The organism is Aliivibrio sp. SR45-2, from assembly GCF_963890165.1.
Taxonomy (GTDB): domain Bacteria; phylum Pseudomonadota; class Gammaproteobacteria; order Enterobacterales; family Vibrionaceae; genus Aliivibrio; species Aliivibrio salmonicida.
This window is the reverse complement of sequence record NZ_CAWPRC010000183.1, coordinates 57,672-115,342: the sequence shown is the minus strand read 5'-3', so window position 1 is coordinate 115,342 and position 57,671 is coordinate 57,672. Positions and strand designations below refer to the sequence as shown.

Annotated in this window: 59 protein-coding genes and 1 other RNA gene (2 of these 60 cut by a window edge); 41 read left to right on the top strand and 19 right to left on the bottom strand. The window is 39.1% G+C overall.

All coding sequences use genetic code 11. The features are described 5' to 3' along the window. The 3 genes from nfo to AACV33_RS17555 all read left to right on the top strand — a co-directional run. Positions 1 to 17 carry the end of a deoxyribonuclease IV gene (gene nfo, locus AACV33_RS17565; protein WP_065611531.1) on the top strand. The gene continues 832 nt to the left of window position 1, outside the view, so the window shows 17 of its 849 coding nt (coding positions 833–849); the start codon falls outside the window, past its left edge; the stop codon is at positions 15 to 17. Then, complete coding sequence (gene ung / locus AACV33_RS17560) at positions 18 to 692, top strand: uracil-DNA glycosylase (protein WP_182699479.1); 675 nt, start codon at positions 18 to 20, stop codon at positions 690 to 692. A gap of 88 nt (positions 693 to 780) precedes the next feature. Further along, positions 781 to 1,311 (top strand): hemerythrin domain-containing protein, encoded by a 531-nt coding sequence (locus AACV33_RS17555; RefSeq protein WP_017021353.1) that lies wholly within the window; start codon positions 781 to 783, stop codon positions 1,309 to 1,311. A gap of 42 nt (positions 1,312 to 1,353) precedes the next feature. On the opposite strand, the gene AACV33_RS17550 is transcribed toward AACV33_RS17555, so the two are convergent. Next, a complete protein-coding gene (locus tag AACV33_RS17550) occupies positions 1,354 to 1,536 on the bottom strand; it encodes a DUF3545 family protein (RefSeq protein ID WP_026025389.1) in 183 nt (60 codons plus the stop codon). A gap of 747 nt (positions 1,537 to 2,283) precedes the next feature. On the opposite strand from AACV33_RS17550, the gene AACV33_RS17545 reads away from it, so the two are divergent. From AACV33_RS17545 to AACV33_RS17530, 4 genes are all read left to right on the top strand, one after another. Beyond that, positions 2,284 to 3,717 (top strand): alanine/glycine:cation symporter family protein, encoded by a 1,434-nt coding sequence (locus tag AACV33_RS17545; protein WP_012551019.1) that lies wholly within the window; start codon positions 2,284 to 2,286, stop codon positions 3,715 to 3,717. Positions 3,718 to 3,830: 113 nt separating this feature from the next. Continuing rightward, positions 3,831 to 4,610, top strand: coding sequence for a peroxide stress protein YaaA (gene yaaA, locus AACV33_RS17540; protein ID WP_182699478.1), 780 nt, complete (start codon positions 3,831 to 3,833; stop codon positions 4,608 to 4,610). Between the two features lie 256 nt (positions 4,611 to 4,866). Further along, entirely contained in the window at positions 4,867 to 5,727 is an 861-nt protein-coding gene (gene mscS, locus AACV33_RS17535) for a small-conductance mechanosensitive channel MscS (protein ID WP_182699477.1), read from the top strand. 164 nt (positions 5,728 to 5,891) lie between these two features. Further along, the gene (locus AACV33_RS17530) at positions 5,892 to 6,587 is read left to right on the top strand and encodes an oxidative stress defense protein (protein WP_012551016.1); all 696 of its coding nucleotides are present in this window, start codon (positions 5,892 to 5,894) and stop codon (positions 6,585 to 6,587) included. A gap of 102 nt (positions 6,588 to 6,689) precedes the next feature. On the opposite strand, the gene serA is transcribed toward AACV33_RS17530, so the two are convergent. From serA to zapA, 5 genes are all read right to left on the bottom strand, one after another. Then, positions 6,690 to 7,919 (bottom strand): phosphoglycerate dehydrogenase, encoded by a 1,230-nt coding sequence (gene serA / locus AACV33_RS17525; protein ID WP_017021351.1) that lies wholly within the window; start codon positions 7,917 to 7,919, stop codon positions 6,690 to 6,692. A 202-nt stretch (positions 7,920 to 8,121) separates the two neighbouring features. Further along, a complete protein-coding gene (gene rpiA / locus AACV33_RS17520) occupies positions 8,122 to 8,778 on the bottom strand; it encodes a ribose-5-phosphate isomerase RpiA (RefSeq protein WP_182699476.1) in 657 nt (218 codons plus the stop codon). Positions 8,779 to 8,922: 144 nt separating this feature from the next. Next, on the bottom strand, positions 8,923 to 9,504 hold the full coding sequence (locus AACV33_RS17515) for a 5-formyltetrahydrofolate cyclo-ligase (RefSeq protein WP_017021349.1): 582 nt from the start codon (positions 9,502 to 9,504) through the stop codon (positions 8,923 to 8,925). 1 nt (position 9,505) lies between these two features. Then, positions 9,506 to 9,687: non-coding RNA, 6S RNA (gene ssrS, locus AACV33_RS17510), on the bottom strand. A gap of 31 nt (positions 9,688 to 9,718) precedes the next feature. Further along, positions 9,719 to 10,045: a cell division protein ZapA gene (gene zapA, locus AACV33_RS17505; protein WP_026025388.1), complete on the bottom strand. Its 327-nt coding sequence runs from the start codon at positions 10,043 to 10,045 to the stop codon at positions 9,719 to 9,721. A gap of 252 nt (positions 10,046 to 10,297) precedes the next feature. Between zapA and AACV33_RS17500 the strand changes: the two genes are divergently transcribed. The 3 genes from AACV33_RS17500 to AACV33_RS17490 are packed head-to-tail and all read left to right on the top strand — an operon-like array spanning position 10,298 to position 13,274. Further along, a complete protein-coding gene (locus AACV33_RS17500) occupies positions 10,298 to 10,867 on the top strand; it encodes a YecA/YgfB family protein (protein ID WP_065611603.1) in 570 nt (189 codons plus the stop codon). A gap of 11 nt (positions 10,868 to 10,878) precedes the next feature. Further along, positions 10,879 to 12,066 (top strand): 2-octaprenyl-6-methoxyphenyl hydroxylase, encoded by a 1,188-nt coding sequence (ubiH, locus tag AACV33_RS17495; protein WP_182699475.1) that lies wholly within the window; start codon positions 10,879 to 10,881, stop codon positions 12,064 to 12,066. A gap of 2 nt (positions 12,067 to 12,068) precedes the next feature. Beyond that, positions 12,069 to 13,274 carry an FAD-dependent 2-octaprenylphenol hydroxylase gene (locus AACV33_RS17490; RefSeq protein ID WP_182699474.1) on the top strand — a complete coding sequence of 402 codons (1,206 nt, stop codon included), beginning with the start codon at positions 12,069 to 12,071 and terminating at the stop codon, positions 13,272 to 13,274. An 85-nt stretch (positions 13,275 to 13,359) separates the two neighbouring features. Here the strand turns inward: AACV33_RS17490 and AACV33_RS17485 are convergent, their stop codons facing one another. After that, positions 13,360 to 13,563 carry a DUF1107 domain-containing protein gene (locus tag AACV33_RS17485; RefSeq protein WP_017021345.1) on the bottom strand — a complete coding sequence of 68 codons (204 nt, stop codon included), beginning with the start codon at positions 13,561 to 13,563 and terminating at the stop codon, positions 13,360 to 13,362. Positions 13,564 to 14,013: 450 nt separating this feature from the next. Then, a complete protein-coding gene (gene ygfZ / locus AACV33_RS17480; RefSeq protein ID WP_182699473.1) occupies positions 14,014 to 14,970 on the bottom strand; it encodes a tRNA-modifying protein YgfZ in 957 nt (318 codons plus the stop codon). A gap of 178 nt (positions 14,971 to 15,148) precedes the next feature. On the opposite strand from ygfZ, the gene AACV33_RS17475 reads away from it, so the two are divergent. Both AACV33_RS17475 and AACV33_RS21545 read left to right on the top strand, forming a co-directional pair. After that, a complete protein-coding gene (locus tag AACV33_RS17475; protein WP_012551006.1) occupies positions 15,149 to 15,409 on the top strand; it encodes an FAD assembly factor SdhE in 261 nt (86 codons plus the stop codon). Then, positions 15,378 to 15,776 (top strand): protein YgfX, encoded by a 399-nt coding sequence (locus AACV33_RS21545; protein WP_370527102.1) that lies wholly within the window; start codon positions 15,378 to 15,380, stop codon positions 15,774 to 15,776. The genes AACV33_RS17475 and AACV33_RS21545 overlap by 32 nt, the downstream gene beginning before the upstream one ends. 99 nt (positions 15,777 to 15,875) lie before the next feature. Here AACV33_RS21545 and nadB read toward each other — a convergent pair whose 3' ends face one another. Next, on the bottom strand, positions 15,876 to 17,492 hold the full coding sequence (gene nadB / locus AACV33_RS17470) for an L-aspartate oxidase (protein ID WP_012551004.1): 1,617 nt from the start codon (positions 17,490 to 17,492) through the stop codon (positions 15,876 to 15,878). A gap of 321 nt (positions 17,493 to 17,813) precedes the next feature. Between nadB and rpoE the strand changes: the two genes are divergently transcribed. From rpoE to acpS, 11 genes are all read left to right on the top strand, one after another. Then, positions 17,814 to 18,392: an RNA polymerase sigma factor RpoE gene (gene rpoE, locus AACV33_RS17465; protein WP_026025385.1), complete on the top strand. Its 579-nt coding sequence runs from the start codon at positions 17,814 to 17,816 to the stop codon at positions 18,390 to 18,392. 29 nt (positions 18,393 to 18,421) lie between these two features. Further along, a complete protein-coding gene (locus AACV33_RS17460) occupies positions 18,422 to 19,039 on the top strand; it encodes an RseA family anti-sigma factor (RefSeq protein ID WP_017021342.1) in 618 nt (205 codons plus the stop codon). Beyond that, on the top strand, positions 19,040 to 20,017 hold the full coding sequence (gene rseB / locus AACV33_RS17455) for a sigma-E factor regulatory protein RseB (protein ID WP_012551001.1): 978 nt from the start codon (positions 19,040 to 19,042) through the stop codon (positions 20,015 to 20,017). It begins immediately after the preceding gene. A gap of 4 nt (positions 20,018 to 20,021) precedes the next feature. Continuing rightward, positions 20,022 to 20,507: a SoxR reducing system RseC family protein gene (locus tag AACV33_RS17450; RefSeq protein ID WP_012551000.1), complete on the top strand. Its 486-nt coding sequence runs from the start codon at positions 20,022 to 20,024 to the stop codon at positions 20,505 to 20,507. Between the two features lie 89 nt (positions 20,508 to 20,596). Continuing rightward, on the top strand, positions 20,597 to 22,390 hold the full coding sequence (lepA, locus tag AACV33_RS17445) for a translation elongation factor 4 (RefSeq protein WP_182699472.1): 1,794 nt from the start codon (positions 20,597 to 20,599) through the stop codon (positions 22,388 to 22,390). A gap of 120 nt (positions 22,391 to 22,510) precedes the next feature. Beyond that, positions 22,511 to 23,413 carry a signal peptidase I gene (gene lepB / locus AACV33_RS17440; protein ID WP_017021340.1) on the top strand — a complete coding sequence of 301 codons (903 nt, stop codon included), beginning with the start codon at positions 22,511 to 22,513 and terminating at the stop codon, positions 23,411 to 23,413. 10 nt (positions 23,414 to 23,423) lie between these two features. Then, the gene (gene rnc / locus AACV33_RS17435) at positions 23,424 to 24,095 is read left to right on the top strand and encodes a ribonuclease III (RefSeq protein ID WP_012550997.1); all 672 of its coding nucleotides are present in this window, start codon (positions 23,424 to 23,426) and stop codon (positions 24,093 to 24,095) included. Then, entirely contained in the window at positions 24,095 to 25,060 is a 966-nt protein-coding gene (gene era / locus AACV33_RS17430; RefSeq protein ID WP_012550996.1) for a GTPase Era, read from the top strand. Before rnc ends, era begins: the two co-directional genes overlap by 1 nt. Positions 25,061 to 25,187: 127 nt before the next feature. After that, a complete protein-coding gene (recO, locus tag AACV33_RS17425) occupies positions 25,188 to 25,904 on the top strand; it encodes a DNA repair protein RecO (protein WP_017021339.1) in 717 nt (238 codons plus the stop codon). Continuing rightward, the gene (gene pdxJ / locus AACV33_RS17420) at positions 25,901 to 26,632 is read left to right on the top strand and encodes a pyridoxine 5'-phosphate synthase (protein WP_182699471.1); all 732 of its coding nucleotides are present in this window, start codon (positions 25,901 to 25,903) and stop codon (positions 26,630 to 26,632) included. The genes recO and pdxJ overlap by 4 nt, the downstream gene beginning before the upstream one ends. Continuing rightward, on the top strand, positions 26,632 to 27,012 hold the full coding sequence (acpS, locus tag AACV33_RS17415; RefSeq protein ID WP_182699470.1) for a holo-ACP synthase: 381 nt from the start codon (positions 26,632 to 26,634) through the stop codon (positions 27,010 to 27,012). Before pdxJ ends, acpS begins: the two co-directional genes overlap by 1 nt. 51 nt (positions 27,013 to 27,063) lie before the next feature. Here acpS and barA read toward each other — a convergent pair whose 3' ends face one another. Continuing rightward, a complete protein-coding gene (gene barA / locus AACV33_RS17410) occupies positions 27,064 to 29,853 on the bottom strand; it encodes a two-component sensor histidine kinase BarA (protein WP_065611538.1) in 2,790 nt (929 codons plus the stop codon). A 163-nt stretch (positions 29,854 to 30,016) separates the two neighbouring features. Between barA and rlmD the strand changes: the two genes are divergently transcribed. The 14 genes from rlmD (at position 30,017) to rpoS (ending at position 45,228) form a co-directional block, all read left to right on the top strand. Then, a complete protein-coding gene (rlmD, locus tag AACV33_RS17405; RefSeq protein ID WP_065611540.1) occupies positions 30,017 to 31,333 on the top strand; it encodes a 23S rRNA (uracil(1939)-C(5))-methyltransferase RlmD in 1,317 nt (438 codons plus the stop codon). A 73-nt stretch (positions 31,334 to 31,406) separates the two neighbouring features. Next, positions 31,407 to 33,644, top strand: a complete 2,238-nt coding sequence (gene relA, locus AACV33_RS17400) for a GTP diphosphokinase (RefSeq protein WP_017021333.1) — start codon at positions 31,407 to 31,409, stop codon at positions 33,642 to 33,644. 213 nt (positions 33,645 to 33,857) lie between these two features. Further along, on the top strand, positions 33,858 to 34,991 hold the full coding sequence (locus AACV33_RS17395) for a flagellin (protein ID WP_182699469.1): 1,134 nt from the start codon (positions 33,858 to 33,860) through the stop codon (positions 34,989 to 34,991). A gap of 99 nt (positions 34,992 to 35,090) precedes the next feature. Further along, a complete protein-coding gene (gene mazG, locus AACV33_RS17390) occupies positions 35,091 to 35,915 on the top strand; it encodes a nucleoside triphosphate pyrophosphohydrolase (protein ID WP_182699468.1) in 825 nt (274 codons plus the stop codon). A gap of 130 nt (positions 35,916 to 36,045) precedes the next feature. After that, positions 36,046 to 37,686 (top strand): CTP synthase, encoded by a 1,641-nt coding sequence (locus AACV33_RS17385; protein ID WP_012550987.1) that lies wholly within the window; start codon positions 36,046 to 36,048, stop codon positions 37,684 to 37,686. 76 nt (positions 37,687 to 37,762) lie between these two features. After that, positions 37,763 to 39,061 carry a phosphopyruvate hydratase gene (eno, locus tag AACV33_RS17380; RefSeq protein ID WP_012550986.1) on the top strand — a complete coding sequence of 433 codons (1,299 nt, stop codon included), beginning with the start codon at positions 37,763 to 37,765 and terminating at the stop codon, positions 39,059 to 39,061. A gap of 181 nt (positions 39,062 to 39,242) precedes the next feature. Next, on the top strand, positions 39,243 to 39,527 hold the full coding sequence (gene ftsB / locus AACV33_RS17375) for a cell division protein FtsB (protein ID WP_017021330.1): 285 nt from the start codon (positions 39,243 to 39,245) through the stop codon (positions 39,525 to 39,527). Positions 39,528 to 39,530: 3 nt separating this feature from the next. Further along, a complete protein-coding gene (ispD, locus tag AACV33_RS17370; RefSeq protein ID WP_012550984.1) occupies positions 39,531 to 40,250 on the top strand; it encodes a 2-C-methyl-D-erythritol 4-phosphate cytidylyltransferase in 720 nt (239 codons plus the stop codon). Beyond that, positions 40,247 to 40,726, top strand: coding sequence for a 2-C-methyl-D-erythritol 2,4-cyclodiphosphate synthase (gene ispF, locus AACV33_RS17365; protein WP_012550983.1), 480 nt, complete (start codon positions 40,247 to 40,249; stop codon positions 40,724 to 40,726). The genes ispD and ispF overlap by 4 nt, the downstream gene beginning before the upstream one ends. Positions 40,727 to 40,740: 14 nt before the next feature. Continuing rightward, positions 40,741 to 41,787, top strand: a complete 1,047-nt coding sequence (gene truD, locus AACV33_RS17360; protein WP_182699467.1) for a tRNA pseudouridine(13) synthase TruD — start codon at positions 40,741 to 40,743, stop codon at positions 41,785 to 41,787. A 30-nt stretch (positions 41,788 to 41,817) separates the two neighbouring features. Continuing rightward, the gene (gene surE, locus AACV33_RS17355) at positions 41,818 to 42,582 is read left to right on the top strand and encodes a 5'/3'-nucleotidase SurE (RefSeq protein ID WP_182699466.1); all 765 of its coding nucleotides are present in this window, start codon (positions 41,818 to 41,820) and stop codon (positions 42,580 to 42,582) included. Then, positions 42,582 to 43,208, top strand: coding sequence for a protein-L-isoaspartate(D-aspartate) O-methyltransferase (locus AACV33_RS17350; RefSeq protein ID WP_017021326.1), 627 nt, complete (start codon positions 42,582 to 42,584; stop codon positions 43,206 to 43,208). The genes surE and AACV33_RS17350 overlap by 1 nt, the downstream gene beginning before the upstream one ends. A 6-nt stretch (positions 43,209 to 43,214) precedes the next feature. Next, positions 43,215 to 44,207: a peptidoglycan DD-metalloendopeptidase family protein gene (locus tag AACV33_RS17345; protein ID WP_182699465.1), complete on the top strand. Its 993-nt coding sequence runs from the start codon at positions 43,215 to 43,217 to the stop codon at positions 44,205 to 44,207. 55 nt (positions 44,208 to 44,262) lie between these two features. Further along, positions 44,263 to 45,228, top strand: coding sequence for an RNA polymerase sigma factor RpoS (rpoS, locus tag AACV33_RS17340; RefSeq protein WP_182699464.1), 966 nt, complete (start codon positions 44,263 to 44,265; stop codon positions 45,226 to 45,228). 94 nt (positions 45,229 to 45,322) lie between these two features. On the opposite strand, the gene AACV33_RS17335 is transcribed toward rpoS, so the two are convergent. From AACV33_RS17335 to AACV33_RS17315, 5 genes are all read right to left on the bottom strand, one after another. Then, on the bottom strand, positions 45,323 to 45,949 hold the full coding sequence (locus tag AACV33_RS17335) for a CDP-alcohol phosphatidyltransferase family protein (protein WP_182699463.1): 627 nt from the start codon (positions 45,947 to 45,949) through the stop codon (positions 45,323 to 45,325). Further along, positions 45,942 to 46,589, bottom strand: coding sequence for an ATP-binding cassette domain-containing protein (locus AACV33_RS17330; RefSeq protein ID WP_182699462.1), 648 nt, complete (start codon positions 46,587 to 46,589; stop codon positions 45,942 to 45,944). Before AACV33_RS17330 ends, AACV33_RS17335 begins: the two co-directional genes overlap by 8 nt. Further along, positions 46,549 to 48,246 carry an ABC transporter permease gene (locus AACV33_RS17325; protein ID WP_370527104.1) on the bottom strand — a complete coding sequence of 566 codons (1,698 nt, stop codon included), beginning with the start codon at positions 48,244 to 48,246 and terminating at the stop codon, positions 46,549 to 46,551. Before AACV33_RS17325 ends, AACV33_RS17330 begins: the two co-directional genes overlap by 41 nt. A gap of 130 nt (positions 48,247 to 48,376) precedes the next feature. After that, positions 48,377 to 48,937: a DUF2301 domain-containing membrane protein gene (locus AACV33_RS17320; protein WP_017021320.1), complete on the bottom strand. Its 561-nt coding sequence runs from the start codon at positions 48,935 to 48,937 to the stop codon at positions 48,377 to 48,379. 278 nt (positions 48,938 to 49,215) lie between these two features. Continuing rightward, positions 49,216 to 49,350 carry a hypothetical protein gene (locus tag AACV33_RS17315; RefSeq protein ID WP_017021319.1) on the bottom strand — a complete coding sequence of 45 codons (135 nt, stop codon included), beginning with the start codon at positions 49,348 to 49,350 and terminating at the stop codon, positions 49,216 to 49,218. A gap of 15 nt (positions 49,351 to 49,365) precedes the next feature. On the opposite strand from AACV33_RS17315, the gene AACV33_RS17310 reads away from it, so the two are divergent. Continuing rightward, positions 49,366 to 50,580 (top strand): NupC/NupG family nucleoside CNT transporter, encoded by a 1,215-nt coding sequence (locus AACV33_RS17310; RefSeq protein ID WP_017021318.1) that lies wholly within the window; start codon positions 49,366 to 49,368, stop codon positions 50,578 to 50,580. 88 nt (positions 50,581 to 50,668) lie between these two features. On the opposite strand, the gene AACV33_RS17305 is transcribed toward AACV33_RS17310, so the two are convergent. From AACV33_RS17305 to AACV33_RS17295, 3 genes are all read right to left on the bottom strand, one after another. Then, positions 50,669 to 51,997, bottom strand: a complete 1,329-nt coding sequence (locus AACV33_RS17305) for an anaerobic C4-dicarboxylate transporter (protein ID WP_026025383.1) — start codon at positions 51,995 to 51,997, stop codon at positions 50,669 to 50,671. Between the two features lie 255 nt (positions 51,998 to 52,252). Next, positions 52,253 to 53,191 carry a homoserine O-acetyltransferase MetA gene (metA, locus tag AACV33_RS17300; protein WP_017021317.1) on the bottom strand — a complete coding sequence of 313 codons (939 nt, stop codon included), beginning with the start codon at positions 53,189 to 53,191 and terminating at the stop codon, positions 52,253 to 52,255. A gap of 158 nt (positions 53,192 to 53,349) precedes the next feature. Further along, entirely contained in the window at positions 53,350 to 54,270 is a 921-nt protein-coding gene (locus tag AACV33_RS17295; protein ID WP_065611550.1) for a DMT family transporter, read from the bottom strand. A gap of 311 nt (positions 54,271 to 54,581) precedes the next feature. Between AACV33_RS17295 and AACV33_RS17290 the strand changes: the two genes are divergently transcribed. Both AACV33_RS17290 and AACV33_RS17285 read left to right on the top strand, forming a co-directional pair. Continuing rightward, positions 54,582 to 55,001, top strand: coding sequence for a YeeE/YedE family protein (locus AACV33_RS17290; RefSeq protein WP_065611551.1), 420 nt, complete (start codon positions 54,582 to 54,584; stop codon positions 54,999 to 55,001). Positions 55,002 to 55,010: 9 nt separating this feature from the next. Next, on the top strand, positions 55,011 to 55,448 hold the full coding sequence (locus tag AACV33_RS17285; protein WP_182699461.1) for a YeeE/YedE family protein: 438 nt from the start codon (positions 55,011 to 55,013) through the stop codon (positions 55,446 to 55,448). 65 nt (positions 55,449 to 55,513) lie between these two features. Here the strand turns inward: AACV33_RS17285 and AACV33_RS17280 are convergent, their stop codons facing one another. After that, complete coding sequence (locus AACV33_RS17280) at positions 55,514 to 55,930, bottom strand: VOC family protein (protein WP_182699460.1); 417 nt, start codon at positions 55,928 to 55,930, stop codon at positions 55,514 to 55,516. A gap of 548 nt (positions 55,931 to 56,478) precedes the next feature. Between AACV33_RS17280 and cadC the strand changes: the two genes are divergently transcribed. After that, a protein-coding gene (gene cadC, locus AACV33_RS17275; protein WP_065611553.1) for a lysine decarboxylation/transport transcriptional activator CadC crosses the window boundary here: on the top strand, positions 56,479 to 57,671 show its 5' portion. 436 nt of this gene lie beyond the right edge of the window; the window shows 1,193 of its 1,629 coding nt (coding positions 1–1,193); it begins with the start codon at positions 56,479 to 56,481; its stop codon lies off the right edge, out of view.

The window sequence follows — 57,671 nt, the reverse complement described above, 5'->3', positions numbered from 1 at the left end:
TCAGTGAGAAAAAATAAATGAACACATCTTGGAATGACATTTTAGAAACGGAAAAGGAAAAACCGTATTATCAAGAAATGATGACGCATATAAAGGAAGCACGTTCTCAAGGAAAAAAAATATTCCCCAAAGAAGAGAATGTGTTTACTGCTTTTTCATTGACGCCATTTAATAACGTTACCGTTGTCATTCTAGGTCAAGATCCCTATCACGGAGAAGGGCAGGCGCATGGGCTGTCTTTTTCTGTATTACCAGGAGTTAAGATCCCGCCTTCTCTGCGCAATATGTATAAAGAATTAGCAGAAGATATTGAGGGCTTTATTCCACCAACACATGGTTATTTAGAAAGTTGGGCTGAGCAAGGGGTCTTGTTACTTAATACGGTATTAACCGTTGAAGAATCACAAGCTCATTCTCATGCAAAGTTAGGATGGGAAACGTTTACTGACAGCATCATTGAGCAATTAAATGAAAAAAAAGAAGGGATTATTTTCTTACTATGGGGGGCTCATGCTCAAAAGAAAGGAATTAATATTGATGCAACGAAGCACGCTATTTTAGCGGCTCCTCATCCTTCCCCTTTATCGGCAAGAAGAGGTTTTTTTGGTTGTCAGCACTTTTCTAAAACAAATGAATTGCTGCGAGAGAAAAACTTATCCGAAATCAACTGGAGTTCAATTACATTGGACTAGTGGTTAAAAGTTGAACTGAAAACCTGTGCTCCTTTAATAATACGTTAGACTCAAAAGGTAATCACCTGACAGAGTAAGGGAGGACAGGATGCTTATAGATAGTATTTATAAAGATCATGGTTACATTAACCGAATTATTCAGTTGTTGGATAAAAAACTGAATCGGTTAGAGGAAGAAAAGACAGTCAATTATAATGTAATACGTGAAAGCGTTGATTATCTATCGTCTTTTGCTGAAAAAAATCACCACCCAAAAGAAGATAGGATCTATCAATATTTTATTGATAAGTATGGCGAGAATAAAGCACTAACCAATTTATTGTATGAACACAATACGCTTTCTGCAGATACTGTTGATTTTTCAATAACACTTGAAATGATTTTACAGGATGCGATTGTCCCGAAAGATATTTTTAGAGAGCACTTACTTGCATTTACGAAACGCATTCGCCGACATCTTGAACTAGAAGAAAAAGAGGTATTTCCTTTTTTAAAGGCGCAGTTAACTGAGATTGATTGGCGTAATTTAGAAAAGGGATGGGTGGAGGAAGACGATCCTGTGTTTGGTGAAAGAGTGCATAAACGCTATGTTCAATTAGCGGAACAGGTAAGAGCTTAGATTGATAAAAAGGAGAGCGTTAGTGCTCTCCTTTTTTATTGGCTATTTTAAAATACAATCGTCAATACTGCCGCTAAAAAAGGGATCAAGCTCTTGCAGTTCGTGCAACAGCTGACGTCGATCTTGAAGTTCCTCTATTTCACGCCATAAACGTTTTGGTTGTTTTTTCTTATTTGTTGTTGATGATTTTGTTGCCAATATTTCGTTTAGCGTGTACCCGTCCATAAGCACTCCGTTTTATAAATTAGTCAAGAAATACAATTAGTAACACCATTTATTTAACAAGGTATTTAGTATCACATCCCATGGGATCATGAACTTGAACTGTTTCGCATTTGTTTCTTTTTGATGAATATTTTATGAGAAGGGGATCACTGAAACGTAAACTTAATCGTGAATATTTAAAAATTAAAGTTTAGTTACAAATATAGTGTAGTTGACGAGAACCGTTTAATGTTTGTCTTTTGTTAAATAAATCTGATTTATTTACTCTGGGTTGTCTTGATTTAGCTGTGAAAGTGAGTCTGAATATAAAAAATGGCGATGTTATCTTGCCATCTAATGATTGGGTCTAGACGACTGTTTTTATTAGATCAATAAGAAATTCATTATTGATAATATTGGATTTAAGGCATTTCTTGTATGTAGCAGCACTGGTTTGGTTGTTTATTTTCGTTGTGTTTTTTGTTGTTTTGATTTGTATTTAATACTGATACGAATAAATCGAGAGATCCCCTTTGAGGACTGTTCCTATTGATTTTTCAGTAAATACTGAGCATTATTCGGCTCGCGAGCTTTAAGTAATGCGTAAATATTTATATAAAGTGAAATTAAATTTATGTTTTCATACTCTATGCGTGCTTTAGGAATGCGTATTCCTACATAGATGAAGACGCTTAAAGTTCGTCATTTTTTAGCCACTAAATTTATCAAGTGTGCTATGTCATAACCAAACTTAGCTGAGAGGTAAGCGTGACAAGTATTATTAACTTACTGAATGACCTGTTATGGGGTTCAGTTCTCGTGTATTTATTAGTCGCCATTGGGATCTATTTTACGGTTCGTTTAGGCTTTATTCAATTTCGTCATTTTGGGCATATGTTTTCTGTTTTAAAAAACAGCCGTAAATCTGATTCTTCTGGTATTTCATCGTTTCAAGCACTATGCACCAGCTTAGCTGCGCGTGTTGGTACGGGGAATATGGCAGGGGTTGCCGTCGCTTTAACCGCCGGTGGTCCAGGCGCTATTTTCTGGATGTGGCTTATTGCTATGTTGGGTATGGCAACGTCATTTGCTGAAAGTACATTAGCACAATTATATAAAACCAAAGATGATGAAGGCAACTATCGTGGTGGCCCTGCTTATTATATGGAAAAAGGATTGGGCATGCGCTGGATGGGCGTATTGTTTTCTGTCTTTTTGATCATCGCTTTTGGTTTGGTATTTAATGCAGTACAAGCAAACTCGATAGCCAGTGCAATGCAGAATGCATTCGGGTGGCAACCTCTGTATGTCGGTATTGGTATTGTGATTATTTCTGCGATTGTTATTTTCGGTGGTTTTCGAACCATTGCTCGAACGGCTGAAATCATAGTACCTGTGATGGCATTAGCGTACTTAGCGATTGCTTTATATATCATGGTTACAAACATAGAAAAACTACCGGGAGTGGTTACTCTGATCTTTAAGAGTGCTTTTGGACTTCAAGAAGCCGCTGCTGGTGGTTTAGGTTATGCAATTGCTCAAGCAATGATTAATGGTATTAAGCGCGGTCTATTCTCAAATGAAGCTGGTATGGGGTCTGCACCTAATGCTGCAGCCTCTGCAACACCTTATCCGCCGCATCCTGCTTCACAAGGCTATGTTCAAATGCTTGGTGTGTTTATGGATACGATTGTTATCTGTTCATCTACTGTCGCGATTATCTTAATGTCGGGTGAATATGTACCGCATGGCGAAGTCACTGGTATTGAGTTAACTCAGTTAGCATTAACAAGCCAAGTGGGGGATTGGGGCGGAATATTTATTGCGGTTGCTATTTTCTTCTTTGCTTTTACCTCTATCATTGCAAATTATTCGTACGCTGAGACTAATTTGATTTTCTTAGAGCACAATCATAAAGCCGGGATCGGTATTTTCCGTATCGTGGTTTTAGGTATGGTTATGTTTGGGGCGTTATCATCATTACCTACGGTATGGGCTTTAGCTGATGTTTCTATGGGGATGATGGCAATAGTGAATTTAATCGCAATTTCATTATTGTCAGGAACCGTTATCAAGCTGGCGAAAGATTACAATAAGCAGCTTAGTGAGGGTAAATTACCGACCTTTGATAGTAAAGATTACCCTGAATTACATTCTCAATTAGAAGAAGGTATTTGGGATAATAACAAAGAGAAAAACTAATTAATTGCTTTTACCCATCAAATAAATAGATAAAGCCACGCTACCTAGCGTGGCTTTTTTGTATCTGAATCGTTACTATCTTTATATAAATCAGATAAAGGAATTTCTCGCTCATGCTTATTGTTGTTTCTCCTGCTAAGACCCTTGATTACGAAAGCCCATTGGCAACCGATTTATCGACACAACCCGATTTCATTGCTGATTCGGAAGAATTAATTCATGTATGTCGAAAGTTAACGCCTCTCGATATTTCTTCATTAATGAAAGTGAGTGATAAAATTGCGAGTCTTAACGCGATTAGATTTGAAGAGTGGTCTCCTATCTTTACTTCTGATAATTCTAGACAAGCGTTATTTGCTTTTAAAGGCGATGTATATACCGGGCTTGATGCTGCTAGTTTTAGTGATGATGATTTTGATTATGCACAGCGGTATTTGCGCATGCTTTCTGGGCTGTATGGATTATTAAAGCCACTTGATCTGATGCAACCGTATCGTTTAGAGATGGGGACTAAATTAGCAAATGATAGAGGAACGAATCTTTATCAATTTTGGGGCAATAAAATAACAGAAAAGCTAAATGTAGCGATTGAAGAACAGGGTGATAAGACTCTTATCAATCTAGCATCAAATGAATATTTTAAAGCCGTCAAACCCGCGTTATTAAATGCTGATGTAATTACCCCAATATTTAAAGATTGCAAAAATGGGCAGTATAAAATAATTAGTTTTTATGCAAAAAAAGCGCGTGGCCTAATGGCTCGTTTTATCATTGAAAATAGAATTGCAACCATTGAAGAGTTAAAACGTTTTACGGTCGATGGCTACTATTTTGTGCCAGCTGAATCATCAGAGAAAGAACTGATGTTTAAACGAGAAGAACAGTTCAAATAATTGCATGGAAATTGATTTTATTGGCAAGTTATGTAAATAAAATGTTTCTAAATTTGGCTTGAGTAGTTATATTAACTAGGTGCTTGTATTAATAGCTATTTTTTAACATTGGTTTAGGTCGTTAATTAAGCATGTAAATAGGTATTTAAAAGGATTTAACACCACACTGACTATCGATAGTGTTAGAATTGGTATAAATCGTCAAAATAATGACTACATTCTCATTCGCATGAGAACTATATAAAGGACAAATCAAATGGCAGATCAAGGTGCAGTTACTGATTTAGCAACAACTGGCGTTGCTAATTTAGAGCGTTGGCTTACAGATAATTCAGAACTCTTTATTACTTATGGCGTAAATATTATTTCGGCACTAGTTATTCTTTTTATCGGTAATATTATCGTTAAGAAAGTCGCTGGTAGTGTAAGTAAAGTTCTTGAAAAGAAAAAAATGGACAAAGCAGTCGTTGACTTTGCTCATACATTAGTTCGTTACCTTTTATTCATTATCGTATTAATTGCAGCATTAGGTAAAGTAGGTGTTCAAACTGCTTCTGTTGTTGCTGTTATTGGTGCGGCTGGTTTAGCGGTAGGTCTTGCACTTCAAGGTTCGTTATCAAACTTTGCAGCTGGTGTATTGATTGTTGCTTTCCGTCCATTCAAATCTGGCGATTACGTTGAGATTGGCGGCGTGGCTGGTTCTGTTGAATCTATCCAAATTTTCCAAACGATCCTAACGACTCCAGATAATAAAATGATTGTTGTGCCGAATGGGGGTGTTATTGGTAGCCCAATTACTAACTATTCTCGTCATGCTACACGTCGTGTTGATCATGTTATTGGCGTTTCTTATAGTGCCGATCTTAAGAAAACTAAAGAAGTGATCACAAAAGTACTTGAGGCTGATCTTCGTGTACTTAAAACACCGGCACCAACGGTTGGTGTTGTTGCTTTAGCTGATTCATCAGTAAACTTTGTGGTTCGTCCGTGGTGTAAAACTGCAGATTACTGGGATGTTTATTTTGATACGCTTCAAGCGATTAAAGAAGGTCTAGATAGCGAAGGAATTGAAATCCCATTCCCGCAAATGGATGTTCATTTGAATAAAGCTGATTAGCCTTTATGGTCTTCGTGTAGAAAATGCTTCCTTCGGGGAGCATTTTTTTTATCTGCTATTTATCTATTATCCTTTTGGATTAGAGTGGACTAGAATGAATATGAAATGGAATTTTCTATATAAATAAGAGTCATATATACATGACGTTATATTGAGATATTAAAATGAAAAAAATTGTTAGTGCATTATGTTTGTCTGCTTTGATTTCCCCTGCTGCATTTGCTGAATCACCAGAGTTTCCTCATTTGGAAGTGTCTGGAGAGGGTAAAGTATTGGTTGTTCCTGATATGGCTCAGTTTTCTGTTGATGTGGTAGAAAGTAAAGCAACAGCAGAAAAAGCGAAGCAAGCTGCTGACAAGGCAGTGATCGGATTTTTAGCTCGTTTAGAAGTTCAAGGTGTTAAGCGAGAGAATATTAATAGTGGCAATATTCGTTTAACACCCGAATATCGTTACCCGAAAGGGCAGAAACCTGAATTAGTTGGCTATAAAGCGATTCGCAACATTACTGTTACGGTGATGGATTTAAATAAACTGAATGGGTATTTAGATAAAGCTTTAGGTGATGGAATTAATCGAATTAATCACATTGAACTTAAAACAAGCAAAGAAAAAGAATATATTGAAGCTGCGCGTTTAGAAGCAATTAAAGATGCAAATAATAAAGCCGCTTCTTTGGCGAAAGGTTTTGGTACATCAGTGAAAGGCGTCTGGAAAATTTCTTATCATAATAATTATAGCCAACCTGTAATGATGAAAGCGATGCGTATGGACAGTTCTGCAAATACAGCTGAAAGCTACCAAGATACACAAATGGTTATCTCTGACAGTGTTTCGGTTGTTTATCGTTTAAAAGAATAAGCGACGTTATATCTATAATAGTGTTTAGAAAAATGCATTGAAATAAAAAGGGTTACTAAGCGTAACCCTTTTTTTTGTACGATGTTATTCGCGTATGATTTATTAGTGAAGGATACGGGCTCGGATAGTACCTTCAATATCTTTTAGCTTCGTTAATGCTTCTTCTGAACGAGCGGCTTCAACATCAATAACGACATAACCCATTTCTGATGAGGTTTGTAGGTATTGTGCCGCGATATTAATCCCTTTATCCGCAAAAATACTGTTAATTTTAGTCAGAATACCTGGACGGTTCTCATGAATATGAAGTAAACGAGACGTGCCAGTATGTAGAGGTAGAGAGACTTCTGGGAAGTTCACTGATGACAGTGTTGAACCATTATCTGAGTATTTTGTAAGTTTACCTGCGACTTCTACCCCAATGTTTTCTTGAGCTTCTTGAGTTGAGCCTCCGACATGAGGTGTTAGGATAACATTATCAAACTTTTGCAGTGGTGATTCAAATGGGTCTGCATTTGTTTTAGGTTCTACTGGGAATACGTCAATAGCGGCACCACCTAGATGGCCAGATTCAAGCGCTGCACATAAGTCCGGTATTTTTACGACGGTACCACGAGCAGCATTGATAAAGATTGCCCCTGGTTTCATTCTTGCGAACTCTTCTGCACCCATCATGTCTTTTGTGCCTACGGTTTCAGGTACATGAAGGGTAATAACATCACACTTGTTTAATAGTTCACTCATGGTTTGAATTTGAGTGGCGTTACCTAATGATAATTTATTTTCAATATCATAATAGTAAACACGCATGCCTAGGTTTTCAGCTAAGATCCCCAATTGTGTGCCGATATGTCCGTAACCTATGATACCCAAACGTTTGCCTCTGGCTTCAAAAGAAGAGTCAGCACTTTTTTTCCAGATACCACGGTGAGCTTGTGCATTCTTTTCTGGAATACCACGAAGCAGTAATAGGATTTGCCCCAATACTAGTTCAGCCACACTACGTGTATTAGAGAACGGGGCATTAAAGACCGGAATCCCGCGTTTTGCTGCTGCGGTTAGGTTTACTTGGTTCGTACCAATACAGAAACAACCAACGGCAACTAATTTATTAGCAGCATCAAACACTTCTTGGGTTAGTTGAGTTCGTGATCGTAAACCAATGAAGTGGACATCTTTTACTGCTTCAAGAAGCTCTTCTTCTGACAATGAACCTTTATGGTATTCAATGTTTGTATAGCCGTCAGCTTGAAAAACTTCAACACAAGATGGGTGCAATCCTTCTAAAAGAAGAATTTTAATTTTTTCTTTTTCCAGAGATACTTTTGCCATGGTCGTTCTTATCCTTAAAAACAAAATCAATAATGATTAGGGAAGTGATTATTTATTGATGATTATAAAGTATCAAAAAATAACCAGTTTGGGTAAGAAAATTACGGAATAGTTAATAAAAAACGGTGCTAATGAGCACCGTTTGTAATCAAATGACATTTTTATCTCTCAATTTACAGAGATAAGAAGGGGAATCATCGTATTAAACGAATTTTTTTACGCCATCAGGAGCGCCAACCAATAAAATATCGGCGCCACGGTGAGCAAATAAACCAACCGTCACAACACCAGGAAGGGCATTAATTTTATCTTCAAGCTCTTTCGCATTGGTGATTTTCATGTTGTGAACGTCTAAGATCATATTACCATTATCAGTAACAACGCCTTCACGGTAGGCAGGATCACCACCTAACTTAACCAGTTCACGAGCAACATAAGAGCGTGCCATTGGAATGACTTCAACAGGAAGAGGAAACTCACCTAATATGTCGACTTGTTTTGTGTTATCAACAATACAAATAAACTTATCAGAAATTGCAGCAACGATTTTTTCACGAGTAAGGGCTGCACCACCACCTTTAATCATCTCGTTCAGACCATTGATTTCATCCGCGCCATCGACATAAACATCAAGACCAGCAACATCGTTACAATCAAAAACTTCAATACCGAGTTCTTTTAGTTTTTCTGTTGAAGCAACTGAACTTGATACCGCACCTTTAATGTCATCTTTCATTGTCGCAAGTGCGTCGATGAAATGATTTACTGTTGATCCTGTACCTACACCAACAATGCTGCCAACTTCTACGTATTCTAACGCTGCCCAACCGGCTGCTTTTTTCATCTCGTCTTGAGTCATGACATTCTCCTAATGAAATAATAGTGTTCAATATGAAAGCGGCGTGATTATAACGTACAGATTTTTCTTCGTCAGAAAAAATAAGTCAAGAAAGAGTAAAAAAGTGATGTGAAGATGCTTAAAGCAAACGTTTTCGGTCGTTTTTTACCATTTCCATATTTTATCAGAGGTAATGATACGAGGAAGAGGAACATCCCAAGATTCAATAGGTAAAATATCGACTTGTTGGCAAGAGTGAGCAATACCTATAGGCATAGGACCTTGTTGATATTGATGCCAGTTCTTAAGTGTACGGTCGTAATAACCGCCCCCCATACCTAACCGGTTTCCTGTGTGATCAAAAGCAACTAGAGGAGTTAAGATAAGATCCAATTCAGAGATAGGAATGACTTTAGTTTTATCTAACTTAGGTTCTCGTATTTGGTATTTATTTACGATAAGAGGTGTCGTGCGGTCATATTCAAGAAATAGTAGGTAGCCTTTAGAAAAAGGATGGATTACCGGTAAGAAAACGTTTTTTCCTTGCTCCCATAGCCACTCAATTAATAAGTGAGTACCTATTTCGCCATCAGCTGAAAGGTAAATAGCAATAGATTGAGCTTTTTTTATTGAAAGATCAGTGGAGCATTGCTGTACGAGATCGTAAGCGGCTTGATGTTGATATTGCTGAGAGAGGTTTTTACGACGTTGACGGATGTCTTGTCGAAGGTGTCGACGAGATTGCATGGAATACCCCAAAGTGCCGTAGTGGAACGTAGCCCTTGAACCCTAGGTTCAAGGCGGATCAGCAAAGTTTGCCGTAGGCTTCTCAGTACAAGCCGAGCATGCTCAATAGCAAACAAATACTAACCCTAATTTGTGCTTATCGGCTCAGGGACATAGATCCGACCACAAACACTCCAGGGTAAATTTAATTCTTTTGCTATCCTTAGCTATGAGACTATTCTGCCGTACTTTCTTCCGTTTTACTAGGCTTTGCTAAAGAAATTGCAGCTTCTAATGCACTAGCAAGCAGTCCCATGCGCTGGTAAACATCTGATGAGTGTTTACTTGCTTCATTTTTAGACATATGTAACTCATAACAAATATTTAGCGATGTGATCGTTAATAATTGTTCTGTATTCGTTACTTTAGTGCGTTCCGATAATTCATTTACTCGGTTATTTAAATCTTTAGCCGCCTCTTTTAAAGCTGCTTCTTGACCAGCAGGGCAGTTCACCTTAATGGCACGTCCTAATATTTGGACTTGGACAGCTTGGCTTGTCATCAATACATTACTCATCGTTAAACTAGGGGATAACACTGATTTATTTTATCTTCAGTGATAATTGTATGAAACTATAAGAAATGCATTAATAAGATTCAAGTATTTCCCTTCTCTTTGTTGACAGCGGTTAACTATATTCTTAATAAAACAACAATATGATGAAAAGATACTCAATTGAAAGTGATCGTGAGTTTTCTGAATTTGCTTGAAGTGGTAGCATGGGGTACTAATCATAAATTTAGAGAGCTTCCAATGAGCGAAATTAAAATGCCAGAATTCCTGACTGTAGAGTCAGCCCTTAAAGACAGTGGATTAGCGGTAACGCCCGCAGAATTACACGGCCTGCTAGTTGGTATGATAAGTGGTGGATTGCCTTTAGATGATAATGCATGGAAGCCTTTAATGTATGATTACACTAATGATGGATTAGGATGGCCTGACAGTGCCATTCAGATCGGAAGTGCCGTTTTCCAATTTACCGTTGCAGAGCTAACGGGAAGTGAACTGGCTCTCTCAATGTTAATTCCCGATGATAAAGAAGGATTAATGAACCGAGCTGATGGACTAAGTGAGTGGGTGAATCATTTTATTTCAGGACTTGGTTTAGTTGATCTGAAAATGGATAAAGCATCAGAAGCATTAAAAGAAGCTTTAGTTGATCTAGAAGAAATTGCGCGTTTAGGAATCGACGAAGATGATGACATTGAAGAACAAGAGAGTTTATTTGAACAAGTGTTAGAACATGTGCATGTTTGTGTATTAACTATTCACTTAGAATTGGGTCAACGTATTCATAAAGATGCGTCTAAAGCTGTCCACTAATGAGTGAAGATATGACACATTATGATGTTGTTATTGTTGGTGGAGCAATGGCTGGAGCTACTCTAGCGTTGGCACTACAACAAATGACCAAAGGTGCATTATCTATTGCCGTTATAGAGGCTTTTGAACCCAATATAGATAATCATCCTGGGTATGATTCTCGTAGTATTGCACTGTCGAGCGGAACCACTCAATTATTGAAAGATGTGTCGTTATGGTCTGAAATAGAACCAGTAGCGACGCCTATTCATCATATTCATGTGTCAGATCGTCATCATGCAGGGATAACAGAGCTTACTTCTACAGAGCTTAATATTGACAGCTTAGGTTACGTTGTTGAGTTAGCCGACGTTGGCCGTTTTTATCATCAAAAACTGTTAGCGACCGATAACATTAATTTTATTTGTCCAGTCACTGTGGTTAATATTGAACGTTTATTAGCGTCATCGATAATTCACTTATCAAACGGAGATGCTATTTCAACGTCATTAGTGGTTGCGGCTGATGGTGCAGAATCTCAAACGTGTAAGAGTATGCAGATTGAAGCTCAAGAGTATAATTTTGAGCAAGTAGCCATTATTGCGAATGTAACAACAGAGTGCCACCCACAAGGTAAGGCGTTTGAACGTTTTACTGAGAATGGGCCACTCGCCTTACTTCCAATGTCTCAAGGGCGTAGTTCACTGGTATGGTGTGTAAGCCCAGAAGAAGCAGAACGTATTTCGTCTTTTGATGATAAGGCTTTTTTAGCACACTTACAGATCGCGTTTGGCTGGCGTTTAGGGGCAATGAAAAAAGCAGGAAAACGAGCGCATTATCCATTGTGGTTACGTCATCAAACTCAGCACGTGTCACACCGTTTTGCGGCTATTGGTAATGCAGCTCAAACATTGCATCCTATTGCAGGGCAAGGGTTTAATTTGGGTATTCGAGATGTTTTTTCGTTGGCTGAATGTATTTCTGATGCTTTTAGAGATAATGTTGATGTTGGTGATTATTCTGTTCTTTCTCGTTATCAGCAACGACGTCAATCTGATCAAAAACAAACCATAACAATGACAGCGGGTTTAATCTCTATTTTTGCGAATAATGTTTTTCCTATGGTAGTGGGAAGAAATATGAGCTTATACGCGGTTGATACTTTCCGTTCTTTTTTAAAACCCCTAACATTACGTGCAATGGGTCGAGTGAATAGATAATTATGATGCAAAGTGTAGATATTGCGATTATTGGGGGGGGCATGGTTGGCTTGACTGTTGCTGCTGCTCTAGAAAAAAGCGGTTTAAGAATCGCAATTATAGAAAGTCACTTACCTGATGCTGAATTAACTGCTTTACCTGATGTTCGTGTTTCAGCGATTAGTCGTGCAAGTGAAAATATTTTAACGAATGTTGGTGCTTGGGAAGGCATTATCTCAAGACGAGCGGCGGCTTATACTTCAATGAAAGTATGGGAACAAGACAGCTTTGCGCATATTGATTTTGATGCAACACAAATCGCCCAACAAGATTTAGGCCATATTATTGAGAACCGAGTTATTCAACTTTCTTTACTCGATAAAATAACGAAACAAGATAACGTAACGTTATTCGCTCCTGAGCGTTGTGCGAGTATTATGTTTGGCGAAAGTGAAGCATGGATTAATTTAGAATCAGGCAAAGGAATAACGGCTAAGTTGGTTGTTGGTGCTGATGGGGCTAATTCATGGTTACGTAATCAATTAGATATCCCTCTTACACATTGGGATTATGGACACAGTGCACTGGTAGCCAATGTTCGAACTGTTGATGATCACCATAAAGCAGCTCGTCAAATTTTTAGATCTGAAGGCCCACTTGCTTTCCTTCCGTTAAGTGAGCCAAATCTAAGCTCTATTGTATGGTCACTTGATCCATTACATGCTGAAAATTTAGTATCAATGCCTAGCGATGAGTTTAATAAGCAATTAACGGCGGCGTTTGATAATCAATTGGGGCTTTGCAAGGTTGAAGGAGAGCGACAAGCTTTTCCATTAAAAATGCGCTATGCAAAAGACTTTGTCCGAGAGCGTGCTGTATTAGTCGGAGATGCCGCTCATACGATTCACCCGCTCGCAGGGCAAGGTGTCAATTTAGGATTAGCAGATGCAGCGGCATTAGCTGAAACGATTATGACATTGCAACACGAGAACAAAGATATTGGTTTAAAAACCAATTTACGGAGTTTTGAGCGATGGAGAAAAACGGAAGCTGCTCAAATGATAGCGTCTATGCAAGGTTTTAAAGAGTTATTTTCAGGCTCTAATCCACTAAAAAAACTGGTTAGAGGTATTGGTATGTCATTAACGAATGAACTTACACCAGTAAAAGATGAATGTTTAAAAAGAGCATTAGGATTATCGGGGCATTTACCAAAAATAGCAAAATAATCCCATTAAGTAGACCGTAAAAAGGTAGCTCATGGCTACCTTTTTAGTGTTCAATTCTTGATTTTTTACGTTTAATGATTCTGTATTAATAGGCCATTCTCAAGCGATTAACCTCAACATTTATTTCTTTTATCATACGATAATGCTCACGCTCTGCTTGAGTTGGGACAATCAAGCGACCCTCTTCAAATCTAAATTCGCCAATGCCATGAATATGAATCCGTCCGTTAAATAGTCGACTAATATGTTTAGCAATCATGCTTGGTGCATAGTGCTTAAAAAATCGCATCACGTTATCCTTAGGTGATTAATACTAATTAAATCTTGTGCTAGGCCTAAATTATAAGACAGTAAAGATGACATGAGTATTACAGAGTTAGAATATGGTGATGGTAAGCGCAAAATGGTCAAGTTAATGTATTGAAATTTGATCTATATTCAGAATTAACAACTGCTAACAAAATAATGTCAAAAAAAGCCCGAAATGTTTTTCGGGCAAACAGTCACAGATGCATTTCCAACATTTATAGGCAGTTGGAATAAATTGTTTGGAGTTAAACAATTTATGTATTCTTTTGTAATAAAAGAAGATAGACAAGATAACTAACTCGCTACTTATTCACAATAAATAAGTAACAATTCATTTTTTGTATCTTGATTTATGCAGGTTACTTCAAAGTAGTAATGTAACTATGTATTAAATACTCATAATTGAAACGCAAAGTATGAATGACTTAATTTACTCTTCATCTAATGAGTAAGGTTGATTGCCTTTGTTCCAAATTGAATCTTGGAGTTTGAACTGGGTACCTTCCTCTAGGTCGTTAGGTAAAATAGCAAGTGCTAACGTATAACCATCTTCAAAACGGTAAGCCGATACGATAGTGCCTCCTTTTCGCCAGTTTTCACCCACACTACGTTCAATTGCATCACCTGCGACAGGTATTGAATTGGATTGACCTGATAATAGGTACATTGCTCGTTTATTAATGCCTCGATATTTTGCTCGAGCAACGGTTTCTTGTCCTGTGTAGCAACCTTTAGCAAAGCTGATACCACCGACAGCTTGTAAATTCATTGCTTGTGGAATGTGAGCGTTACTTAATGCATTATCTAGCTGAGGTAAACCATGTTGAATTGTGTGTAATGACCATAATGATTCGTCACATAGCACCGTGTTACTTTCTTGGTTTATTATATTTTCTTTGTGTTCTGGTGTGGTGACGAGTAACCATTGAGTTTCACTTATTTTAGCAAACGTTCCAAGCTCACAAGCACGAACATTCGCGTCAGTTGTTGTGTGTTTGTTTACCCAATCTGTTGCCTTTTTACCGCTAATCCCCAATAAAACGTCATCACCAACCGCGATATCAACTTTAGAAAATACAGAGTATTTTTTTATTTCAGTGAGTTCTGTTTCAATGGCACTTCTTCGCTGAAATAAAGCATAACCACCGTTATAGTTGAACAGTTGGAAAATACTCCATAATTTACCTTTTGCATCACAATGGCCACCAAAGGTAATGTCATCCTGTGGGAGAGTTACTACATCAGCGGTTACTTGTCCCTGAAGGTAGGACTTTTTATCATTACCGATCATTGTGATCAAAGCCCAATCATTAAGCTCTGAAATAGCAAGCGCAGGTAATGTGTCTTCTTTTTTAATTGATAGTTTTGGAAACAATGTGCTCATCATTAAATTCTTATTTTGTTGAGTAATTCTCTTTATAGTAAATGCCTAGATTTTAAATGTCAGTAAAAGAAACATCAGTTTGATGTCTCATCTTCTTCATCTTGTTACTTTTGATCATGGTTGTCATCGGGATTGACTGATAAAATCAGACCCGTTATTTCTATTTTAGTTAGGGAACTGTATGTACAGTGTCGAAGAAAAAGCTCGAGTTAAGTGGGCTTGCCGTCGTGGCATGTTGGAATTAGATGTGGTTATCATGCCATTTTTTGATGAATGCTTTGAAGAACTAACAGAAGCTGAGCAACAAGGTTTCGTTTCTTTACTTGAAAGTGATGACCCAGATTTATTTACTTGGATCATGGGACATGGCCGCAGTGATAATTTAGCTCATGCTTCTATGATAGATAAAATTGTTGCGCATAATCACAGCAAACTCCGTTAGGGTAAACCTTACCTTTTCATATATCGCCTATCTTTGTCTTTATGGCAGTTTTTTCTGTATAGGGTGGGCGGTATTATTGTTAAATATAATCCCTTTTTCTCTTATTCCTTTTCTTTTTTATTTCCTCTATCAACAGAGTAAATTGGCTTACCATGCGTTACTTACTCAACAAGGTATGTATAACTTTGTTAATAAAGAGTCGGATGATGATCGAGATTGGATTGTCAGTCATTCTCTATGGGTCAGTCGGTCGTTAATCATTATTAAATGCCATAACTTATATGACCATCGTACGATGTATTTATTAAAAGACAGTTGCCGATCTTCTTTTTTTAATGAGCTATCTATCATGATGCGGTACAGGTAATTATCTGGTAAATCTATTTTTTAGTAATACGATGACATTAAAAAGCCCTACATAGATAAGATTCTATATAGGGCTTTTATTGATCGTTTTACTTAGATATTAATCACGCGTTGGTATTAAAATCGTTGGGCCTGATTCTTCTAAGGCTTCAGGATAATCAAGGGTGTAATGTAAGCCACAACTTTCTTTTCGCTCCATAGCACAACGAATCATGAGTTCAGAGACATCGAGTAAGTTACGTAATTCAATGAGGTTATTAGAAACTCGGAAGTTACTGTAATAATCATGCGTTTCTTGCTTTAGCAATTGGATGCGACGAAGCGCTCGTTCTAAACGTTTGTCGGTACGTACAATTCCCATGTAATCCCACATAAACAAGCGTAATTCATGCCAGTTATGTTGAATCACAACTTCTTCATCTGAACATTCAACTTGGCTTTCATCCCATGCTGGCAATGATGGCGGAAGCTCTCGCTTATCCATTTCTTTAATTATGCATTCAGCGGCAGACCAAGCATAAACAACACATTCTAATAATGAATTCGATGCTAGGCGATTGGCACCATGAAGTCCGGTATAACTTACTTCGCCGATAGCAAACAAGCCATCAATGTCTGTTTGGCCCTGCTTATCAACCATTACGCCACCACAGGTATAGTGTGCCGCTGGAACGATAGGAATGGGTTCTTTTGTCATATCAATACCAAACGAAAGCAATTTTTCATTAATGGTAGGAAAATGATGATGAATGAAATCTTCTGGCTTGTGGCTAATGTCTAAATACATGCAATCTGCACCTAAACGTTTCATTTCAAAATCAATAGCTCGGGCTACTACATCACGAGGAGCGAGTTCAGCACGCTCATCGAAATCCAACATGAAACGAGATCCATCAGGACGACGTAAGTAAGCGCCTTCACCACGTAATGCTTCAGACATTAAAAAATTACGGGCATCTGGATGAAATAGGCACGTTGGATGAAATTGATTAAATTCTAAATTCGCGACACGGCACCCCGCACGCCAAGCCATTGCAATGCCATCACCAGAAGAGACGTCGGGATTCGACGTATATTGATAAACTTTAGAAGCACCACCAGTGGCTATAACCACAAATTTGGCACGAACGGTTTCGACATGTTCAGCGTCACGGTTCCAAATATAAGCACCGACGACTTTATCAATGTCACCGCCTATTTTGTCTTCAGTAATTAAATCCAATGCGTTATGACGTTCAAAAATTGTAATGTTAGGGTGATTAACGACGTTGTCTTGCAACGACGTTTGCATTGCTTTACCCGTTGCATCTGCCGCGTGAAGAATGCGACGATGGCTATGGCCACCTTCTCGAGTTAAATGGAACCTCGGGTGAGATATGTCGGTTTCTTTTTCATCATCATGATCAAAAGGAACACCGCCATCAATTAACCATTGAACACAGTGCTTAGCATTTTCTGCAATGAAGGTAACAACGTCTTTATCGCAAATATGAGCGCCTGCAATTAAGGTGTCATCGACATGAGATTCTATAGTATCACTTTCATCAAATACGGCAGCAATGCCACCTTGAGCGTAGTAGGTAGACCCTTCATTACGTGGGCCCTTACTTAAAACGATCACCTTTCCATGTGGTGCGACTCTAAGTGCAAGTGAAAGACCAGCAGCACCACTACCTATGACTAAGACGTCACAACTGTGTTCATTGGTTATGTTCATATATTCATCATTATCCTGTGATTATCAGAGCATTTTACCAGAATCTATCCGGTTGCGTCACATTTTGAGTGGAATCTTAATTATCAAGAATAAAATTAGGAGGAAGTTATCGTATTTTATTGCTGTGAAGCCAATAATCGGTAGGGAGTTAGGTGCTCTTAATATATTAAATGTGTAAAAAATGTCATAATAAAGGAACTTTCTAACATTTAGAAACTCATACATAGTGCTCAAGTTAATCGTGGTATAGCAGATTGAAGCTATTACGTTATATAAACTTAATGCGCATTTAAGAATAATAACATGGGAGTACCCGCTCCAATGAGTGAGCAGTTAACCGATCAGGTATTGATTGAGCGAGTTCAAAGAGGCGACAAGCAAGCTTTTAATCATTTGGTGATTAAGTACCAAAATAAAGTCTGTAATCTTGTTGCTCGTTACGTAAAAAATAGTGGTGATGTTCCTGATGTAGCTCAAGAAGCGTTCATTAAGGCCTACCGAGCGTTACCAACGTTCCGAGGTGATAGTGCGTTTTATACTTGGCTTTATCGGATAGCGGTCAATACAGCAAAAAATTATTTAGTTGCTCAGGGAAGAAGGCCTCCAGCATTTGATGTTGATGCCGAAGATGCCGAATATTATGAAGGGGCGAGTGCATTAAAAGAAATTACGAACCCTGAGAATTTATCGTTGTCTGAAGAGTTACGACAAATTGTATTTTCGACGATCGATGGGTTACCTGAAGATTTAAAAACAGCAATAACATTACGAGAGCTAGAAGGGCTAAGTTATGAAGATATTGCTGCGATAATGGAGTGTCCGGTTGGTACGGTTCGTTCTCGTATTTTCCGAGCTCGTGAAGTCGTCGAGAAAAAAATTCAACCGCTAATGCAGCGTTAATGATTTCCAACGGTCAAACGGTGAAGACAATGACTGATAAAGCAAAAATTTCTGCTTTTATTGATAATGAAGAAATGGACAATGCGTTTATCGCTTCGTTATCAGAAACAAGCAATGCAGAAACATGGGCAAACTATCACTTAATTGGTGATGTAATGAGAGGGGACGCACCAAGTAGCAAAGAATGGAATATTGCTGCTAATGTTGCTCTTGCTCTTGAAGGTGAGGCAGCTCATCAAATGAATGATAATGTGACGGCGTTTATTCCATCACAACCAACGCCTTCAGAGGCAAAGAAAACAATGCCAAGTTGGTTAACTCAATTTAGCCAAGTAGCGATGGCGGCGTGTTTTTCATTAGTGGTTATTGTTGGTGTACAACAATACAACAATGACGATCCTAATGGGATCCCAACAAGCGGTGATATACAGGTTCTTGATACCATACCTTTTAGTGGTTCAGCTGAGCCAGTCAGTTTAACTCGAGACTCTCTGGTACCTAAATCATCGAATGAAGCCGATGTCATGGAGCAACGCAAACGTATTAATGCAATGCTGCAAGATTATGAATTACAGCTTCGTTTAAATGCACATGATGGTTCTGTTGATAGAGAACTGTTAGAGCAAAATTCGACATTGGCAGAATAAATGAAAAGAATCCTGATCAGCCTAATTGCCTTGGTCAGCATCTTTCCAATAATGGCCTCGGCAGAAGATAAACCTTCTGCGGAGGCCTTGTTGCATCAGATGGATGAGGCTAGCCATAGTTTAAATTACGAACTTTCTTACATTTTAGTGAAGAAAAACAGTATTGAACCTTTCATGTACCGACATTCTCATACCAAAGATATGACGTTATCTCACCTCGTCTATTTAAGTGGTTCAATGCGAGAAGTTATCCGCCGTAATGATGAAATCAGTTATTTGGAACAGGGAAGTAAACCTTTCTCAATTCAATCTGAAGCCATTGTTGCGCCTATTATTCCGCTATTACATAAAAATGTGGCCGAGCTTAATCAATATTACGATTTTATTTCGATGGGCAGAGCGAGAGAAGCAGGGTCTCCAACGCAAGTTATTAGAATCGTTTCAAAAGATGGTGCTCGTTATTCCTACGTGGTTTGGATAGATGAAAGAAGTAAGTTGCCTTTAAGAACCGATCTTGTTAGCCGAGACGGTGATATTATTGAGCAGTACCGAGTTGTTTCGTACACCGTTAACGATCAAATTACTGAATTTATGAAAAAACGCCTCGGGACTGTTGAGCTTCCTAAAGTGCTAAAAATACCAGCGGCAACGAATGAAGCGGCAATGTGGTCGGTTAATTGGATACCGCAAGGATTTAAAAAGATTAATTTTAATCGCTATCGTTTATCTATGAATCAACGTTCAGTAGAAAGTAAAATGTTTTCTGATGGCTTGTTTAATTTTTCGGTCTATATTTCTGAAGCGGATAAGCTAAGTCACAAAGAGCAACTGGTGACACAAGGCCGTCGTTCGCTGCACAGTTATATCAAAGGTGAATATGAAATTAGTGTTGTTGGGGATATTCCTACCGTAACAGCAAAGCGTATTGCCAACTCTGTCGTATTTGATTCTTCAGACGTCAACGTTAAGGAGAAGTAAGAATATGATGACTGCATTAGCAACGGTTCTTGATGTTCAAGATGATATTGTTGTTGTTGGTTGCCAACAAAAAACAAGTTGTAATCATTGTGCGTCACAAGATTCTTGTGGGACAGGTATTGTTTCTAAGGTTCTTCCTGGAAAAGTACATCATTGGGCTTTCCATACGGATAAAAAATTAACGATTGGGCAAATGGTTGAAATTGGTTTACCAGAGAAAAACTTACTTCAATCCGCTGCTATTGTTTATCTTGTACCTCTGTTTTTTCTTTTATTTGGTGCCTTAATCTCTGAATGGTTAATTTCTCCTTTAATTGGTATCGGAGAGGTGACAACAATCGTAATTGCAGGGCTCTCATCGTGGGGAGGGTATTTTATTGCGAAAACCCTTTCTCATCGTATTGAACAGAAAACAGAACAACAAGTTAGTCTAATTAGAGTCCTTGGCGAGTCGATTTCTGACACTATCTCAGTAAATGCCGCAGGATAAGATAGCGACTTGCAAGGAAATTGGGTAGAATCCCATTACTTGATCTCACGATCCAATCCCATTAACTAATTGAGTTTGTCACGTCATTCATGAAGCATATTCGTAATTTTTCTATTATTGCCCATATCGATCACGGTAAATCAACACTATCTGACCGCCTTATCCAAGTTTGTGGTGGCCTGTCAGACCGTGAAATGGCAGCACAAGTTCTTGATTCAATGGATCTAGAACGTGAACGTGGTATCACTATTAAAGCCCAGAGTGTGACTCTAAACTACACGGCGAACGATGGTGAAACTTATCAACTAAACTTTATCGATACACCTGGACACGTTGATTTCTCATACGAAGTATCACGTTCACTTGCGGCTTGTGAAGGCGCATTATTAGTGGTTGATGCAGGTCAGGGTGTAGAAGCTCAAACTCTAGCAAACTGTTATACCGCTCTTGAAATGGATTTAGAAGTGGTTCCAATCTTGAATAAGATTGACTTACCAGCGGCTGATCCTGAACGTGTTGCAGAAGAAATTGAAGACATCGTTGGTATTGAAGCGATGGAAGCAACGCGTTGTTCTGCTAAAACAGGTGTCGGTGTTGATGAAGTTCTTGAAACTATCGTTAAATCAATTCCAGCACCAGAAGGCAATCCAGAAGGTCCAACTCAAGCGTTGATCATTGACTCATGGTTTGATAATTACTTAGGTGTTGTTTCTTTAGTTCGAGTTAAACATGGCTCATTGAAGAAAAATGACAAAATTAAAGTAATGAGCACTGGCCAATCATGGAATGTTGATCGCATTGGTATCTTCACACCAAAACAAGTGGATACTGATGGATTAAATACCGGTGAAGTAGGCTGGGTAGTTTGTGGTATTAAAGATATTTTAGGCGCACCAGTGGGTGATACATTAACTCACGCTAAAGGCGGTTGTGAAGAGCGCTTACCTGGTTTTCAAAAAGTGAAACCACAGGTATATGCTGGTTTATTCCCTATTTCATCGGATGATTATGAAAACTTCCGTGATGCATTGGGTAAATTAAGCTTAAATGATGCGTCTCTTTTCTATGAACCAGAAAGTTCTTCAGCACTTGGTTTTGGTTTCCGTTGTGGCTTCCTTGGTATGCTACACATGGAAATCATTCAGGAGCGTTTAGAGCGTGAATACGATCTTGATCTGATTACAACAGCACCAACGGTAGTTTACGAAGTTGTGTTGAATAATGGCGATTTACTGTACGTAGATAGCCCTGCAAAATTGCCTGCAGTGAATGATTTAGACGAAATTCGTGAACCAATTGCTCGTTGTAATATTCTAGTGCCTGCGGATTATTTAGGTAATGTAATTAGCCTATGTATTGAAAAACGTGGTACTCAAGTCGATATGATTTATCATGGAAATCAAGTGGCATTAACTTATGACATTCCAATGTCTGAAGTTGTGTTAGATTTCTTCGACCGTTTAAAGTCAACATCTCGTGGTTATGCATCATTAGATTACAACTTCCAACGTTATGAACTTTCTAATATGGTTCGTGTTGATGTATTGATTAATGGTGAAAGAGTCGATGCGCTTGCTATCATTACTCATCATGATAATGCACAAGGTCGTGGTCGCTTACTTGTTGAGAAGATGAAAGAATTCATCCCTCGTCAAATGTTTGATATTGCAATTCAAGCGGCAATCGGCGGACACATTATTGCGCGTTCAACCGTTAAGCAGTTACGTAAAAACGTAATCGCAAAATGTTACGGTGGCGATATTAGCCGTAAGAAAAAACTGTTGAAGAAGCAAAAAGACGGTAAGAAACGCATGAAGCAGATTGGTAATGTTGAATTACCTCAAGAAGCTTTCCTTGCGATTCTTCATGTAGGTAAAGATTAATTTATAATTTCTGATTTTTCAGAATGACGTAAATGACGCTTTATTACAGCTCAAAGAAAGCGATGATCAATGGTCTTCGCTTTCTTTGTTATGCAACACTTAATAACTTAAGGGAATGTAATGGCTAACACTTTTTCACTGATTTTAGTTTTAGTAACACTGTTTACTGGTGTTATTTGGACTATTGATAAATTCGTCTTGGCACCAAAGCGCAAACAAAAAATTGCAGCCGCCCGTGAGCAAGCGAATGGACAAGTTGATGATGCAACACTTGCAAAAGTCGCTCCTCAACCAGCATGGATAGAACAAGCTGTTTCTATTTTTCCAGTGATTGGCCTTGTTTTAGTGTTGCGCTCATTTATTTATGAGCCGTTCCAGATCCCATCCGGTTCGATGATGCCGACGCTTTTAGTCGGTGATTTTATCTTGGTCGAAAAATTCTCTTATGGAATTAAAGATCCTGTTTGGCGTACACAACTTGTAGATGTGGGTAAACCAGAACGTGGTGATATTGTTGTTTTTAAATATCCACCACAACCAAATATCGACTATATTAAACGTGTAGTAGGTAAACCTGGTGACACTGTTATTTACAGCGCTTCTAAGCAAATTTGTGTGAAACCAAAAGGTGAGAGCAAGTGTAATATTATCCCGTTAACGAACATGAAAGACAGTGAATTCATGCAAGATCGCACTAACTTAGTTCAATATACCGAGCAGTTAGCAAGTGATACAACGCATGATATTTTGGTTAACCCAATGCGTTCTGATCGAGTATCTATGTACCAACCACGACCAGGCTATAACGAGTGGGTAGTACCAGAAGGTAACTATTTTGTAATGGGCGATAATCGTGACAACAGTGCTGACAGCCGTTATTGGGGTTTTGTCCCAGAAGCGAATTTAGTTGGTAAAGCGGTCGGGATCTGGATCAGCTTTGAATTTGAACGTGGTAGCGATAGTGTGCTGCCTTCCTTTATTCCTACTGGTGTTCGTTTTAACCGCATCGGTGGCATAGACTGATTGAAATAATATGACATCTCCATTACAACGCCTAGAACGCAAAATAGGCTATAAATTTAATGATGAAGGCTTTCTTAAGTTAGCACTGACTCACCGTAGTGCTAACGGAACTCATAATGAACGTTTAGAATTTCTAGGCGATTCAATTTTGAGTTTTGTGGTTGCTGATGAACTTTATCACCGTTTTCCTAAAGTGGATGAAGGTGATATGAGTCGTATGCGTGCAACGCTAGTTCGTGGTCATACTCTTGCTGAGTTAGGTCGTGAATTTGAGTTAGGGGATTACCTATTTTTAGGCCCTGGCGAATTGAAAAGCGGTGGCTTCCGTCGAGATTCAATTTTAGCGGATGCGGTTGAAGCGATCATTGGTGGTATTTATCTTGATAGTGATACCGAAGTCATTCGTCGAATTATTTTAGCATGGTACAAAACACGCTTAGATTCGATTGAACCAGGTATCTCTCAAAAAGATCCAAAAACACGTCTTCAAGAATACCTACAAGGTCGTCGTAAGCCGTTACCAACGTACACTGTGACAAAAATTAAAGGTGAAGCTCATAATCAAGAGTTCACTATTGAATGTATCGTAGCAGGCTTGGATAAGCCTGTTATCGGCAAAGGAAGCAGTCGCCGCAAGGCAGAACAGTCGGCTGCTGACATAGCATTAGGACAAGTAAACTAATGTCAGATGACAAAGAATTCGATCTAGATGCGTACTTCTCATCAGAAGCTAAAACAGAATCTAGCGACAACCAACACTGTGGCTTTATTGCTATCGTTGGTCGTCCAAACGTAGGTAAATCAACACTTCTAAACCAAATATTGGGACAAAAGATTTCGATTACCTCTCGTAAACCTCAAACGACTCGTCACCGCATTATGGGTGTTGATACGGAAGGGGATTATCAAGCGATTTATATTGATACGCCAGGTCTTCATATTGAAGAAAAACGTGCGATTAACCGCTTAATGAACCGTGCTGCAAGCTCATCATTAAGTGATGTTAACTTGGTTTTATTCTTGGTAGATGGTACTCACTGGACACCAGACGATGAAATGGTATTGAATAAGCTGAGAAAAGCTGGATTCCCTACTGTTCTATTGGTAAACAAAGTAGATAACGTTAAAGATAAAAATGACGTTATGGCTCATCTTCAAACGATGACTGAAAAAATGGACTTTGTTGACGTTGTGCCAATTTCAGCAAAATCAGGCTCTAATGTTGATGTTGTTCAAAAGCTAGTTCGTGATCATTTACCAAAAGCGGTTCATCATTTCCCTGAAGAATATGTAACTGACCGTTCACAACGCTTTATGGCTTCAGAGATCATTCGTGAAAAGCTGATGCGTTTTACGGGTGAAGAGTTGCCATATTCGGTAACAGTAGAGATCGAACGTTTTGATTACAATCCTAAAATGGATGGTTTTCATATTAACGGTTTGATCCTTGTTGAACGTCTTGGCCAAAAGAAAATGGTCGTAGGTAAGAACGGCGAAAAGATCAAAGTTATTGGTCGTGAAGCTCGTCTTGATATGGAAGGGTTATTTGATCGCAAAGTGTATTTAGAACTTTGGGTTAAAGTTAAATCTGGTTGGGCTGATGATGAGCGAGCACTTCGTTCTCTTGGTTACATCGACGATTTATAATCCTCTAGATATAAATAAGAGCTAAAACAAGATCCCATATAACTTAAGTAGATAAAATTATTTTAGTTATTTGGGATTTTTTTGTTGTTATCGAAGTGTATTGCGAACTTTATTATAGGTAATAAACGTGGAAGAAGGCTTACAACGTTGTTTTGTCCTGCACCGTAGACCGTATAGCGAAAGCAGTCTAATTTTAGATGTATTTAGCGAAGAGTATGGCCGTTTATCTATTATCTCTAAAGGGGCACGCAGTAAGCGTTCAAACCTTAAAGGTGTGTTACAAGCATTTACACCGCTATTGATGAAATGGTCGGGTAGAGGCTCTATGCGAACTTTGCGTCAAGCTGAAACCATCAGTCTGGCTATTCCTCTCACTGGAATTAATTTATATTCAGCCTTATACATTAATGAACTAGTGGTAAGGGTGATTGAACAAGAAACCCCGTATCCTGCTTTATTTCTCGATTATCTTACCGCGTTGACTGAACTTGCTCAGACTAAAAACCCAGAACCTGCATTAAGACGTTTTGAATTGGCTTTACTGTCGTCACTGGGTTATGGCGTGGATTTCTTGCATTGCGCAGGCAGTGGTGAAATGGTTTCTCCTGAAATGACGTATCGCTACAGAGAACAGAAAGGGTTCATGGCATCGATTCGACACGATCCTTTAATGAGTTTCAAAGGTGATGAACTTATCGCTATCAGTGAGCGTCGATTTATAACACCAGAGCAATTAAAAGCGGCAAAACGCTTTACACGTATAGCCTTAAAGCCGTATCTTGGCGGTAAGCCCCTAAAAAGTAGGGAACTGTTTCTTCCAAGAACAAGGAGTATTCTAAAATGAGTTCAATTTTACTTGGCGTCAATATCGATCACGTAGCCACTCTTCGTAATGCAAGAGGGACTAAATACCCAGATCCAGTGCACGCTGCTGAAATTGCAGAACGTGCAGGTGCTGCGGGTATTACGATTCATCTACGTGAAGATCGTCGTCATATAAAAGATCGTGATGTGCGAATTTTACGTGAAACACTGCAAACTCGAATGAATTTAGAAATGGCAGTGACGGATGAAATGGTCGGAATTGCATTAGAAACACAGCCAGAATTTGTTTGTCTTGTGCCAGAAAAGCGTGAAGAGTTAACTACTGAAGGTGGTTTGAATGTCGTTGGTCAACTTGAAAAAGTGAAAGCCGCAACTCAAATGTTATCAAAAGCAGGTATTAAAGTATCCTTGTTTATTGATGCAGATAACGCCCAGATTGATGCGGCTGTTGCGTGTGGAGCTCCTTTTATTGAGCTTCATACTGGTGCGTATGCGGATGCAGAAACAGAAGAAGCTGAACAAATTGAATTGAAAAAAATTGCGGCAGGAGCAACTTATGCGGCAAGTAAAGGGCTGATTGTTAATGCGGGTCATGGTTTGACATATCACAATGTTGAAGCTATCGCAGCATTGCCTGAAATCTATGAATTAAATATTGGTCACTCGATCATGGGAAGAGCGGTGTTTGATGGATTAGAGAAAGCGGTCGCTGATATGCATAGAATTATGCTAGGTGCTCGTAAGTAATGGCAATTGTTGGTCTTGGGACTGATATCGCTGAAATAGAAAGGGTAGAGAAAGCCCTTTCTCGCTCAGGAGATGCGTTCGCTGAACGCATCTTAAGTCAGTCTGAATTTGAGCGTTATCAAGGATTAAAGCAAAAAGGGCGTTTTCTCGCAAAACGTTTTGCCGCAAAAGAAGCCGCGTCAAAAGCCTTAGGGACTGGTATTGCTCATGGAGTGACTTTTCATGATTTTACGATTTCAAATGATGATAATGGAAAACCGATCTTAACGCTTTCGGGTAAAGCACTTGTGTTGTCTCAACAGTCTTCAGTGTCACACATTCACCTCACCATTTCTGATGAGCGTCATTATGCGGTAGCGACGGTTATTTTTGAGTCTTAATACTACGCCACTAATTACTTGATTAATGGCGTATCACTAAGATAGGAAGTCTTAGTTAAGTAAGATTTGAGCGTCAGAGGTTACTTTTTCCATTTCGTCTTGAAGTTCAAATAACTCAGGCTCAATATTTTTAATGTCTTGTCCTTGTCGTAACGCCGTCTCTATCAAATTACACAATTGCTTAAGTCGTAATACCCCACAATATGAACTGCTACCATGAAGCTTATGGATATAGTGGCAAAGATCTTCTGCTGTTGCTTTTTTATCAATGGCTTTCGTCACCCAGCTATCGACTTCTGGAATAAACTCAATAAGCATAAGCAACATTTCTTTTGCGAGATCTTCTTTTCCTGCTGATTGTTTTAGTGCTGCATTCCAATCAATGCTACTAGTCGCAGGGCAAGATGGATCATCAATTGTAATATCAGGAATATTATCAGGAAGAATAACGATTTTTTCCACTTCCTTATGATCGGTTAATGGACTCCAATGAATGATGACTTGTTGTAGTACATGCTCTTCAATTGGCTTTGTTAAGTAATCGTCCATGCCTTCGCTAATCAATCTTTCTCGTTCACCGGCCATTGCATGAGCGGTTACCGCAACAATAGGCGTTCCAGAATTCAGGGCTGTTTTTCGGATCTCTTTGCATGCCATTACGCCGTCCATTTTCGGCATTTGAATATCCATTAAAATAATATCAAACTTTTGCTCTGTTGCTTGTTGTACTGCATCAATACCATTCTTGCAGGTAACCACACTTTCAACTTGTTCATGCAGTAATGCTGAGATTAGCTTAAGGTTTGCTGGGTTATCATCAACAGCCATTACTTTGATCGGTAAGCGTTTTGGCATGTCATGTGACGCCATTAAATCAGGTAACGCTTCGATAATTTGAGAATTCGGTTGTACTAATAAAGCATCTAATAGTTTTTTCTTCGCAAACGGTTTTGATAAACACGTCATGTATGAATATTTATTGAGCTCTTCGGTTAAGGCCAGTTCAGTACTTGGTAATCCAATTACAATTGTTGGGCAATATGGCGTAATTTTCTTAACCATTGCTTTTAATGCTTCTGCATCAGGTTTATCGCTTGAGCTTAAACTTATTAATGCATAATCGTGATTTTCAAGTGTGTCTGGCAATGTAGAACGGTAAGTGACGAAGACACCATGGTGAATAAATTGTTGTTGTAATATGGAGGCTGACTGCATATTAGGTTCAATTAAAAGCAATTTTTTCTTTTCTAATTGGCTGACATCTCGTTCATCAATCATTGGTAATTCTGTTGGATGCATTCTCATAGTAAACCAGAATGTAGATCCCTGATGAAGACGACTGCTTAATCCTATTTCTCCGCCCATTTGAGACACGAGTTTTTGAGTAATAACAAGACCAAGGCCAGTACCACCATAACGACGAGATATACTCGCATCCGCTTGGCTAAATGCTTGGAATAGTTGTGCTTGTTGACGCTCAGATATACCAATGCCGGTATCTCGAACCACAAACTGCACATCAATAAAGTCATCATTAAGGTGTTTTAACTCGATGGAGATATCGATGTTGCCTTTTTCTGTAAATTTAATTGAATTACCAACTAAATTGTTTAGTACTTGCTGAATTCGTAAAGGATCGCCAATTAACCCAGATGGAATGCGAGGGTCGATTTTTAACGTGATTTCTAATCCTTTTTCGTGAGCGCTTGGGGCGAGTAAGCTAACCACTTCATCTAAACTGTCTTGGAAATCAAACGGTAGATTCTCTAGCAGTAATTTGCCCGCTTCCAATTTGGAGAAATCAAGAATGTCATTAATGATGGTCAATAAATTATTGGCCGATCGCTCAATGGTTTGTAGGTAATCTTTTTGATTATCAGACAGTGATGTTTTTAGCATTTGACGAGTAAAACCAATAACCCCGTTGAGTGGTGTTCTCAGTTCGTGAGACATGTTTGCTAAAAATTCAGATTTAACTCGAGCAGCTTCTTGAGCGCGTTTTTTAGCGATGTCTAACTCTACGTTTTGTATTTCAAGCTGTTCTAACGTTTCTCGTAAATCGGAAGTCGCTTGGTCGATGCTTTGTTGCATTTCAACATGATAATCAGATAAAGAAATCGCCATGGCATTGATGCCGTTTTTGAGAGTATCTAATTCGCCATGCAATTTATTCTCGATACGCACATTTAAGTGACCACGGCGAATACGGTCAACAACACTTACCATGTGTGAAATAGGTTGGGTTACGTCTTGCATCAAACGAAAGGCAAAAACGCCAGATAAGCTGAGACCTAAAATTAAGACTAATAAGGCTGAAAATATCTCTTGGTATTGTTGGAGTCGTAAGCTTGATAAATCGAGCTCAATAGCAATATACCCTAGCGCCTCATTGACATGGGAAGCATCAAAGTTTGCGGTAAATTGCCCCTCGGCTAAAATTGGCGCTCTTAAAATTAATGAATCATCTAAAAATTCAATATCAAGCAGAAGCGGGATAGGTTTGTCTTTAGGAAAAGTGAGACTTTCAAAGTTAGGATGAAAATTGGACGTGACAAACAGGTCATGATTTTCATCAAACACCGCAATACTACGCACAATTTTTGAGTGTTTTCGATGCGCATAGCTGATCAGTCGACGTACGGCTTCACGATTTTTTGCCGTCATGCTGTATTCACTTGAAATAGCAAGCGGTTCAATAATACTGGTTCCACTTGAGACTAACTGAGTTTCAAGATCGTGGTATCTGTTTATGGTGAAAAAGCCACTTAATAGCAAACCAATAATTAACGTTGGTGCTAATGTTAGTGTGATGACTCGTGCACGTAAGCCGTATTTTGTCATATCTCTTCGTTTTAATTAACTTCCCTAACCGTGTAGCTTAATCAAGTTCAAGGTGAAGCTCAATTGTTCAATCTATAAACCTGAAGCTTAGACACAAATGAGGACTGCATCTTCAAATCGTTTTGGTATAATAGTGCTAATTTTTGTAAATCAGGCAGTAATCATGGCGCAATTCTTCAAACCGAAAAAGAAAGCTTCGGTAAACACAAAACACCTATCTGTAGATGTGGTTCGATTAGACCACAATAGTGCGGGTATTGCTTTTGTGGATAAAAAACCGGTGTTTATCGAAGGCGCCTTACCTGAAGAACAAGCAATTATTCAATTCATTGAGCAAAAGAAACAATATTCTCGTGCTAAATTGATTAAATTGACAAAAAAAAGCAGTAAACGCCAAGCTCCAATTTGTCAGCATTATGACGATTGTGGTGGTTGTAATCTTCAGCATTTACAGCATGCAGAGCAAATCATCGCTAAAAATGACAAGCTGCAAGAGTTAATGAAAAAGCAAGGTGTTGATGTTTGTGATGTTGCTGAGCCTATTCTTGCGAATGAGGATGATTACCGACGTCGAGCTCGTATTAGTTTAATCATGAATAAACAAACGAATCAATTGGATTTTGGTTTTAGAAAAAAACAGAGCAAAGAAATTGTTAATGTTCGTCATTGTCCCGTTTTAGTAAAAGAACTCGATCAGCATTTAGAATCGCTATACACCTTACTTAATCAGCTTAAAGGTAAGCGACATTTAGGTCATGTTGAATTAGTTCAAGCAGATAACGGAAGTGTATTGCTCATTCGTCATGTCGCTGCATTTAATGAAAAAGATCAACAAGCTTTACTTCATTATTGTGAAGAACGAGATTTGATCCTATACCTAATGCCTGAGTCTGATGTATTGAATCACGTATATGGCGAAGAACCGTATTATGTCATTGATGGTGTGAAGATTTATTTTACGCCTAAAGATTTCATTCAAGTTAATGCCTCAATTAATGACAGCATGGTAAATCAAGCATTAACTTGGTTGGATCTCAATGCGGACGATTGTGTACTCGATTTATTCTGTGGCTTAGGTAATTTCAGTTTGCCATTGGCACAGAAAGTAAAAACAGTCGTAGGTATTGAAGGCGTTGAAGAAATGGTTAAGCGCGCTCAATCTAACGCAAAACGAAATGAATTAGATAATGTGACGTTTTATCAAGCAAATTTAGAAGAGCCGATTGATCAGCAAGTGTGGGCAAGCACAAAGTTTACAAAGATTTTACTGGATCCTGCCAGAGCAGGGGCTGCAGGAGTGATGCAAACTGTGGCAAAATTGAAGCCTGAAACCGTCGTTTATGTATCGTGCAACCCAGCAACACTTGCACGCGATAGCCAATTGCTTATTCAACGCGGTTACAAGCTTACTAGGCTAGGTATGCTTGATATGTTCCCACATACGGGACATTTAGAATCTATGGCATTGTTTGAGCGATAACTGGCAGAAATCGTCAGGTAAGCGAAATGGAGCCAAGCAGAATCATTATAAAATTGGATTATAGGAAACGGACATGGTCGCAGTTCGCGGAGCACATCTTAAGGAAAATGAAACGTTTGAGTTAGCTGAATGGATAATCAGCCTTGAACAAGATAAGAACACCTCTAAAAAACTGACAGAGGTGTATCAACAATGCCAAGAGTTAGTGGATTCCCATGAAAATGGTCCACTCTTGTTGTGGCGTGGTCGAGAGATGATAGAAATCTTGATCACCCTAAGCATGGATAAACCGACTTTAATTGCAGCTCAGTTATTTCCTTTAGTTTCATCTGGTGTGTTAGACAGAGAAACGTTAACTGAAAACTACAATAAAGAAATAGAAAAACTGATTGATGGCGTTGAAGAGATGGACGCGATTGGTCAGTTGAATGCGTCTGTTGGGGAAGAGTCAGCCTCTTCCCAAGTCGATAATATTCGTCGAATGTTATTGGCTATGGTTGATGATTTTCGTTGTGTGATCATTAAATTAGCTGAGCGTATTTGTAATTTACGTGAAGTGAAAAATGAACCTGAAGACGTTCGCCGAGCAGCGGCTAAAGAATGTAATAATCTTTATGCTCCTTTAGCGAACCGTTTAGGTATTGGTCAGTTGAAATGGGAAATTGAAGATTACTCTTTCCGTTATCAGCATCCTGATACCTATAAGAAAATAGCAAAACAATTGTCTGAGCGACGTATTGTTCGTGAACAATATATCCATGATTTTGTCACGGGGTTAAGTGATGAAATGGCGGGTTATAACATCAATGCCGAAGTCAGTGGGCGTCCAAAGCACATCTACAGTATCTGGCGTAAAATGCAGAAGAAGAGCTTGGAATTTGATGAATTGTTTGATGTTCGAGCGGTTCGCATTATTGCGGATAAACTGCAAGATTGTTATGCCGCATTAGGGGTTGTACACACGAAGTTTAAGCACTTACCAAGTGAATTTGACGACTACGTTGCAAACCCAAAACCGAATGGCTATCAATCTATTCATACGGTTGTTTTAGGCCCTGAAGGGAAAACCATTGAAATCCAGATCCGAACAAAGGATATGCACGAAGACTCAGAATTAGGGGTTGCTGCGCACTGGAAATACAAAGAAGGCTCATCAAACAGCAGTCGTACTGGTTATGATGAGAAGATTACGTGGCTACGTAAACTGCTTGATTGGCAAGAAGAGATGTCAGATTCTGGCGAAATGCTGGATGAATTACGAAGCCAAGTGTTTGATGATCGTGTTTATGCCTTTACCCCTCGTGGTGATGTTGTTGATCTACCAATGGGCGCGACACCTTTAGATTTTGCGTATCATATTCACTCAGAAGTGGGGCATCGATGTATTGGTGCGAAAGTGGGTGGACGAATCGTGCCATTTACCCATAACCTTGCAATGGGTGACCAAGTTGAAATTATTACCCAAAAAGAACCGAACCCTTCTCGAGATTGGTTAAACCCAACCTTGGGTTTTGTGAACTCTGGCCGTGCTCGTGCAAAGATCAATGCCTGGTTTAGAAAACAGAGTCGTGAAAAAAACCTTGATGCAGGTAAAGAGATTTTAGAAGTTGAATTAGCAAAAATTGGCGCAACGTTAAAAGATGCAGAGCAATACGCACTCAAGCGCTTTAATGTGAATTCAACGGATGAGTTGTTTGCTGGTGTTGGTAGTGGCGACTTACGTATTAACCAAGTGATTAATCACATTAATGCGTTAGTGAATAAACCAACCGCTGAGCAAGAAGATCAAAAAGCGTTAGAGCAATTGCAAGAATCTGAAGCGAAGGCACAAGCACAAGCTCAGGCGCAGAATAAAAAACGCAATGATGCAGTGGTGGTTGAGGGTGTCGATAATTTAATGACGCACCTAGCACGCTGTTGTCAGCCGATCCCTGGTGATCCTATCGCGGGGTACATAACTCAAGGTCGTGGTATTTCAGTTCACCGCAGTGATTGTGATCAGCTTGATGAATTACGTCATCATGCAGCAGAACGAATTATCGACACGGTGTGGGGGAGTGGTTTTGTTGGCTCTTATATATTGACGTTAAGAGTCACAGCCATGGATCGTTCTGGTTTATTGAAGGATCTTACCAGTCTGTTTGCGAATGAAAAAGTAAAAGTGTCTGGCATGAAGAGCCGTAATGATTACAAAAAGCAGCTGACTATTATGGATTTTGATCTTGAAGTGTTCAGTGCTGACATCCTTAGTCGATTAATTACTCGTGTTGAACAAGTAAAAGATGTCATGGAAGCCTCTCGATTATCATAGTAAAACAGAGAAAATAAATTGATGTAGATTTTCTTTAAGTTATTGATAATTAAAACAGATAAAAAATAGAGCCGAATATTAGCGATGATATTCGGCTTTTTTTTATAAAAATTATTCAAGTTCTGAAACTTCGAGCCGTAAATAAATGTATCAACGATGAATTATAGGCTTCAATCCTATAACAATAAATGAAGCCGACCCGGAGCAAGAACTATGTCAATTTCAGTAAATACAAATATCTCAGCAATGACAGCGCAACGTTACATGAATAATGCAACAGCTGCTCAAGCGGATTCAATGGAGAAATTGTCTTCAGGTTTAAAAATCAACAGCGCTGCTGATGATGCTTCTGGTCTGCAAATTTCAAATCGTATGACAGCACAAACTCGTGGTTTGAATGTTGCTGTTCGTAATGCCAATGACGGTATGTCGATAGCTCAAACTGCTGAAGGCGCAATGAAAGAAACAACAAATGTTCTTCAGCGTTTACGTGATTTATCACTACAATCTTCAAATGGTTCAAACACCGATGCTGACCGTGATGCAATGCAAGAAGAGGCAAGCTCACTAACGGATGAATTGAATCGTATCGCTGAAACAACATCGTTTGCAGGAACTCGTTTAATTAATGGTGAGTTTGGTACTAAGTCATTTCAAATTGGTGCGGATTCAGGCGAAGCCGTTGCGATGACATTAAATAGTATGCGAGCAGATGAAGCGACGATGGGCGGTAAATCTTATTTTGCAGAAGAAGGTCGTGACATTAACTGGACGGTAGGCAAAGAGAATACGCAATTTAATGTTCAATATAATGATAAAAATGGTAATGAACAAAAAATCAATATTGCCGCAAAATCGGGTGATGATATTGAAGAGTTGGCTACTTACATTAATGGCCAAACAAATGAGTTAAGTGCTTCTGTTACTGAAAAAGGTATTCTACAAGTATTCATGTCTGGTGAGACTATCTCTTCTCCATTAACCTTCAGTGGCTCTCTCGCTAATGAGTTGAAAATGGGTGGGGAATCAGACGATACCGTTGCTTCTATGAATCTGACGACCGTTGGTGGAGCTCAGCGTTCTATTGATGTGATTGATGCAGCATTACAATATGTTGATGGTAATCGTGCATCACTTGGTGCGTTTCAAAATCGTTTTGAAAGTGCAGTAAATAATTTAACCAACATCAATGAGAATATTTCTGACTCAAACAGTCAAATTAAAGATGTTGATTTTGCTAAAGAAACGACAAACTTAACTAAGAATCAAATTTTAACTCAATCAAGTTCTTCGATTCTAGCCCAAGCAAAACAAGCGCCGACGGCAGCACTGGGTTTATTAAAGTAAGCTTTCTAAATGCCTTTTAGTTTAAGGCGAATGTATTTTTGAAAAAGCGGTGACTATAATGGTCACCGCTTTTTTGTTTTTAATCACAGGAAAATAGGTATGACAACCCCAAATAATATGGAACAGTTACTTTCAATTATGACTCAGTTAAGGGATAAGAAATCTGGTTGTCCGTGGGATCAAAAGCAAACCTTTGATTCTGTTATTCCTCACACCATAGAAGAAACCTATGAAGTAGTGGATGCAATTCATAAGAAAGATTGGGTTAATTTAAAAGAAGAACTTGGGGACCTATTATTTCAAGTTATTTTCTACTCTGAAATAGCAAAAGAAGAGCAGTTGTTTGATTTTAGTGATGTGGTAGATACATTAAATGAAAAGTTGATCCGTCGTCATCCACACGTTTTTGGTGATGAAGTCCTTTCTACGGATGATGAGATTAGTGCTAATTGGGACAAAATAAAGCAACAAGAGCGTGCAAATAAACAGGAAAGTGACCCAGGGTCTAAGATTGGGAATGACAGTATTTTAGATTCAATTCCTACCGCCTTACCTGCATTATTAAAAGCCAATAAAATACAAAAACAATGCTCAAAAGTAGGGTTTGACTGGAATGAACTGCAACCGGTTGCTGAAAAAGTGAATGAAGAGGTCGCAGAGGTTTTAGAAGAGGCGATAAAAAATCCACGGGATGAAAATAAAGTAGAAGAAGAATTAGGCGATTTACTTTTTGCTACAGTAAATTTAGTTCTCCATTTAGGAAAAAATCCAGAGCAAGTGTTATGCAAAGCAAATGATAAGTTTGAACGCCGTTTTCGTCAAATTGAAGCGAACATCGCTAAAAAACACAAAACTTTGCAGCAATGTGATTTAAATGAACTAGACTCTGAGTGGGAAAATGTGAAGCGAAGTGAGCGGAATTGATTTGGAGCAAAAAATAAATCAATTAACTGTGATACTTTTCACGTTGTGGCCATAAAGCGGTTCTGGTATATTCATTTCCCGTCCAGATAAAATCCATTTTATTCCTCAATACACCAATTTCAGGTAACGTATGACGACGAATTACATTTTTGTAACTGGCGGGGTTGTATCCTCTCTAGGTAAAGGTATTGCAGCAGCATCATTAGCAGCTATTCTTGAAGCTCGTGGCTTAAAAGTCACTATGATGAAGCTTGACCCATACATCAACGTTGATCCAGGCACAATGAGCCCAACTCAACACGGTGAAGTATTCGTCACGGAAGACGGCGCAGAAACTGATCTAGATTTAGGTCACTACGAGCGCTTCATTCGCACCAAAATGACTAAACGTAATAATTTTACGGCTGGTCGAGTTTACGCTGATGTTCTACGTAAAGAACGTCGCGGTGACTACTTAGGTGCAACTATCCAAGTTATCCCTCATATTACGAATGCGATTAAAGAACGTGTTATTTCTGGCGCTGCAGGCCATGATATCGCACTCGTTGAAGTTGGTGGCACAGTTGGTGATATTGAATCTCTGCCATTCATGGAAGCGATTCGTCAACTTGCTGTTGAGCTAGGTCGTGAACACACAATGTTTATGCACTTAACACTTGTTCCTTACTTGGTTGCAGCAGGCGAGCTTAAAACTAAGCCGACTCAACACTCAGTAAAAGAGCTACTGTCTATTGGTATCCAACCAGATATCTTAGTTTGTCGTTCAGATCGTGTTATTCCAGCAAACGAACGTAAGAAAATTGCTCTTTTCTGTAATGTACAAGAAAAAGCAGTTATCTCAATGAAAGACGTAGATTCAATCTATAAAATCCCACAATTGATCCGAGCGCAAGGTACTGATGATTTAGTGTGTCAACGCTTTGGTATTACCGCTCCTGCCGCTGATCTTTCTGAGTGGGAACAAGTAATTTATGAAGAAGCGAACCCGACTGGTGAAGTTACTATCGGTATGGTTGGTAAATACATTGAATTACCAGATGCTTACAAGTCAGTAAACGAAGCATTAAAACATGCGGGCTTGAAAAATCGCTTGAGCGTCACTATTAAATATATAGATTCACAAGATGTTGAATCTAAAGGTACTGAAATCCTAGAAGGTCTAGATGCAATTCTAGTTCCTGGTGGTTTTGGTGACCGTGGTATTGAAGGTAAGATCCTTGCTGCTCAATACGCTCGTGAAAATGCAGTACCATATTTAGGAATTTGTCTGGGTATGCAAGTTGCGCTAATTGATTACGCGCGTAACGTTGCTAATATGGAAGGGGCTCACTCTTCTGAATTCTCTAAAGACACTAAATTCCCAGTTGTTGGTCTAATCACAGAGTGGATTGATGGCGACGGTAATGTTGAAGAGCGTACTGAGAAATCAGATCTAGGCGGTACAATGCGTCTTGGTTCTCAACTATGTCATCTTGCTAAAGGCTCTAAAGCTCGTGAGCTTTACGGTAACGCAACAGTTGAAGAGCGTCATCGTCACCGCTATGAAGTAAATAATAATTTACTTCCGCAGCTTGAAAAAGCCGGTCTTAAGATCTCTGGCTTATCTGCTGATAAGAAGCTTGTGGAGATAATTGAAATCCCTAACCACCCATGGTTTGTGGCTGCTCAATTCCACCCTGAATTCACATCAACACCTCGTGATGGACACCCATTATTTGAAGGTTTTGTTAAAGCAGCAGGCGAAAATGCCCGCGGTGAATTCGAAAAGTAATAGGATTTACGGGTAGCTGTCCAATGTTGTGGCAGCTATTTTTAGCTTTTAAATTAAAGAAAATAGAGGAAACACAATGTCTAAGATCGTTAAAGTTCTAGGTCGTGAAATCATCGATTCTCGTGGTAACCCAACAGTTGAAGCTGAAGTTCATCTAGAAAGTGGTTTTGTTGGTATGGCTGCTGCTCCATCTGGCGCATCTACTGGTTCTCGTGAAGCTCTTGAGCTACGTGACGGCGACAAATCTCGTTTCCTAGGTAAAGGTGTTCTTAAAGCTATCGCAGCTGTAAATGGCCCAATCGCAGAAGCTCTAATCGGCAAAGACGCGAAAAACCAAGCTGAAATCGACCAAATCATGATCGATTTAGATGGCACAGAAAACAAAGCAAAATTTGGCGCTAACGCAATCCTTGCTGTTTCTCTAGCGAATGCTAAAGCTGCTGCAGCTGCTAAATCTATGCCTCTTTACGCTCACATTGCTGAACTAAACGGCACTCCTGGCGTATTCTCTATGCCTCTACCAATGATGAACATCATCAACGGTGGCGAGCACGCTGATAACAACGTTGATATCCAAGAATTCATGATTCAACCTGTTGGCGCTAAAACGCTTAAAGAAGCGGTACGCATGGGCGCAGAAGTTTTCCACAACCTAGCTAAAGTTCTTAAGTCTAAAGGCTACAGCACAGCGGTTGGTGATGAAGGCGGTTTCGCTCCTAACCTTAAATCTAACGCTGAAGCGCTAGAAGTTATCGCAGAAGCTGTTGCAGCTGCTGGTTACGAGCTAGGCAAAGACGTTACTCTTGCTATGGACTGTGCTGCTTCTGAGTTCTACAACAAAGAAGACGGTATCTACGACCTTAAAGGCGAAGGTAAGAAATTTACGGCTGAAGAGTTCAACCATTACCTAGCTGGTCTTGTTGAGCAATTCCCAATCGTATCTATCGAAGATGGTCTAGACGAATCAGATTGGGCTGGCTTCAAGCACCAAACTGAACTTCTTGGCGACAAAATCCAACTAGTTGGTGACGATCTATTCGTTACAAACACTAAGATTCTTGCTCGTGGTATTGAAGAAGGCATCACTAACTCAATCCTTATCAAGTTCAACCAAATCGGTTCACTTACAGAGACTCTAGCTGCAATCAAGATGGCTAAAGATGCTGGTTTCACAGCAGTTATCTCTCACCGTTCAGGCGAAACTGAAGATGCAACAATTGCTGATCTAGCAGTTGGTACAGCGGCAGGTCAAATCAAAACTGGTTCTATGAGCCGTTCTGACCGTGTTGCTAAGTACAACCAACTAATCCGTATCGAAGAAGCTCTAGGTGAACTAGCGCCATTCAACGGTCTTAAAGAAGTTAAAGGTCAATAATCTCAATTTTTGAGAGTATGACTTAATTCTTTAATCGTTCGATTAGAATTTTGATACAAAAACCGTCTCATTTGAGGCGGTTTTTTTTATTTCAGCTATACAGCTAGTGAAGTTCTAATGAGGGGTTGATATAGTTAGCGCTCTTTTCATTATAACTCAAACATTTGTTGCCGGAGCTACTATGCGTGCATTCGCCGTTTTACTGATTATTGCCTTAGGTTGGCTGCAATATACCTTATGGTTTGGAAAAAATGGCATGGCGGATTACGCTCAAGTATCCAATGATGTTCAGCTTCAAGAAGAAGTAAATCAAGGGTTACGTAATCGAAATGGACAAATGTTTGCTGAAATCGACGATTTAAGAAAAGGTTCAGCGGCAATAGAAGAGCGAGCTAGGCATGAACTCGGTATGATAAAAAAAGGTGAGACCTTTTATCGCATTATTGATGAAAATAGTGAGGAATAAAAAATGTCGTCATTGTCTCCTTTATTTATTACTGTAATCGTACCTGCTGCAGGTGTTGGCAGCCGAATGAAAGCCGATCGTCCAAAACAATATTTAGTACTTGATGGTAAAACAGTCATTGAACATACCATTGAAAACTTATTGGCCTTTCCTATGGTCAATACGGTCATTGTTGCAATCAGCGATGATGACCCATATTTTGATGCGTTATCTATTGCTACCGATAAGAGAGTGATTCGAGTCTCTGGTGGGGAAGAGCGTGCTGATTCTGTTCTTTCTGGTCTAGAATACGTACAAAAAAACACATTAAGTCAGTGGGTTATGGTTCATGATGCGGCGCGCCCTTGCCTTCGCCATAGCGATATTGCTAAGTTAATTGAAGCAGTGATCCCGGATCATCTGGGTGGTATATTAGCCTCGCCAGTTCGAGATACGATGAAGCAGGCAAATTCAGATTTAAGCATCAGTACAACGATTGATCGCAGTGTGTTGTGGCATGCATTAACACCGCAACTGTTCACTACCGAGTTATTGTATACCGCATTAAAAACAGGTTTAGAACAAGGCTTATCGATTACGGATGAGTCTTCTGCTATCGAATTTATGGGATATCAGCCTAAACTCATACAAGGTCGGGCCGATAACTTAAAAATAACTCAACCTGAAGATCTTGATTTAGCAGAGTTCTACCTTCAAAAAATGAAAAAGGAAATCAACGAATGAGAATTGGACACGGATTTGATGTACATAAATTTGGTGGAGAAGGCCCAGTTATTATTGGTGGAGTCAGCGTTCCTTATGAGCAAGGGTTAATTGCTCATTCAGATGGTGATGTTGCACTGCATGCATTGTGTGATGCTTTGCTTGGTGCCATTGCGGAAGGAGATATTGGTCGTCATTTCCCTGATACTGATGATAAATGGAAAGGCGCCGATAGCAGAGCTTTGCTTAGAGATGTATATCGTCGAGTTAAAGAAAAAGGCTTAGAGCTAGGGAATGCGGATGTCACAATCATTGCACAAGCCCCTAAGATGGCGCCTCATATTAAACATATGTGCGCTGCTATTGCTGAAGATTTAGAAACAAGCTTGGATAATGTAAACGTCAAAGCGACCACGTCCGAGGGTTTAGGCTTTACTGGTAGAAAAGAAGGCATCGCTTGTGAAGCTGTGGTGCTGTTAGTTAAAAAATCTTATTAATTAGAGACAAACTTATGTCAGACATCATGTCTACTTTTTCATGGTTATACGGAAAGCCAGTTGCAACGGGTAAATTAAAGCAGCTACCTGAACACTTTATTGTAAAAGAAGTATTAGGGTATGAGTTCACTGGTAAAGGTGAACACTTAATGGTTAAAATTCGTAAAACTGGAGAAAACACGAAATACGTAGCGAATGAATTAGCTAAGTTTTGTGGTGTTAAATCAAAAGACATCAGCTGGGCTGGTTTGAAAGATCGCCATGCGGTGACTGAACAGTGGTTAAGCGTTCATCTTCCAAAAAGTGATCACTTGAATTTTGTTCTATTTGAAGTGGCACACCCTGGTGTCGAAATTTTAGAAATGACGCGTCATCATAAAAAATTACGTCCAGGCGATCTTCTCGGAAATAGCTTTCAGTTAATTGCGACTGAAGTGACTGATATGGATGATGTACTGGCTCGTTTAGAGAAGGTAAAAGTAACGGGTGTACCAAACTATTTTGGTGCTCAACGCTTTGGACATGAAGGCAATAACGTAACAGAAGCGCGTCGTTGGGGGCGTGAAAATGTCCGTACTCGTGATAATACGAAACGCAGTTTTTATCTATCAGCAGCGCGTTCGTGGATTTTTAACCATATTATTTCTCAAAGAATAACAGAGGGTTACTTCTCTCTACCTGTTGATGGTGATATTCTACTTGATCAAAACGATCGTACGGTTAATGAGAATGTAACGTCAGAAGACTGCATTCAAAAAATTAAAAAGGGTGAATTATCAATCAGTGCAGCACTTGCTGGTGATAATCAACTGCCAACGACAGAGAAAGCATTAACGTTTGAGCAACCACAACTGGATGCTGAACCAGACTTAATGGCCTTGATCCGTGGTAACCGTATGCGTCATGAACGCCGTAGCATTGAATTACATCCAGAGAACCTACATTGGTCTGTGGAAGGCGATCAACTTACCTTAAACTTTTCACTAACATCGGGCAGTTTTGCTACGGTTATCGTTCGTGAATTGTTACAAGAAATTGAAGTTGAACGTACATACGATTAGAACGACTTAAGAAATGAAGTGGAGAACTGAGTGAAGAAATTGCATATATTGCTAAGTAATGATGATGGGGTATTTGCTGAAGGGATTAATACTCTTGCTTTAGCTCTTATTGATATCGCAGATATTACTATTGTTGCTCCTGATCGTAATCGTTCAGGCGCGTCAAATTCTCTTACTCTAGAATCTCCACTTCGTGTCCGCCAAATTGCGGAGCATATTCACTCAGTACAAGGAACCCCAACCGATTGTGTTCATTTTGCATTGAATGAGTTAATGAAAGATAACTTACCTGATTTAGTCATTACAGGGATAAACCATGGTGCTAATTTAGGGGATGATACGCTGTATTCTGGTACCGTTGCAGCGGCAACAGAAGGGCATTTTTTAGGTTTGCCAGCCATAGCAATGTCATTGGTCGGAAAAACACATTTTGATACTGCAGCTCAGGTTGCGGTTGAATTAGTTAAGAATCATTTAGTAAAACCATTAACAACCAAAAGAGTATTGAATGTTAACGTTCCGGACTGTGAATATTCACAATTATCAGATTGGAAAGTGACTCGTTTAGGTGCAAGGCATCATTCTGAAAGCATGATAAAGGCAAAGGATCCTAGAGGAGAAACCATTTATTGGTTAGGTCCTCCAGGGAAAAAGCAAGACGCTGGAGAGGGCACGGATTTCTATGCCATTGCTAATAACAGTGTGTCTATTACCCCTTTACAAGTCGATTTAACAGCACATGATTCATTAACAATGATGAAAGAATGGCTACCATTGCCGGAGAGCACTCATTAATGATGCATTCTCGCTCTGAGTTACTTGATCAATTCTTACGTCAGCAAGGTATCCTCAATGAGGATATTCTTTTGGCTATCCGACAATTGCCACGTGAGCGATTTGTTCCTGAAGCATTAGCACATCAAGCCTATCAAAATAATGCGTTACCAATCGGTGAGGGTCAGACGATCTCTCAACCGTATATTGTTGCAAAAATGACGGAACTATTGGAGCTTCAATATGACTCCAACTTGTTAGAGATAGGAACAGGCTCAGGTTATCAAACCGCAGTATTAGCCAAATTAGTAGGGCACGTGCACTCTGTTGAGCGCATTAAATCATTACAATGGAACGCGAAGCGCTTATTAAAGCAGTTAGATCTTTATAACATTTCAACTAAGCATGCTGATGGTTGGAATGGTTGGCCAAGTAAAAGTCCGTTTGATGCCATCATCGTTACCGCTGCCGCAGAATCCATCCCTAATGATCTTCTTTATCAATTAAAAGAGGGAGGACGGTTAGTCATTCCCATTGGTACAGAGTCACAACAATTGCTCCGAATTACCCGTCATGGAGATGAATTCCATTCTGAAGTGATCGAAGAGGTGCGATTTGTGCCTTTAGTTTCAGGGGACTTAGCATAAGTGAATATGGATAAAATAAAACAATACTTCTCTTTCTCTTACTTGGGTGTGATAGCTCTTAGTTTATTGCTTGTTGGCTGTTCATTGGGGCCACATCGTCCTGCGCCAGTATCAAGCGTTAATAGTAAGGCATCTTCTTATGGTGGTACTGAGCGTGGTAGCTATCGAGGAAGTTACTATAAGGTTGAAAGCGGGGATACGTTATATTTTATTTCATATGTAACGAATAAAGATGTTAAAGAGCTTATTGCATATAACGAACTTAAAGCACCTTATGTGATCCAGCCAGGACAAAAAATAAAATTATGGGGCCCTCGATATATTGCTCCTGCGTACGGTGATGATGGTCATTCCGTTATTAAAGAGAATGGTACCCCAAGCTCTACTGCAACAGCGGTTGCCGTTGTTCCTGTTGCTACGAATAAAGCACCGAGTACGGCAAAACCCGTTACGTCCGCTAGTACAAAAACACAACCTGTTCAAAAACAAAGCACAAAAAAGGTTGAAAAGGCGAAATCGAAGGAGTATGTTGAATCTAACAAACCGATAACATCTTCTAAGCCGAAGCCGGTTGTTAAGCCAAAACCGAAGCCAACACCGAAACCAAAACCAGTAGAAAAAAAATCGGAGAAGGTAGATTCGTGGTTATGGCCAACTAAAGGAAGAATCATTGCTAAGTTTTCAACAGGAGACCAAGGAAATAAAGGGATAGATATCGCCGGTCAACGTGGCCAAGAGATCATCTCAACCGCAAAAGGAACCGTGGTTTATGCAGGCAATGCGTTAAGAGGTTATGGCAACCTAATAATTATTAAACATAATGACGATTACTTAAGTGCCTACGCCCATAATGAATCATTGTTTGTGAAAGAAGGTCAAAACATCAATGCGGGACAAAAAATCGCATCAATGGGTAGCTCAAGTACGAGCAGCGTTCGTTTGCATTTTGAGATCCGTTTTAGAGGGAAATCGGTAAATCCACAACGGTATTTACCGTAACAGGGATGACATAGCTGAGTTGTAATGTCTTGCTGGCTCGCCATCGGGAGGCGCTATGAGTAAAAGCAATGCAGTAACTAAAGTTGAAGAGTTTGATTTAGACGCAGTTGATGAAACTGAACTAACGACAAAGACAGAAAAAAAATCTGAACGTCTTGAAGTTAGTAGTTCGCAAAAAGTAATGGATGCGACTCAACTGTACTTAAGTGAAATTGGATTTTCACCACTTCTAACCGCTGAAGAGGAAGTGTATTTCAGTCGCCTAGCCTTGAAAGGTGATGTTGCCGCTCGATCTAGAATGATTGAAAGTAACTTACGATTAGTGGTGAAAATTGCACGTCGTTATAACCATCGTGGTCTTGCTTTATTAGATTTGGTTGAAGAAGGTAATTTAGGTTTAATTCGCGCGGTTGAAAAATTTGACCCAGAAAGAGGCTTTCGCTTCTCTACTTATGCCACTTGGTGGATACGTCAAACGATTGAACGTGCCATTATGAACCAAACGAGAACCATTCGTTTACCAATCCATGTAGTGAAAGAGTTAAACGTATACCTGCGTGCCGCTCGTGAGCTATCCCAAAAATTGGATCATGAGCCTACGCCAGAAGAAATAGCCGAAAAGCTAGATAAACCAGTAAGCGATGTGAGTCGAATGCTGCGTTTAAACGAGAGGGTCGCTTCTGTTGATTCAATGGTTGCCGGTGAATCTGATAAAGCACTGCTTGATATTATTCCGGATACGAAAAATGCCGATCCTGAATCCGAAACACAAACAAACGATATTAACGAATCTTTAGTTGGCTGGTTAAGTCAATTAAATCCAAAACAAAAAGAAGTCGTTGCACGTCGTTTTGGACTGTTAGGGTATGAAGCGTCAACGTTAGAACAGGTAGGCCGAGAGATTGGTTTAACTCGAGAACGAGTAAGGCAAATCCAAGTTGAAGGGTTAAGGCGTTTAAGAGAAATAATGACGCAACAAGGTTTGAATATGGAAACTCTATTTGCTGTTGATGACTTTTAAACTCATTTTTATTCAACAATAAGTAGAATCATAAAAGCCACAGCAGGGTTACTTGCGGTGGCTTTTTTAGTTTATGAGAAAGAGGATTAATTTATCATTGATCGCTTTTTTCACTGTCTTTTAGTGTATGAAACCCAGACCAAATTCTGTTTATTGTCGTGATCCAACATAGAGCGGAAAACACATAAGCAATGATTGAAAAGTGAAAAGGGAATAAGCAAAATAAAACAAAACAGCCAATCGTTTCTGTTCCTTCGGTTAACCCTCTCATGTAATACAATGATTTGTTTTTGTAGACTGGGTTATCTATATTTCTTTTTCCTGCCATCACCGCAAAAGCCAAAAAACTGCTGCCAGTACCGATAAATGAAAAGATAATTAATGCGCCTGCAATGGCGTTATGTTCTGGATTCGCGAGAATAAATCCAAAAGGAATTAAAGAATAAAAGAGAAAATCTAAGCTAATATCTAAAAATCCTCCCGAATCTGTAATGCCGTTGATTCTTGCTAATGCCCCATCCAAACCATCACAAATACGATTTAGTAAAATGAAAACCAAAGCAATATTGTATTCTTGAAAGATTAACGCCGGAAAAGCCATGCAGCCTAAAACGAAGCCAAAAACCGTCGTTTGATTTGCGGTTATACCAAGTTTATTTAATTGATTTGCCATTATTGATAAGGGTTTACGTATAAGTTGGATGCTGAACTTATCAAGCATGGGGAATCTCCATTGGCCAAGAGAGGTGTTGGCTATTGTTCGGAATGTCATCATTATCATGAGTTACTAATAGTGTAGGTATATTGGCTTCAGCGAGTTGTGTGAATACCCAATCTCTAAATTGTATACGAAGTGCTTTGTCTAATTTACTAAAAGGTTCATCAAGTAAAGCGACTTTGGGCTTTGCTAGAAGCATTCTGACTAAACTAATACGAGCTCGTTGACCTCCTGATATTTGATCAGGAAAAGAGTGAGCTAAATGGTCTAATTGAATGTTTTTTAATGCGTTAATGGCCTCTGCTTGTCGTTCTTTTCCTTTAATTGCGTTAGGCAAAGCAAAGGCAAGATTTTCCCATACCGAAAGGTGAGGGAAAAGAAGATCTTCTTGAAAGAGAATACCGACATTTCTTTTATGAGGAGCCAAAGTATCAATGTCTTCTCCATTTAACTGGATGCTGCCTGAGTAGTTGAAATCATTCGTTAGATGACCTGCGATCACGTTTAATAGTGTTGATTTTCCACAGCCACTTGGCCCCATAATACTCAGTACCTCCCCTTTATTTACAGATAAAGAGCAAGAGGACAATAACTCAGTCCCATTATGAGTGAAAATGGTGAGATTCTTTATTGATAGGCTCATGACCTTCAACCTTCCTTGTCTTAATGTTGATGTGGGAATGACGAGAATAATATCGACCGATAATGACGGCTAACGTAAAGAAAACAAAAGGCAATAGCGCTTGCCACAGTGCATAAAGTGCCGTAATTCGACGATCAAATCCACTGGATAATGCCACAGCCTCCGTCGTTAGCGTCATCACTCTTCCTGCTCCTAACATCTGTGTTGGTAAATATTGAGCCAAACTGACACTGATCCCTATTGCTCCTGCATAAATAATGGCAGGAAAAAGTAAGGGGGCCTTAATCGTGAACCAACAATGTAATGGTGACTTACCTAAACTTAATCCTGTTTGAATTAAGCGTTGATCAAAACTACGCCAAGGGCCATCTAGTGCAAGAAAAATATAAGGGAAAGAGAAAAATATGTGTGACCAAATCACCCAAATATAATAAGAATCATGAGAGAAATAGAGTGCAGCAACTTGAATACCAAACAAAAGAGAGAGTTGGGGTACTAACATCGGTATCGCTATCAGTAGAGGCGGGATATGCCAACGATATTTAAGTCTATATTCATGCCCAATCAATGCCAACACAAGAGCGATACTTGCTGAAATAAGAGCAATAAAAAGGCTGTCAGCAATAGTCGGGACAATATTCGGCCATTCTTCAATCCAGAACCGTAGAGAGAACTGAGTAGGCGTTAAATTAGGAAATCGCCACCGCTGTGCGATGCTCCATACCCACATAATAGGAAAAGAGATAACAATAATGCTACTAACCATCCCAAATAAAGAAAGCCCTGGAAATACAAATCCAAATCGGCCAGAGATTTGCCATGCTCGGCAATAGCTTGTTATTCCCCATTCGATAAAGCGGTGAATGGCAATTAGCAGTAAACACAGGATAAATAGGATAACAGCCCCTGCGCCCGCTCGAGGCTGAAGGTTAATGTCTGGATCACTAAACCATTGCCAAACTAAAACAGCAAAGGTTGGGGGGTTACTAGATCCAATAATTAAACCCACATCAACCACTGAAACGCTGTAAGCAATGATCGCCAATAAAGGAAAGCGCGCTTTTTTTAGCCATTGAGGAAAAAGGCACTTCCACCACATTTGATGAGGCTTATAGCCTAAACTGGTCGTTACTTTTATTGTTTTATCAATATTGAGCTGCTGCATTATCGGAATGCTCATGAGTAACAAAAAAGGCACTTCTTTAATGATAAGCACTAAGATTAGACCGATATTGAACGGGTCATTAATGATTGAAAATAAAGGTTCATTAGTTATGGGAGCAATGAGTCTGGCAATCATTCCGGTTGGAGAGAAAAGAAAGGCGAACCCAATAGCGAAAGCAACATGGGGCATTGCAAGTAAAGGGGCTAGAAGTGGTTCTATTTTTTTCCAAATAGGACGATGCCAACCACTTTGCAAAATGGCAAAGGAGATAATGCAAGTAAAGAAGGTACTGATGATAGCACTGGATAGCGTTAATAAAATGGAATGCCAAACGCCACTCCACTCAAAAGCCGCATGATAGCCATTCAGAGTAAACTGAGTTAATCCAATGGAGGGGATATAACTCAATGATGAGCTTAATACACCAATTAGACCGGGAGCAATAGGGACAATGCAGATCACAACAAGAAAAGCATAGAAAACGTGTAATATCATAATCTTGTTATTTAGATCCTAAAAAATTATAGACCAGTATTGGAGCAACAAGTTCCAGTTATAAAATGAATCATTTGATTAAATTCCCCCTATCCATTTAGGGATGGGGGCACTGTTATGACGCGATTTAATTTTGATAATACGCTTTATTGCCAATATCAAAATGCAGTGGCATACGCCATTTTTGTATAGCAAGAAAAGCAAATACAACGCTAGAAAATGCCAAACAAGCGAGTGCAATGATCCAGATATTTAATGCGAGCATTAACACGGCGGTACAAAGTAAAAATGGAATGGCTTTTAGTCCCGGAACGCTGAAACAAAATGATTCTTTCATCGCAATACCAGAGAAGGTAATAAACAAGAATCCGATAGGTAACCAAAAGTAGTGGCTATTGTCTAACTGGCTTAATAATACTAAACCTATCCACGTTGACCACGTAATTATTATACGGATTTTTTTATCATACACATGCAAATTTGCAGCGCTCATTGCACTTGATACCGCTAAGGCTAGATACGCCAATTTATCGAGAGGTTGCTCAAGAGCGATAAGTCCGATCTCATCTGACAGGGCAATGCACGAAAGAAGAAGTGCCAAGCTAAAAAGTGCGATTCCACAACGATAAGTAATAACACTGAATTTATCGATATTATCCAGTTTTTCAATGTGCTCTGTATTCGCCATATTTATATTCCAATTTTAAGCTTAGCCTATAACTGTAGCATGCTTATGATTGAAATTGCCTGTATATATTTCGTTGTATATGTTTATTTTTATGGTGATAAAGGCGGTTTTTTTTGGTTATTTGTACCTTATTGGTACGGTTGTTTTTCAGTTAGGTAAATTCAGTGATTAATGTCACATATTTGGTGATTTTAAATCTGCGCAATGTATACTCCTTTTCCCAATACAAGCCGTCACAGGGAACAGTGAATGACCCCAAGGATTAGGACCAGCTACTGTTAAACAGCTTGTAAAGGAACCCAAATGAACAGCTTTTTATCTATTTCTACCTCCTCTTGGTACAGTAACGCTTCACCATTAACGTCCTTTATTGCGGCGTGCCCTTTCGTTTCTTCATATTTACCTTTAATCATTAAATAGGCATTACTATGACCATTTTATTTAGTCTACTTGGCATGTGCGCGCTTATTTTTTGTGCATGGATATTTTCTGAAAAACGTTCAGCTATCAATTGGAAAACCGTTCTTAGAGCTCTTTTTCTACAACTCACTTTTGCAGCTCTTGTACTTTACTTTCCATGGGGTCAGACGGCTCTTGCTGCGCTAAGCCGTGGGGTATCAAGCTTGTTGGGTTTTGCTGATGAAGGCATCGCGTTTTTATTTGGTGATTTAGCATCAACAGGCTTTATTTTTGCGATTCGTGTATTACCAATCATTATTTTCTTCAGTGCCTTAATTTCTGCTCTGTATTATTTAGGCATCATGCAAAAAGTGATCGCTGTTTTAGGTGGCGCGGTTCAGAAATTCTTAGGAACAAGTAAGGTTGAATCTTTAGTTGCGACAGGTAACATCTTCTTATCTCAAGGTGAATCACCTCTACTTATCCGTCCATTCTTGGCAAAAATGACACGTTCGGAGCTGTTTGCTGTGATGGTCGGTGGTATGGCATCGGTTGCTGGTAGTGTTCTAGGTGGTTACGCCGGATTAGGGGTTGAGCTTAAATATTTAATCGCAGCAAGCTTTATGGCGGCACCGGGCAGTTTATTAATGGCTAAGATTTTAGTGCCTGAGCAAGAAACGCCGGTTGATCAGCATGAGTTAACGATCGATAAAAGCGAACAGAGTAATGTGATAGATGCACTGGCAAGTGGTGCAATGAATGGCATGAAAATCGCGGTCGCTGTCGGTACGATGTTGATTGCTTTTGTCAGTGTGATTGCAATGCTAAACAGCGGACTAGAAATGGTTGCTGGATGGTTTGGCTTTGAAGGCATAACGCTGCAAATTGTGTTTGGTTATTTATTTGCACCTATTGCTTGGATCATTGGTATTCCTGAAAGTGAAATGGTGATGGCGGGTTCATACATTGGTCAAAAAATAGTATTAAATGAGTTCGTTGCTTTTATCGACTTTGTTCAACATAAAGATCAATTATCAGCTTACAGCCAAGTAATTATTACTTTTGCATTATGTGGTTTTGCTAATATTAGCTCGATAGCAGTTCAATTAGGTTCTATTGGTGTGATGGCACCAGAGCGCCGTGCTGAAGTCGCGAATATGGGTTTTAAAGCGGTACTTGGTGGTACGTTAGCTAACTTAATGAGTGCGTGTTTAGCCGGTTTGTTCTTTAGTTTATCTCTGTAAGATTGTTTTAAAAAAGCCCGAGATGCAGGTTGTTATTAACAACCATGCTCACGGGCTTTTTTTAAACGTTAAGTCTGATTAGGTTACCCTAACCAATCACTATTTGTCCTAATACATAACCGACCATACAGGCCGAAATTACCCCGATTAAACCAACCGACATAAACGAGTGGTTAAAGTAGTATTTACCAATCTTGGTCGTACCTGAGCTATCAAAGTTAACCGTAGCAATATCTGATGGATAGTTTGGAATAAAGAAGTAACCATAAACTGCAGGCATTAAACCAATCACCAAAGCAGGCTCTAGACCTAGAGCAAGGCCAACAGGTAACATCATTCGAGCCGTTGCTGCTTGAGAGTTAACGACTACAGAGACAATGAATAGCGCTAAAGCGAATGTCCATGGGTGAAGTGTCACCATATCCACAATTCCGGCTCTAAATTGAGGCATTGCGTATTGGAAGTAGGTGTCTGACATCCAAGCAATACCGAAGATCGCAATCGCGGCAACCATACCTGATTTAAACACCACACCATTTGGAACATCACGAGGATCGGTCTTCGTCGCTAATAGAATGACACCACCAAACGCCAACATCATCATTTGGATCACGACTGACATTTTGATCGGAGCGCCACCTTCTGTGATGGTGCGGATCTCTGGCAACATAGCGATGACAACAATAGACACGATGGCAGCTAAAAAGATAAGTACCGCATTGCGGGCTTTGGTTGGTAGTTTTTCATCTAAAGACGTAGAGGTAGTGTTTAAGATTTTTTCACGCCAAATAGGATCTTTTAAACGAGCTTGATACTCTTCATCATCGTCTAATTCTTTACCACGACGTAAACTGTACAGCGCCAACATTAGCGTACCAAATAACGTTGAAGGAACCGTAACCATTAAGATCGACAATAAGGTAATTGATGCATCGATATCGACTAATTGCGCTAAATAGTAAACAACCGCAGCAGAAAGAGGGGAAGCGGTAATGGCGATTTGAGAGGCAACAGAAGCCGCCGCCATAGGGCGTTCAGGTCGAATGCCATTTTTTAATGCCACATCACCAATAATAGGCATAATCGAATACACCGCGTGACCTGTACCTAGCAAGAATGTCATCGCATAGGTAACAAAAGGAGCGATGATAGTAACGCGTTTCGGGTTCTTTCTTAAGATCCGCTCTGCGACTTGCAGCATGTACTTTAGGCCCCCAGCGGCTTCTAGTATCGATGCACAAGTAACAACCGCTAAGATAATAAGCATAACGGTAACGGGAGGAGATGTAGGGGGCATTTTGAAGATAAACACTTCAATAACCAGACCAATCCCAGAAACGACGCCTAAACCAATCCCGCCAAAGCGAGAGCCAATATAGAGCACCAGTAATAGAAAGATAAACTCAAAATACAACATAGAACCACCTGCATAAATGCAAAAAATAATAAAAAATCAATTACAGGCATTAATACCTTACATATCAGAGGCTTTTATTGAGCTTGTTCTCATTTAGAGTGTTGTTGGTTTTGTAAATAGAGGTTTGATTGATCTGAGTTAAAGGGATGACTATTTTTTTGATCGAAATAAAAAAGTGTGGGCTATCTATCAGATAAATCTAGATGGTTTTATTATTAGTCGGGCGTAACTGATGTATTACGCCCTAGTGAGGAGTTAATCGCGGGTGAAGTTGAGCTCTGAAAAATGGTCAAGATCATACGGTGTTTGTTGGTAAACACAGTAATTCAACCAATTAGAAAACAATAAGTGTCCGTGACTACGCCACGTCGCTTTTGGTGGAATATCAGGGTTATCATCAGGATAATAATTAACAGGAATAATAGGTTCCATTCCTTCACCTAAATCACGAACATATTCATTATGTAAAGTGAGAGAGTCGTATTCAGGGTGACCAGTAACAAATACATTTCGCTTGTCTTTGGTTGATGCTAAATAAACCCCAGCTTCTTTTGAGGTCGCAAGGATGTCGAGATCGGTATGAGCGTTAAGATAATCGGCAGAAAAATCCGCATAACGAGAATGAGGCGCTAAAAATTGATCATCAAAACCACGTAAAATGGGGTGATGTTGTTCAAGGTTGGTGTGTTTGTAAACACCAGACAGTTTTTCTTTGCGTGTGCGCTTTGGTAAATCATACAGCAATTTTAAACCGGCTTGTGCCGCCCAACAAACATACAAACTCGATGTGACATGATCCTTTGCCCACGTCATGATGGTTTGTAAGTGCTCCCAATAAATAACATCTTCAAATTGGACTAAACCCAATGGAGCGCCAGTAATTATCAAGCCATCAAAATTACGATTTTTAATGCCTTCAAATTGGCGATAAAAAGTATCTAAATGTTCGGTAGGGGTATTTTTACTGGTGCGATTATCAATGCGTAATAGCTCAACATCCACTTGTAATGGACTGTTTGATAACAAGCGAAGAAATTGAGTTTCTGTTTCTATCTTCTTAGGCATCAAATTTAATATGATCACTTTAAGAGGACGAATGGCTTGTGTGGTGGCTCGAGATTCTTGCATGACAAAGATATTTTCTTCGCGCAATACTTCAGCAGCAGGGAGTTGGTCAGGGATTCTAATTGGCACAACTTATCCTTAAGTTATTTTTAATTCATAGCATTCTATACGTCTATACTCCTAAACTACCTTATTATGAATAGGGTGTCGATACAAGAAAGGGCACTAATTGCGCCCTTTCTTCTTTCTTTAATCTCTCGTTATAAATAACCAGATTGTCTCTTTCATTATGATGCCGATTTATAGAGGACTTTTAATTTACTTAATGAGAGTGCACTTCGTGGGATCTTCGACAGTAAAATCCCACCAAGCAGCGGCGCTAGCATGATAAGGGACTTGTCTGAAATAGTGGTTCCAGAAGTGAGTGAAGACAAACTGAGTGCGACTAATGGGAAGATTAAGAAACAGATTGATGCGGCAAAGGGGGTGGATATTTGACCTAATTTAAAATAAGCCACAATGCCACCGACACTTGCAAAGACACCTAAGTAAGCGACAGCTATTACAGAAGATGATGAGAACGCTTGTACGTCGACCTGTTCAAAAGCAAATGACGTAATAAACAATAATAGCGCGGCAATAAAACTAGGAATGGCGTTGTAAGTGATGACTTGAATATCTTTACAGTATTTTTGCACCATCACATACATGATCGCATGAATAGCAACGGCTAACGCTAACGCCGCTGAACCAATCAGTAAATCATCACCACCAATCCCTAGCTCATTCGATAAAATGACATACAAACTGCTGACAGCAATAAACAAGCCTGCAAATTGATGGGGTGAAAGTCTAAGGCCTAAAAATAAAGTGGATGTGATCATTACGGCAATTGGCATGTTGGCAAAAATAATAGATGCAAGGCCAGAAGAAATATACATCTCACCAGCTATCATTAAGGTAAATGGGATCGCAAAATAGAAAACAGCGACAATAATCATCCACTTATTTTTCCCTCTTGGAAAGAATAAAGGTTGATTAAAAATCTTCGACAATAAAATTAGAATAGGCGAAGCAATAAGAAAGCGCAGAGCCGTCGAAAAGATTGGTGGGATGGTATCGACGGCTATTTCCATAGCAAGCCATGTGGTTCCCCAAATGAAGCACACAGAGCAAAATAGCAGCAGAGAAAGGTATTTCTTATCCATATAAAGTGTCCATTCTATATTGTTTTAATGTATTGATATTTTTTTGTGCAATAGCAACAAGATGAATGGGAAATATACGTGCTTCACCGGAGAATAACTTGCTTATTTATGTCATAAAAAATCAAATTTAGAGAATTTTTTTCTCTTTCATTGAGTTTGTTAAGTATTTATTCCATATTTCCCTTCTTATTTTCTGTTTAGTTGATTGTGAATTCACACTACCTAAATTAGTCATTGCTAAATAATCTTTGACTAATGTTTATGATTTAGTATGCTTAACACTGAGTTAACCTAAAAGAGAGAAGAAGATAATGAGTATATCGATTCCATGGGAGTCCTTATTTGGCGGCATGTTACTTGGCGTTTCTGCGACGTTGTTATTACTGCTGAATGGTAAAATTGCAGGAATTAGTGGAGTGCTTACCGGGCTATTAGTACCTAAAAAACAAGATTATGCTTGGCGTGTCTTGTTTATTGTGGGAATGATCTTTGGTGGTGTTGGTGGTGTTCATTATCTTGGTGCTTACGTGCCTAGTGAGTATAACGCGACGGTGAGCACGCTTGTTATTGCCGGTTTACTGGTTGGTGTTGGCACCCGTTTAGGCAATGGTTGTACTAGTGGGCATGGGATCTGTGGTATTGGTCGATTGTCTGTTCGCTCAATGATTGCTACCGCTACTTTTATGATTGTTGCGGCTATCACTGTTTTTTTTCTCAATCACCTTCTTTAGTTGGATTCGATGATGGCTACTTTATTATTTCTTTTTGTATCGCTGGTTTCAGGGCTTCTTTTTGGTATCGGTATGGTTATTTCTGGAATGGCAGATCCTCACGTTGTGATTGCTTTTTTAGATGTTGCTGGAGAGTGGGATCCAAGCTTAATGTTTGTGATGGGAGGGGCGTTATTGGTATTTATGCCCGCGTATTTTCTATTGATTAAGCCGAAAGAAAAACCATTAAATGCAGGTGAGTTTTGTTTATCTACCAATAAAAAAATTGATAAGCGATTAGTTATCGGTGCGGTAATCTTTGGTTTAGGATGGGGCATTGCCGGTGTTTGTCCGGGACCCGCCGTATCAAGCATCGCTCTTGGTAATAAAGATGTGATTATCTTTTTTGTTGCTATGATTATCGGGTTATATATGACCCATAAAATACTGCAATCTAAAGACGCGTAAATTGACGTTGATTTAATTAATACAAAAAATGGGCAAACCTATTTGAGTTCGCCCTTTCTTATTGATTAGTAACTGTAACGTTCTTCCGGCTTTTCACTGTCGTATTCTACTAACTCCCACTCGAATCCTGCTTTGTCATAAAAGTAAGTACGTCGCCCATGTTTTTCTTGAGTGACTAGACCATTTTGTTCGTAACCTAAAGCAAGTAATTTTTCCTGAAGATGGTCTAAATTGTCGACGATCATTCCAATATGGTTCACACCGATATTGTGATAGGGCTTACGGGTATCTTGTGATGAGGTCGCATCTTTGGGTTCTTGTAAGGCAAAATAATATTCATCGTTACCGACATGAGCCCATCGATAACTACCTACTGGTGTTTGGTCTATTTTGACTCTAAAGTCAGGTGCTGCATTTAATAGAAAAGCGATGGCCGCATCTATGTTTGGAACGGTGATGTTGGCGTGTTCAAATTGTGTCATAGTGACTCCTTGTCATACTCATTATTAACGTAGAGACACTGTAAAAGGTAAAGTTAACTTTAGGTCAATACATTATATGTTTTTTTGTTCACTATTATTTATTGATTAGTGATGTAAATATTAATAGCATTTTTATGTTTTCTTGATTTTTATTTCCCCTTCTTTTTATAAGGTTATAAGTTGATAAAACTTGATCTATTTATATTCCATTTATGTTGCATTCATAAACGCTAGGTTCTATTAATATTAAAAATAGACTTGTTCATGTGAAAAATGGTCATGCTATGTTACCTCTCTTATATCTTTATATTTTATTAGTTTGTTTTAATTCAATTGCTTATGTTTGATTGTTTGATTTTTTATGTTGTTTTAATTCGTTGGATCCTAAGATTTCATTTTTGATAAGGGAATGATATAGGCAGATATAAATAGTTTATTTATAATCGCCATCTCTTTTATGAATCGTATCAATATAAATAGATAATCTTTATTTTTTGAGATGCATAAACTGCTTATATTAATAACGATTTAACACCAATGAGTATCTTATGGTCGGATTATGTTTTCAAATTAATGACTGGACTCTCGTCATTGAAGAAAATAAATTATATCGCCAAGATAGGGAAGTCTCGGTTGAACCACGTTTAGTTAATTTGCTTCGTTTTTTAGCCCAACATTCCGGTGAAGTATTTTGCCGTGATGAATTAATACAACATGTTTGGGATGGCGCGTTCGTAACTGATCAAGTTGTCACTCAATCTATTTTTGAATTACGCAAGATATTAAGAGATGGGCGTTTAGATAACGCGAGATACCTTGTGACCGTGCCAAAACGTGGTTATAAGCTTGTTGCTGACACTCAACTCGTTAATTTTGAAGAGACAGAGTTTTGGAAACCTTGTGACTATTCTAAAACGGTAATCTCTTCAGCGTTAAATTATGCAGAATCAGGGCATGCAGCTCACGAGCTTATTGATGAGAAAGTAACAACAACAGAGCGTGATCTTTCTTTTCCATCAGGCCCACTAACCCGTGCTATCACGACAATATCGAAAGATGTTGAAAAAGAAAAAAATAAACAGGGTGCAAGCTTTAACTCTTTCCATCGTTGGAAACTACTCGCTTTTGATGCTTTTCTTGTTTGTATTTTAATTGCAGTGATTATGTCGGCAACGTATCAACAAACCAGTACACACATTACAAAAGCGATCGATATCGATTTAATCGAATTTACGTTTCATGCAAGCCGTAATCAAAAAGATGAAACGGAATTTCTTGCTGATGGGATAAGTCAAAAATTAATGGCAGATTTAGCCAGTGTTGGTAATTATCGTGTTCAATTAGATAAAACCGCCTTTACGACTGGGATTTTACCTGGGAAAGCGGTGGATGTACGTGTTGAAGAGCAGCAAAATAAAACCTATTTAGATGTAGAGTATCGCAGCAATACATCCAATAAAGTGTTGTTTAGTCGTCAATATCGAATGACACCATCCAATCTTGAGCGTGTTTTACGTCAATCGTCTTTTGATTTAATGAACGCACTGGGTGTTACTGTTTCTGAAGCACAGATGGACGAATTAATGCTTGGCTTACCTAAAGAGGAAGGGTTGCTAGAGGTATTGATTCAAGCAAATCATTATATCAATCAGCCGGATCCTCGATTGTTTGAGCAAGGCATACGACTGTTAGAGAAAATATCATCAGAAGAACCTGATAATGGGTATATTTTGGCTGAATT

Coding starts and splice junctions, on each gene's coding strand:
- ung (WP_182699479.1), top strand. CDS start 18: ATGAACACATCTTGGAATGACATTTTAGAAACGGAAAAGGAAAAACCG.
- AACV33_RS17555 (WP_017021353.1), top strand. CDS start 781: ATGCTTATAGATAGTATTTATAAAGATCATGGTTACATTAACCGAATT.
- AACV33_RS17550 (WP_026025389.1), bottom strand. CDS start 1,536: ATGGACGGGTACACGCTAAACGAAATATTGGCAACAAAATCATCAACA.
- yaaA (WP_182699478.1), top strand. CDS start 3,831: ATGCTTATTGTTGTTTCTCCTGCTAAGACCCTTGATTACGAAAGCCCA.
- mscS (WP_182699477.1), top strand. CDS start 4,867: ATGGCAGATCAAGGTGCAGTTACTGATTTAGCAACAACTGGCGTTGCT.
- AACV33_RS17530 (WP_012551016.1), top strand. CDS start 5,892: ATGAAAAAAATTGTTAGTGCATTATGTTTGTCTGCTTTGATTTCCCCT.
- serA (WP_017021351.1), bottom strand. CDS start 7,919: ATGGCAAAAGTATCTCTGGAAAAAGAAAAAATTAAAATTCTTCTTTTA.
- rpiA (WP_182699476.1), bottom strand. CDS start 8,778: ATGACTCAAGACGAGATGAAAAAAGCAGCCGGTTGGGCAGCGTTAGAA.
- AACV33_RS17515 (WP_017021349.1), bottom strand. CDS start 9,504: ATGCAATCTCGTCGACACCTTCGACAAGACATCCGTCAACGTCGTAAA.
- zapA (WP_026025388.1), bottom strand. CDS start 10,045: ATGACAAGCCAAGCTGTCCAAGTCCAAATATTAGGACGTGCCATTAAG.
- AACV33_RS17500 (WP_065611603.1), top strand. CDS start 10,298: ATGAGCGAAATTAAAATGCCAGAATTCCTGACTGTAGAGTCAGCCCTT.
- ubiH (WP_182699475.1), top strand. CDS start 10,879: ATGACACATTATGATGTTGTTATTGTTGGTGGAGCAATGGCTGGAGCT.
- AACV33_RS17490 (WP_182699474.1), top strand. CDS start 12,069: ATGATGCAAAGTGTAGATATTGCGATTATTGGGGGGGGCATGGTTGGC.
- AACV33_RS17485 (WP_017021345.1), bottom strand. CDS start 13,563: ATGCGATTTTTTAAGCACTATGCACCAAGCATGATTGCTAAACATATT.
- ygfZ (WP_182699473.1), bottom strand. CDS start 14,970: ATGATGAGCACATTGTTTCCAAAACTATCAATTAAAAAAGAAGACACA.
- AACV33_RS17475 (WP_012551006.1), top strand. CDS start 15,149: ATGTACAGTGTCGAAGAAAAAGCTCGAGTTAAGTGGGCTTGCCGTCGT.
- nadB (WP_012551004.1), bottom strand. CDS start 17,492: ATGAACATAACCAATGAACACAGTTGTGACGTCTTAGTCATAGGTAGT.
- rpoE (WP_026025385.1), top strand. CDS start 17,814: ATGAGTGAGCAGTTAACCGATCAGGTATTGATTGAGCGAGTTCAAAGA.
- AACV33_RS17460 (WP_017021342.1), top strand. CDS start 18,422: ATGACTGATAAAGCAAAAATTTCTGCTTTTATTGATAATGAAGAAATG.
- rseB (WP_012551001.1), top strand. CDS start 19,040: ATGAAAAGAATCCTGATCAGCCTAATTGCCTTGGTCAGCATCTTTCCA.
- AACV33_RS17450 (WP_012551000.1), top strand. CDS start 20,022: ATGATGACTGCATTAGCAACGGTTCTTGATGTTCAAGATGATATTGTT.
- lepA (WP_182699472.1), top strand. CDS start 20,597: ATGAAGCATATTCGTAATTTTTCTATTATTGCCCATATCGATCACGGT.
- lepB (WP_017021340.1), top strand. CDS start 22,511: ATGGCTAACACTTTTTCACTGATTTTAGTTTTAGTAACACTGTTTACT.
- rnc (WP_012550997.1), top strand. CDS start 23,424: ATGACATCTCCATTACAACGCCTAGAACGCAAAATAGGCTATAAATTT.
- era (WP_012550996.1), top strand. CDS start 24,095: ATGTCAGATGACAAAGAATTCGATCTAGATGCGTACTTCTCATCAGAA.
- pdxJ (WP_182699471.1), top strand. CDS start 25,901: ATGAGTTCAATTTTACTTGGCGTCAATATCGATCACGTAGCCACTCTT.
- acpS (WP_182699470.1), top strand. CDS start 26,632: ATGGCAATTGTTGGTCTTGGGACTGATATCGCTGAAATAGAAAGGGTA.
- barA (WP_065611538.1), bottom strand. CDS start 29,853: ATGACAAAATACGGCTTACGTGCACGAGTCATCACACTAACATTAGCA.
- rlmD (WP_065611540.1), top strand. CDS start 30,017: ATGGCGCAATTCTTCAAACCGAAAAAGAAAGCTTCGGTAAACACAAAA.
- relA (WP_017021333.1), top strand. CDS start 31,407: ATGGTCGCAGTTCGCGGAGCACATCTTAAGGAAAATGAAACGTTTGAG.
- AACV33_RS17395 (WP_182699469.1), top strand. CDS start 33,858: ATGTCAATTTCAGTAAATACAAATATCTCAGCAATGACAGCGCAACGT.
- mazG (WP_182699468.1), top strand. CDS start 35,091: ATGACAACCCCAAATAATATGGAACAGTTACTTTCAATTATGACTCAG.
- AACV33_RS17385 (WP_012550987.1), top strand. CDS start 36,046: ATGACGACGAATTACATTTTTGTAACTGGCGGGGTTGTATCCTCTCTA.
- eno (WP_012550986.1), top strand. CDS start 37,763: ATGTCTAAGATCGTTAAAGTTCTAGGTCGTGAAATCATCGATTCTCGT.
- ftsB (WP_017021330.1), top strand. CDS start 39,243: ATGCGTGCATTCGCCGTTTTACTGATTATTGCCTTAGGTTGGCTGCAA.
- ispD (WP_012550984.1), top strand. CDS start 39,531: ATGTCGTCATTGTCTCCTTTATTTATTACTGTAATCGTACCTGCTGCA.
- ispF (WP_012550983.1), top strand. CDS start 40,247: ATGAGAATTGGACACGGATTTGATGTACATAAATTTGGTGGAGAAGGC.
- truD (WP_182699467.1), top strand. CDS start 40,741: ATGTCAGACATCATGTCTACTTTTTCATGGTTATACGGAAAGCCAGTT.
- AACV33_RS17350 (WP_017021326.1), top strand. CDS start 42,582: ATGATGCATTCTCGCTCTGAGTTACTTGATCAATTCTTACGTCAGCAA.
- AACV33_RS17345 (WP_182699465.1), top strand. CDS start 43,215: ATGGATAAAATAAAACAATACTTCTCTTTCTCTTACTTGGGTGTGATA.
- rpoS (WP_182699464.1), top strand. CDS start 44,263: ATGAGTAAAAGCAATGCAGTAACTAAAGTTGAAGAGTTTGATTTAGAC.
- AACV33_RS17335 (WP_182699463.1), bottom strand. CDS start 45,949: ATGCTTGATAAGTTCAGCATCCAACTTATACGTAAACCCTTATCAATA.
- AACV33_RS17330 (WP_182699462.1), bottom strand. CDS start 46,589: ATGAGCCTATCAATAAAGAATCTCACCATTTTCACTCATAATGGGACT.
- AACV33_RS17320 (WP_017021320.1), bottom strand. CDS start 48,937: ATGGCGAATACAGAGCACATTGAAAAACTGGATAATATCGATAAATTC.
- AACV33_RS17315 (WP_017021319.1), bottom strand. CDS start 49,350: ATGATTAAAGGTAAATATGAAGAAACGAAAGGGCACGCCGCAATAAAG.
- AACV33_RS17310 (WP_017021318.1), top strand. CDS start 49,366: ATGACCATTTTATTTAGTCTACTTGGCATGTGCGCGCTTATTTTTTGT.
- AACV33_RS17305 (WP_026025383.1), bottom strand. CDS start 51,997: ATGTTGTATTTTGAGTTTATCTTTCTATTACTGGTGCTCTATATTGGC.
- AACV33_RS17295 (WP_065611550.1), bottom strand. CDS start 54,270: ATGGATAAGAAATACCTTTCTCTGCTGCTATTTTGCTCTGTGTGCTTC.
- AACV33_RS17290 (WP_065611551.1), top strand. CDS start 54,582: ATGAGTATATCGATTCCATGGGAGTCCTTATTTGGCGGCATGTTACTT.
- AACV33_RS17285 (WP_182699461.1), top strand. CDS start 55,011: ATGATGGCTACTTTATTATTTCTTTTTGTATCGCTGGTTTCAGGGCTT.
- AACV33_RS17280 (WP_182699460.1), bottom strand. CDS start 55,930: ATGACACAATTTGAACACGCCAACATCACCGTTCCAAACATAGATGCG.